This is a genomic window from Lentzea sokolovensis (assembly GCF_033949975.1).
In the GTDB taxonomy this organism is placed as follows: Bacteria; Actinomycetota; Actinomycetes; order Mycobacteriales; family Pseudonocardiaceae; genus Lentzea; species Lentzea sokolovensis.
In genome coordinates this window covers 110,392-166,179 of the sequence record NZ_JAXAVU010000010.1, presented here as the reverse complement: position 1 = coordinate 166,179, position 55,788 = coordinate 110,392, and the positions used below count along the sequence as shown (strand labels likewise).

57 protein-coding genes (2 of these 57 cut by a window edge) are annotated in these 55,788 nt (G+C 68.3%); 36 read left to right on the top strand and 21 right to left on the bottom strand.

Annotated elements, in window-relative coordinates:
- Positions 1-116 carry the final stretch of a LysR family transcriptional regulator gene (locus SK854_RS22795; protein WP_319977111.1) on the top strand. It extends 817 nt beyond the left edge of the window, so the window shows 116 of its 933 coding nt (coding positions 818-933); its start codon lies beyond the left edge, outside the window; its stop codon occupies positions 114-116.
- Positions 117-160: 44 nt separating this feature from the next.
- On the top strand, positions 161-454 hold the full coding sequence (locus SK854_RS22790) for a hypothetical protein (protein ID WP_319977110.1): 294 nt from the start codon (positions 161-163) through the stop codon (positions 452-454).
- Between the two features lie 63 nt (positions 455-517).
- Here the strand turns inward: SK854_RS22790 and SK854_RS22785 are convergent, their stop codons facing one another.
- The 3 genes from SK854_RS22785 to SK854_RS22775 all read right to left on the bottom strand — a co-directional run bounded on the left by SK854_RS22785 (position 518) and on the right by SK854_RS22775 (position 4,083).
- Positions 518-1,003 carry a DinB family protein gene (locus tag SK854_RS22785; protein ID WP_319977109.1) on the bottom strand — a complete coding sequence of 162 codons (486 nt, stop codon included), beginning with the start codon at positions 1,001-1,003 and terminating at the stop codon, positions 518-520.
- An 84-nt stretch (positions 1,004-1,087) separates the two neighbouring features.
- Complete coding sequence (locus SK854_RS22780; RefSeq protein WP_319977108.1) at positions 1,088-2,467, bottom strand: glycosyltransferase family 39 protein; 1,380 nt, start codon at positions 2,465-2,467, stop codon at positions 1,088-1,090.
- A 29-nt stretch (positions 2,468-2,496) separates the two neighbouring features.
- Positions 2,497-4,083, bottom strand: coding sequence for a thiamine pyrophosphate-binding protein (locus SK854_RS22775; RefSeq protein ID WP_319977107.1), 1,587 nt, complete (start codon positions 4,081-4,083; stop codon positions 2,497-2,499).
- A gap of 484 nt (positions 4,084-4,567) precedes the next feature.
- On the opposite strand from SK854_RS22775, the gene SK854_RS22770 reads away from it, so the two are divergent.
- The 4 genes from SK854_RS22770 to SK854_RS22755 all read left to right on the top strand — a co-directional run bounded on the left by SK854_RS22770 (position 4,568) and on the right by SK854_RS22755 (position 7,203).
- Positions 4,568-4,924: a PLDc N-terminal domain-containing protein gene (locus tag SK854_RS22770; RefSeq protein WP_319977106.1), complete on the top strand. Its 357-nt coding sequence runs from the start codon at positions 4,568-4,570 to the stop codon at positions 4,922-4,924.
- A gap of 167 nt (positions 4,925-5,091) precedes the next feature.
- Positions 5,092-5,523, top strand: coding sequence for a hypothetical protein (locus SK854_RS22765; protein WP_319977105.1), 432 nt, complete (start codon positions 5,092-5,094; stop codon positions 5,521-5,523).
- 204 nt (positions 5,524-5,727) lie between these two features.
- Complete coding sequence (locus SK854_RS22760; RefSeq protein ID WP_319977104.1) at positions 5,728-6,549, top strand: hypothetical protein; 822 nt, start codon at positions 5,728-5,730, stop codon at positions 6,547-6,549.
- 42 nt (positions 6,550-6,591) lie between these two features.
- The gene (locus SK854_RS22755; RefSeq protein ID WP_319977103.1) at positions 6,592-7,203 is read left to right on the top strand and encodes an ANTAR domain-containing response regulator; all 612 of its coding nucleotides are present in this window, start codon (positions 6,592-6,594) and stop codon (positions 7,201-7,203) included.
- Here SK854_RS22755 and SK854_RS22750 read toward each other — a convergent pair whose 3' ends face one another.
- Positions 7,204-8,835, bottom strand: a complete 1,632-nt coding sequence (locus tag SK854_RS22750) for a hypothetical protein (protein ID WP_319977102.1) — start codon at positions 8,833-8,835, stop codon at positions 7,204-7,206.
- Positions 8,836-9,060: 225 nt separating this feature from the next.
- On the opposite strand from SK854_RS22750, the gene SK854_RS22745 reads away from it, so the two are divergent.
- From SK854_RS22745 to SK854_RS22725, 5 genes are all read left to right on the top strand, one after another.
- Positions 9,061-10,287, top strand: a complete 1,227-nt coding sequence (locus SK854_RS22745; RefSeq protein ID WP_319977101.1) for a branched-chain amino acid ABC transporter substrate-binding protein — start codon at positions 9,061-9,063, stop codon at positions 10,285-10,287.
- A 78-nt stretch (positions 10,288-10,365) separates the two neighbouring features.
- Complete coding sequence (locus SK854_RS22740) at positions 10,366-11,280, top strand: branched-chain amino acid ABC transporter permease (protein WP_093596910.1); 915 nt, start codon at positions 10,366-10,368, stop codon at positions 11,278-11,280.
- On the top strand, positions 11,277-12,989 hold the full coding sequence (locus SK854_RS22735; protein WP_319977100.1) for a branched-chain amino acid ABC transporter permease: 1,713 nt from the start codon (positions 11,277-11,279) through the stop codon (positions 12,987-12,989). The genes SK854_RS22740 and SK854_RS22735 overlap by 4 nt, the downstream gene beginning before the upstream one ends.
- On the top strand, positions 12,986-13,807 hold the full coding sequence (locus SK854_RS22730; RefSeq protein WP_319977099.1) for an ABC transporter ATP-binding protein: 822 nt from the start codon (positions 12,986-12,988) through the stop codon (positions 13,805-13,807). Before SK854_RS22735 ends, SK854_RS22730 begins: the two co-directional genes overlap by 4 nt.
- A complete protein-coding gene (locus SK854_RS22725) occupies positions 13,804-14,520 on the top strand; it encodes an ABC transporter ATP-binding protein (RefSeq protein WP_319977098.1) in 717 nt (238 codons plus the stop codon). The genes SK854_RS22730 and SK854_RS22725 overlap by 4 nt, the downstream gene beginning before the upstream one ends.
- A gap of 208 nt (positions 14,521-14,728) precedes the next feature.
- Here the strand turns inward: SK854_RS22725 and SK854_RS22720 are convergent, their stop codons facing one another.
- Together SK854_RS22720 and SK854_RS22715 are read right to left on the bottom strand one after the other, a co-directional pair.
- The gene (locus SK854_RS22720) at positions 14,729-15,901 is read right to left on the bottom strand and encodes a lipase family protein (protein WP_319977097.1); all 1,173 of its coding nucleotides are present in this window, start codon (positions 15,899-15,901) and stop codon (positions 14,729-14,731) included.
- A gap of 76 nt (positions 15,902-15,977) precedes the next feature.
- Complete coding sequence (locus SK854_RS22715; protein ID WP_319977838.1) at positions 15,978-16,337, bottom strand: hotdog fold thioesterase; 360 nt, start codon at positions 16,335-16,337, stop codon at positions 15,978-15,980.
- A gap of 106 nt (positions 16,338-16,443) precedes the next feature.
- Here SK854_RS22715 and polA point away from each other — a divergent pair, with 106 nt between their 5' ends.
- The 4 genes from polA (at position 16,444) to SK854_RS22695 (ending at position 22,434) form a co-directional block, all read left to right on the top strand.
- Positions 16,444-19,116 carry a DNA polymerase I gene (polA, locus tag SK854_RS22710; protein WP_319977096.1) on the top strand — a complete coding sequence of 891 codons (2,673 nt, stop codon included), beginning with the start codon at positions 16,444-16,446 and terminating at the stop codon, positions 19,114-19,116.
- A gap of 287 nt (positions 19,117-19,403) precedes the next feature.
- Complete coding sequence (locus SK854_RS22705; protein WP_319977095.1) at positions 19,404-20,561, top strand: glycosyltransferase; 1,158 nt, start codon at positions 19,404-19,406, stop codon at positions 20,559-20,561.
- A 42-nt stretch (positions 20,562-20,603) separates the two neighbouring features.
- Positions 20,604-21,233 carry a SecDF P1 head subdomain-containing protein gene (locus SK854_RS22700; protein WP_319977094.1) on the top strand — a complete coding sequence of 210 codons (630 nt, stop codon included), beginning with the start codon at positions 20,604-20,606 and terminating at the stop codon, positions 21,231-21,233.
- 136 nt (positions 21,234-21,369) lie between these two features.
- Positions 21,370-22,434 (top strand): Hsp70 family protein, encoded by a 1,065-nt coding sequence (locus SK854_RS22695; protein ID WP_319977093.1) that lies wholly within the window; start codon positions 21,370-21,372, stop codon positions 22,432-22,434.
- Here the strand turns inward: SK854_RS22695 and SK854_RS22690 are convergent.
- Positions 22,418-23,632 (bottom strand): aminotransferase class V-fold PLP-dependent enzyme, encoded by a 1,215-nt coding sequence (locus SK854_RS22690; protein ID WP_319977092.1) that lies wholly within the window; start codon positions 23,630-23,632, stop codon positions 22,418-22,420. The two genes, SK854_RS22695 and SK854_RS22690, sit on opposite strands and share 17 nt — an antisense overlap.
- Positions 23,619-24,065 (bottom strand): DUF1453 domain-containing protein, encoded by a 447-nt coding sequence (locus SK854_RS22685; protein WP_319977091.1) that lies wholly within the window; start codon positions 24,063-24,065, stop codon positions 23,619-23,621. Before SK854_RS22685 ends, SK854_RS22690 begins: the two co-directional genes overlap by 14 nt.
- 63 nt (positions 24,066-24,128) lie before the next feature.
- On the opposite strand from SK854_RS22685, the gene SK854_RS22680 reads away from it, so the two are divergent.
- Positions 24,129-24,731 (top strand): TetR/AcrR family transcriptional regulator, encoded by a 603-nt coding sequence (locus tag SK854_RS22680; RefSeq protein ID WP_319977090.1) that lies wholly within the window; start codon positions 24,129-24,131, stop codon positions 24,729-24,731.
- Positions 24,732-24,819: 88 nt separating this feature from the next.
- Positions 24,820-27,810, top strand: a complete 2,991-nt coding sequence (locus tag SK854_RS22675) for an AfsR/SARP family transcriptional regulator (protein WP_319977089.1) — start codon at positions 24,820-24,822, stop codon at positions 27,808-27,810.
- A gap of 4 nt (positions 27,811-27,814) precedes the next feature.
- Here the strand turns inward: SK854_RS22675 and SK854_RS22670 are convergent, their stop codons facing one another.
- Positions 27,815-29,275 (bottom strand): alkaline phosphatase family protein, encoded by a 1,461-nt coding sequence (locus SK854_RS22670; RefSeq protein WP_319977088.1) that lies wholly within the window; start codon positions 29,273-29,275, stop codon positions 27,815-27,817.
- Positions 29,276-29,361: 86 nt separating this feature from the next.
- The gene (locus SK854_RS22665) at positions 29,362-29,808 is read right to left on the bottom strand and encodes a winged helix-turn-helix transcriptional regulator (protein ID WP_319977087.1); all 447 of its coding nucleotides are present in this window, start codon (positions 29,806-29,808) and stop codon (positions 29,362-29,364) included.
- A 77-nt stretch (positions 29,809-29,885) separates the two neighbouring features.
- On the opposite strand from SK854_RS22665, the gene SK854_RS22660 reads away from it, so the two are divergent.
- The 3 genes from SK854_RS22660 to SK854_RS22650 all read left to right on the top strand — a co-directional run bounded on the left by SK854_RS22660 (position 29,886) and on the right by SK854_RS22650 (position 32,516).
- The gene (locus SK854_RS22660) at positions 29,886-30,398 is read left to right on the top strand and encodes a GNAT family N-acetyltransferase (RefSeq protein ID WP_319977086.1); all 513 of its coding nucleotides are present in this window, start codon (positions 29,886-29,888) and stop codon (positions 30,396-30,398) included.
- A 24-nt stretch (positions 30,399-30,422) separates the two neighbouring features.
- Positions 30,423-30,884, top strand: coding sequence for an NlpC/P60 family protein (locus tag SK854_RS22655; protein WP_319977085.1), 462 nt, complete (start codon positions 30,423-30,425; stop codon positions 30,882-30,884).
- Positions 30,885-31,049: 165 nt separating this feature from the next.
- On the top strand, positions 31,050-32,516 hold the full coding sequence (locus tag SK854_RS22650; protein WP_319977084.1) for a hypothetical protein: 1,467 nt from the start codon (positions 31,050-31,052) through the stop codon (positions 32,514-32,516).
- Here SK854_RS22650 and SK854_RS22645 read toward each other — a convergent pair.
- Positions 32,509-33,414 (bottom strand): nucleoside hydrolase, encoded by a 906-nt coding sequence (locus SK854_RS22645; protein ID WP_319977083.1) that lies wholly within the window; start codon positions 33,412-33,414, stop codon positions 32,509-32,511. The genes SK854_RS22650 and SK854_RS22645 overlap by 8 nt on opposite strands.
- Before the next feature lie 69 nt (positions 33,415-33,483).
- Here SK854_RS22645 and SK854_RS22640 point away from each other — a divergent pair, with 69 nt between their 5' ends.
- The 6 genes from SK854_RS22640 to SK854_RS22615 all read left to right on the top strand — a co-directional run bounded on the left by SK854_RS22640 (position 33,484) and on the right by SK854_RS22615 (position 38,231).
- Positions 33,484-34,749 (top strand): Gfo/Idh/MocA family protein, encoded by a 1,266-nt coding sequence (locus SK854_RS22640; protein ID WP_319977082.1) that lies wholly within the window; start codon positions 33,484-33,486, stop codon positions 34,747-34,749.
- 331 nt (positions 34,750-35,080) lie between these two features.
- Positions 35,081-36,127 (top strand): Gfo/Idh/MocA family protein, encoded by a 1,047-nt coding sequence (locus SK854_RS22635; RefSeq protein ID WP_319977081.1) that lies wholly within the window; start codon positions 35,081-35,083, stop codon positions 36,125-36,127.
- Between the two features lie 37 nt (positions 36,128-36,164).
- Positions 36,165-36,680 carry a hypothetical protein gene (locus SK854_RS22630; RefSeq protein WP_319977080.1) on the top strand — a complete coding sequence of 172 codons (516 nt, stop codon included), beginning with the start codon at positions 36,165-36,167 and terminating at the stop codon, positions 36,678-36,680.
- Between the two features lie 179 nt (positions 36,681-36,859).
- Positions 36,860-37,063, top strand: coding sequence for a cold-shock protein (locus SK854_RS22625; RefSeq protein WP_086665400.1), 204 nt, complete (start codon positions 36,860-36,862; stop codon positions 37,061-37,063).
- A gap of 86 nt (positions 37,064-37,149) precedes the next feature.
- Complete coding sequence (locus SK854_RS22620; protein ID WP_319977079.1) at positions 37,150-37,722, top strand: P-loop NTPase family protein; 573 nt, start codon at positions 37,150-37,152, stop codon at positions 37,720-37,722.
- Positions 37,719-38,231, top strand: a complete 513-nt coding sequence (locus SK854_RS22615; protein WP_319977078.1) for a Rossmann-fold NAD(P)-binding domain-containing protein — start codon at positions 37,719-37,721, stop codon at positions 38,229-38,231. The genes SK854_RS22620 and SK854_RS22615 overlap by 4 nt, the downstream gene beginning before the upstream one ends.
- 4 nt (positions 38,232-38,235) lie before the next feature.
- On the opposite strand, the gene SK854_RS22610 is transcribed toward SK854_RS22615, so the two are convergent.
- Positions 38,236-38,703 carry a hypothetical protein gene (locus SK854_RS22610; RefSeq protein ID WP_319977077.1) on the bottom strand — a complete coding sequence of 156 codons (468 nt, stop codon included), beginning with the start codon at positions 38,701-38,703 and terminating at the stop codon, positions 38,236-38,238.
- Between the two features lie 120 nt (positions 38,704-38,823).
- Here SK854_RS22610 and SK854_RS22605 point away from each other — a divergent pair, with 120 nt between their 5' ends.
- Complete coding sequence (locus tag SK854_RS22605) at positions 38,824-39,327, top strand: hypothetical protein (protein ID WP_319977076.1); 504 nt, start codon at positions 38,824-38,826, stop codon at positions 39,325-39,327.
- Here the strand turns inward: SK854_RS22605 and SK854_RS22600 are convergent.
- The 5 genes from SK854_RS22600 to SK854_RS22580 all read right to left on the bottom strand — a co-directional run bounded on the left by SK854_RS22600 (position 39,324) and on the right by SK854_RS22580 (position 44,282).
- The gene (locus SK854_RS22600) at positions 39,324-39,899 is read right to left on the bottom strand and encodes a TetR/AcrR family transcriptional regulator (RefSeq protein WP_319977075.1); all 576 of its coding nucleotides are present in this window, start codon (positions 39,897-39,899) and stop codon (positions 39,324-39,326) included. The two genes, SK854_RS22605 and SK854_RS22600, sit on opposite strands and share 4 nt — an antisense overlap.
- The gene (locus tag SK854_RS22595; RefSeq protein ID WP_319977074.1) at positions 39,896-41,812 is read right to left on the bottom strand and encodes a YhgE/Pip domain-containing protein; all 1,917 of its coding nucleotides are present in this window, start codon (positions 41,810-41,812) and stop codon (positions 39,896-39,898) included. The genes SK854_RS22600 and SK854_RS22595 overlap by 4 nt, the downstream gene beginning before the upstream one ends.
- Entirely contained in the window at positions 41,809-42,438 is a 630-nt protein-coding gene (locus SK854_RS22590) for a hypothetical protein (protein WP_319977073.1), read from the bottom strand. The genes SK854_RS22595 and SK854_RS22590 overlap by 4 nt, the downstream gene beginning before the upstream one ends.
- Before the next feature lie 78 nt (positions 42,439-42,516).
- Complete coding sequence (locus SK854_RS22585; protein WP_319977072.1) at positions 42,517-43,437, bottom strand: GNAT family N-acetyltransferase; 921 nt, start codon at positions 43,435-43,437, stop codon at positions 42,517-42,519.
- An 11-nt stretch (positions 43,438-43,448) separates the two neighbouring features.
- Positions 43,449-44,282, bottom strand: a complete 834-nt coding sequence (locus SK854_RS22580) for a class I SAM-dependent methyltransferase (RefSeq protein WP_319977071.1) — start codon at positions 44,280-44,282, stop codon at positions 43,449-43,451.
- Positions 44,283-44,461: 179 nt separating this feature from the next.
- On the opposite strand from SK854_RS22580, the gene rpsA reads away from it, so the two are divergent.
- From rpsA to coaE, 3 genes are all read left to right on the top strand, one after another.
- Positions 44,462-45,952 (top strand): 30S ribosomal protein S1, encoded by a 1,491-nt coding sequence (rpsA, locus tag SK854_RS22575; protein ID WP_319977070.1) that lies wholly within the window; start codon positions 44,462-44,464, stop codon positions 45,950-45,952.
- Between the two features lie 705 nt (positions 45,953-46,657).
- Positions 46,658-47,113 (top strand): hypothetical protein, encoded by a 456-nt coding sequence (locus SK854_RS22570; protein ID WP_319977069.1) that lies wholly within the window; start codon positions 46,658-46,660, stop codon positions 47,111-47,113.
- A 10-nt stretch (positions 47,114-47,123) separates the two neighbouring features.
- Positions 47,124-48,272: a dephospho-CoA kinase gene (gene coaE / locus SK854_RS22565; RefSeq protein WP_319977068.1), complete on the top strand. Its 1,149-nt coding sequence runs from the start codon at positions 47,124-47,126 to the stop codon at positions 48,270-48,272.
- Here coaE and SK854_RS22560 read toward each other — a convergent pair.
- Both SK854_RS22560 and SK854_RS22555 read right to left on the bottom strand, forming a co-directional pair.
- Positions 48,248-48,766, bottom strand: coding sequence for a DUF402 domain-containing protein (locus tag SK854_RS22560; RefSeq protein ID WP_093596810.1), 519 nt, complete (start codon positions 48,764-48,766; stop codon positions 48,248-48,250). The genes coaE and SK854_RS22560 overlap by 25 nt on opposite strands.
- An 88-nt stretch (positions 48,767-48,854) precedes the next feature.
- Positions 48,855-49,364: a DUF402 domain-containing protein gene (locus SK854_RS22555; protein WP_319977067.1), complete on the bottom strand. Its 510-nt coding sequence runs from the start codon at positions 49,362-49,364 to the stop codon at positions 48,855-48,857.
- Positions 49,365-49,405: 41 nt separating this feature from the next.
- Here SK854_RS22555 and SK854_RS22550 point away from each other — a divergent pair, with 41 nt between their 5' ends.
- The 5 genes from SK854_RS22550 (at position 49,406) to SK854_RS22530 (ending at position 54,409) form a co-directional block, all read left to right on the top strand.
- A complete protein-coding gene (locus SK854_RS22550; protein ID WP_319977066.1) occupies positions 49,406-50,521 on the top strand; it encodes a DUF5685 family protein in 1,116 nt (371 codons plus the stop codon).
- Positions 50,522-50,576: 55 nt separating this feature from the next.
- The gene (gene uvrB / locus SK854_RS22545) at positions 50,577-52,739 is read left to right on the top strand and encodes an excinuclease ABC subunit UvrB (protein ID WP_319977065.1); all 2,163 of its coding nucleotides are present in this window, start codon (positions 50,577-50,579) and stop codon (positions 52,737-52,739) included.
- A gap of 30 nt (positions 52,740-52,769) precedes the next feature.
- On the top strand, positions 52,770-53,465 hold the full coding sequence (locus tag SK854_RS22540) for a DUF6193 family natural product biosynthesis protein (protein ID WP_319977064.1): 696 nt from the start codon (positions 52,770-52,772) through the stop codon (positions 53,463-53,465).
- 156 nt (positions 53,466-53,621) lie between these two features.
- Positions 53,622-54,053, top strand: coding sequence for a MarR family winged helix-turn-helix transcriptional regulator (locus SK854_RS22535; RefSeq protein WP_319977063.1), 432 nt, complete (start codon positions 53,622-53,624; stop codon positions 54,051-54,053).
- An 8-nt stretch (positions 54,054-54,061) separates the two neighbouring features.
- A complete protein-coding gene (locus SK854_RS22530; RefSeq protein ID WP_093596799.1) occupies positions 54,062-54,409 on the top strand; it encodes an MmcQ/YjbR family DNA-binding protein in 348 nt (115 codons plus the stop codon).
- Here the strand turns inward: SK854_RS22530 and SK854_RS22525 are convergent.
- A complete protein-coding gene (locus tag SK854_RS22525; protein ID WP_319977062.1) occupies positions 54,406-54,786 on the bottom strand; it encodes a VOC family protein in 381 nt (126 codons plus the stop codon). The genes SK854_RS22530 and SK854_RS22525 overlap by 4 nt on opposite strands.
- 56 nt (positions 54,787-54,842) lie before the next feature.
- On the opposite strand from SK854_RS22525, the gene SK854_RS22520 reads away from it, so the two are divergent.
- Positions 54,843-55,235, top strand: a complete 393-nt coding sequence (locus SK854_RS22520) for a VOC family protein (protein ID WP_319977061.1) — start codon at positions 54,843-54,845, stop codon at positions 55,233-55,235.
- 3 nt (positions 55,236-55,238) lie between these two features.
- Here SK854_RS22520 and SK854_RS22515 read toward each other — a convergent pair whose 3' ends face one another.
- On the bottom strand, positions 55,239-55,788 hold the 3' portion of the coding sequence (locus SK854_RS22515) for an ABC transporter permease (RefSeq protein WP_319977059.1). The gene runs 377 nt beyond the window's last position; 550 of the gene's 927 nt are visible here — the last part of the coding sequence; its start codon lies off the right edge, out of view; its stop codon occupies positions 55,239-55,241.

The window sequence follows — 55,788 nt, the reverse complement described above, 5'->3', positions numbered from 1 at the left end:
TGCACCGCACCGCGAACACCAACCCGCTGCTGCACGACGCGGTGACAGCGTTGCGGGAAGTCTGTCAGAACACCGTGGGCGGTTACATGAGCCAGCCCGTGATTCACCGGATCTGAGCGCGCACGTCCGACATTTGTTCGGCAGGGTCGATGCGGATGCCGTGCCGAACGTCCAGCCCGGTCAGATGAACCACGGCCGGCTGGGACAGCACCAGCGCCCGTACGAGCGCGCCGGTGCGTTGTCGCTCGTGCAGACGGGAGCACGTCCGTACAGCCCGCTGCTCGGCCGTTTCCTGTCCGTCGATCCGGCCGCGGGCGGTTTCGACTACGTCAACGACCTCGACGGCAAGTGGGCACCACGGATTTGGGGCGGTGTGAAGGCGTCCTGGGGCAGTGAAGAACTACGTCCGGTACTTCCCCCCTTGGGACCGGTGATCGTGCTGGTGATCCTGTGACCGGCGGTCGACTGGCCGCACGGAGCGCCTGTGCTCGGGTTCGTTCTACACCCATGTCTTGGGTTATTCGCCGGTCTGCCCGTCCGCGAGTTCGCGGAGCAGATCCAGATGGCCGACGTGGCGCGCGGTCTCCTGCGCCACGTGGGCCAGGATCCATCGCACGGTGCGCTCGCCGTCCGCCGCCGTCGCGCCGGGGTCCAGCTTCTTGAGTGCCTCGGCGTTCGCCCATTCCTGTTGGTAGGCATGGATGAGCGACGCCGGGGTGTCGTCGTCCTCGAGGTTCCAGGACGGGTCCGGACTGCCCTTCCACAACGACGGCAGGTCGAGGCCCGCGCCCGCGATGCACAGCCAGTACCGCTCGACGGCGGTGAGGTGCTTGAGCACGCCGAGCGCCGTCAGCTTCGGGGAAGTCGGGATCGGCGCCGCCGCGGCCTGCTCGCGGGTCAGGCCGTCGACCTTCAGCACTGCGGTTCTGCGGAGGAAGTCCAGGAACTCCCAGGCGAGCACGCCTTCGTCGGCGGCGAGCTTCTCGGGCCAGGTTCGGGTCACCGGGCGAGTTTGTCAGCCTTCGTGTCCGCGAGGAACGTGAAATCAGGCGAACGTCGCGAACTGGTCCTAGTGGTCAGCTTTGTTTCAGTAGAAGCGGCGGAGCTTCGGCCAGAAGGTGTCCCATGGTTCCGTTGGGGCCGTGCACAGCTTTATCTCCGTGCCGTCCTCTTCGTTCTCCACGGGGTTGTGGTGCTGGGCGACGACCTTGCAGTCGTTGAAGGGCGGCTGGCTGAAGCCGACCAGCAGGACCTTGGTACTGGTGGGCTGTGGAGGTCCCCAGTCGTAGAAGGACATGTGGCCGGAATAGGTGTAGATCTCGGTGTAGGCCTCGATCGCGCCGGCCTGGCCGTAGTTGCGGGTGATGACGACGGGGCGGTCGTTCTCGAACCACGCGTCCTGGACGGTGAGGGCCAGTTCGCGCCAGCCGACCTGTTCGCCCTGCTCGGGGTTGATGGCGATGACCGGGCCCAGTGCGCTGGGCGGCAGGATCGGTAGCGAACCCACCAACGCGGGGATGACGCTCAGTGCTACCAGGACGCTGCCGACCGCCTTGCGGCGCAAAAGCCACTCCTGCGCTTGGCGTGCGCCCGCTGCCATCAGCACCAGCAGCAGCGGGACCGCGTAGTAGGGCTTGCCGCCGGTGATCAGGCACAGTGCGCAGAGGATCGGGTAGGCGAGCGCGATCGAGCGGAAGGTCCTGTCGCGCCACAGGTTTCGGAAGCCGGTGAACCACACCGGGACCAGAAGTGGGGACAGCATCAGGAGTTGCATCGGGACGAACATGATTCGGTTCTCGGTGCCGTCGTCCTCGCTGATGCCGCGGGCGACGGTGAGCAGCGGGAAGTCGTGCAGTGCCTGCCAGATCACGACTGGAGCGGCGATCACCGCGCACACGGCCATGCCGGCGGCGAGCCACCAGGTGCGCAGGACGGTGCGCGGGCCGACGGCGAGCAGTGCGATCGCCATGGCTGCCAAAAGCAAGAGCAGCAACCACTTGTTGGCCAGGCCGACGCCGGCGGTCGCGCCCAGGGCGAGCCACCAGCGGCCGTCGCCGGATTTCAGGAGCTTGATCGCGAAGTAGCCGACGAGCGTCCAGATCAGCAGGTCGACGGTGGCGGTGGAGAGCATGTGGCTCACGGCCAGGACGAACGTCGACGTTGCCGAGGCTGCGGCCGCGAACGTGGAGCCGCCGCCCAGTTCCTTGGCGATCAACGCGACCACGACCGTGATGGCGAGGGCCAGGAGGGTCGCGGCCACGCGGAGGCCGACCGGGGTTTCGCCGAACGCCGCCGTCGTCAGGCGGGCGAGGATCGGGGTGATCGGTGGCTGGTCGACGTAGCCCCAGTCGGGGCGTTTGCCCGCCGCGATGAAGTAGAGCTCGTCGCGATGGAAACCGTAACGGCCCGACAACGCGGTCAGCGCCACCGCCTGTACGGCGAGCACGATCCCCAGCCCACGTCCCATGAACGGGAAGGTACCCAGGAGGTGTCTGATCAGGTGGCGTTTTTGCGGTACCAGCGCGGGGAGGTGGTGATCGGTGGCTTGAGGCTCGCGTTGACCACGATCATGGACGGGCCGGAAGCCTCGTCCAGAGCGGACTTGAGGTCGTCGAAGCCGTTCAGGGTGACCGCGGGGATGCCGAAGCTTTCGGCGAGCTTGGCGAAGTCCGGACGGGTCAGGTCGACGCCGCTGATGGTGTGGTTCGCGACCTGCTGGTCGTAGCGGAGCATGCCGTAGCCGCCGTCGTCCACGAGCACGATGGTGAGCGGCAGGCCTTCCTGTTTGAGGGTGGCGAGGTCGCCGCACGCGAAGAGGAAGCCGCCGTCGCCGACCACCGCGATCGTGCGGTGGCCGACGGCCGCGCCGATGGCTGCCGGGAAACCGAAGCCGAGCGTGCCCCAGCCGACCGGGTAGGCGAGGCCGCGAGGCTTCGTGACGTGGTGGAAGCCGCCGATCCAGTAGCCGGGGATGCACATGTCGGCGACGATCGTGGCATCGGTGTCTTCCAACGCCCGCAACAGTTTCATGGCTTCGGGGGAGTCGGCTTCTGCCAGCGCGCGCACCTCGGCGTTGACCGCGTCGACGTCGACGGCGGCTTGTTTGGCGGTCACTCTGGCCACGAGTGCGGCGGTGACGGTGGCCGCGTCGCCTTCGATCGTGACGTCCGCCGGGTAGTTCTTGCCGGCCTCGGCCTTGTCGATGTTGACGGCCAGCAGCGCGTGCGGCTTCGGCTGCAACCAGTTCTGGGTCATCATGCCGTCGAAGTCGGTGCCGATCGCGATCACGAGGTCGGCGTCGTCCCAGAGCTTTCCGACGGGCGGTGCGTGCACTGGGCCGCGCACGACGTGAGGGCTGTCCGTCAAGCCGCGTGCGCCGTACGTCGTGATGATCGGTGCCTGGATTTTGGTGGCCAACGCGCCGATCGCGGGTCCGGCGCCGGACCGTGCCGCGCCGCCACCTGCCCAGATCAACGGCCTCTCGGAGCCGGCGATGAGCTTCTCGGCTTCGGTGAGGTCGGCCACCGCGTGAGTGGGCGTGACCTTCGTGATGGTGGGGTGCGGGACCTCGGCGGACAGGAAGTCCGTTGGGACGCCCAGGTAAACCGGGCCGTGCGGGCTTTGGGTGGCCTGCTGGACGGCCTTGTCGGTGCAGGCGGCGATCTCCGGTGCGGACGGCACGTCGAACGACGCCTTGGTGACCGGTGTGAACATGGCCTTCTGGTCACGCGTCTCGTGCAGCACGCCGCGATGGACGCCGGGCTGCCGGAGTGTCGACGGGATGTCCGTCGCGATCACGAGCACCGGACTGCCCGATGCCCACGCCTCGCCGGTGGCGCCCAGCGTGTTCGCCGCGCCGGGGCCGGTGGTCACGACGGCCACACCGAGCTTGCCCGTGGCACGTGCGTAGCCGTCTGCCGCGTAGACCGCCGTCTGTTCGTGGCGCACGCCGATCATGCGGATGCCGGGGTGCTTCCCCAGTGCCTCCCAGATGGCGAGGTTGTGGACACCGGGCAGGCCGAACACCACTTCGACGTCGTGCGCGGCCAGGACGGTCAGCAAGCTCTCAGCACCCTTGGGCATGCGTCCGACGCTAAGGCTCGCTTACTGCCCCGACAACGGGTGCGCAGCAGGTCTGGTGCTCAGGGTCAGGCGCGGAACGGCTCGAACGGGAGTTCCGTCACGTTGTCCAGTCCACCTGGGACGGTGTGAACGTTCCGGTCCGCGAAACCTCGTTCGAATCGAGCGAAAGGCAATTCGGGCCGGTGTGGCCGGGCACCGAATTCGACGTGGTCGACGCGTCTTTTCGTCCTGCGGGACGAATTGGTTGCGCGGGTCGGCCGACAGCGGAGGTGGACCTGACGGCCGAACGGGACGTGCTGCGCCCGAGGTTCCGTCTGGTACGGCCCGGCCGCCGCGGGACGGCATTTCCGGCCTCCGCGCGGCTTTTGTTTCGAAGGATTCACGGCTTCGTGAATTGGTCGCCAGATGATTGACAGTTGAACTGTGTTCAGGGAGTGGCCCCTTGTGCCACGATGTGCGGCGACCGCATGACCTGGGGGTGGAGATGCTGTACTTCGGTGGGCTGTTCGGAGTGCTGATGATAGGGCTGACGATCTTCGCAGTCGTGGACGTGATCACGACCGACGAAGGCTCTGTTCGCAATCTGCCGAAGATGATGTGGCTACTTCTGGTCTTGCTGTTCCCGTTGGTGGGTTCGATCGCGTGGCTCGTTGCGGGCCGTCCGGTGGTGGGGACCGGACGCGCACGATTCGCGGCCTACGAGCGCGGTGCTTCTGCTTTTCCCGAGTACGACCGGCCGGGACGGTTCGCGGCCACCGATGCTGACGACGATCAGGAGTTCCTGCGCCGCTGCCGTGAGCGCGCGGAGGAACAACGACGCAAGGGACGCGAGAACCAGTGAGGATTGTCCTGCTGTTCTTGGTTGTTCTGCTCGCCGGTTGTGGCGGAAACGCGCAAATGGCGGCACAACCCCCCGCAACTCAAACGTCCACTTCGGACAAACTGGCGCCCGCCGATTTCCAGGCGCGCTGGTGGACCTGGGCATCCCAGCCCTCGAACAGCAACCCGGTGTCCGACACCTCCGGGCGCTACTGCATGCGTGATCAGCCCGTCGAGGTCTGGCTGCTCGCCGGGTCACTCGGTGAGGGCCCGGTCGAGCGGCAGTGCCGCGTCCCCGCCTCCAAGCCGCTGCTCGCGCCCGTCGTGAACCTCGCGACCGATGTCGCGGGCTGCGAGAAGTTCATGAAGAACGCGCAGGGCGAGGTGCTGATGGACGGCTCGACGCAGGCGCTGACGAGGGTGTCCGCCACGCCGTTCACCTACGAAGCGCGCGCGGGCAACCCGTACGGCACGTCGGCGGGCCGGATCAACTCGGTCGGCTGCGGTCTGTACGCGTGGATCGCCGCTCCCGCCTCCGGTGAGCACGAGCTCGTGATCCGGGGTTCCGCGAACGGCAGGGACGTCGACGTGAAGTACAAGCTGATCGTGGGCGCCGACTAGAGCGGAAAACCAGGTGCGCCGGTCCGGTAACGTGGTTCGTGGCGTCCGAGCAGACGTGAGGCTGGAGCCGCTCCCCGGCAGTGAGCGGCACTTTCCGCCGCAGTGTTCAGCAACTCCTGCTCGCTGAAGCGAACTGACCACGTAGACGCGTGACACATGCGTCCTTGTCGGCCGAGCCGGGCGGCGGAAACGAGGACTGCTGTCATGGCACGTCTGTCCACCACGGACCAGCTCGCCGATCTGCGGCGCACCTACACGGGCGAGAACCTGTCCCAGGCGGTCCCTGCCGTCCGCGACGGGAATTCCGTGTTGCCCGAGGCCGCCACCGAGGCCCAGCGCCGGCTCGAAGCCAAGGTGCTGGTCGCCGGGTGCGCCGCCGCGAGCATGCTCCAGCTGATGCCGCCCGCGAGCATCATCAGGCCCGCCCACGCGTTCCGGACCGTGGAACCGGGGGAGCCCCTGAAGTTGCACCTGAGCGACAGAGCTCTCGGCCCGCTGCTGTTCGAACTGCTGCCGCGCACCGAGGCCGGGTTCGGCATGGGCGTCGCCGGTCTCGAGCACCGGCAGTACCGGCGGTCGGCCGAGCTGACCACCGGAGACGCCGGCGTCGTGCTGACCGGGGTCGACGAGCAGGCGTGGGAACTCGGCATGCGTTACGTGCGCTGGATGCACGAGCACCGCGGCGTCGAGTACACCGACGGCGGTGGCAACGACGACGAGATCGCCGAATCGGCCACTGGGAGCGCTCTCCTGCGCCGGGTACACCTGTGGCATGACGCGAGCTGGTTGCGAGCACTTCCGATGGGCGGGGCCTGGTTCGTCGAGTGGGCCGGTGGCCCGTCCGAGGACGAGATCAGGCAGAAGCTCGGCCACCCTGACTTCGGGACCACCTACGAGATCACGCCGCGCCGCATCGACGCGCCGTCCGAGGACGTCGAGGAAGGCATGCGGACCTATCCGTGGCCTGAGGAGTTCGTGTCTGCCGTCACGGCTGGTCAGCCCGATCAGCGACCTGACCGCCGGTAGACTGCGCTTTCGCCCGCAGGAACGATCGTCAGGAGGACCCCGGTGACCCAGCAGGCTGCCGAGGCCCAAGCCGAAGCCACGCGCAAGGCCCCTCGCGTCCTCGTCGCCGAAGACGAGGCGCTGATCCGTCTCGACCTCGTCGAGATGCTGCGCGAAGAGGGCTACGACGTGGCGGGCGAGGCCGCAGATGGTGAAGAGGCCATCAAGCTCGCGACCGAGCTCAATCCGGACCTGGTCATCCTGGACGTCAAGATGCCCAAGGTCGACGGGATCGAGGCGGCGCAGCACATCGCCGGCAACAGGATCGCGCCGGTCGTGATCCTCACCGCGTTCAGCCAGCGCGACCTGGTGGAGCGCGCCCGCGACGCGGGTGCGATGGCCTACCTGGTCAAGCCGTTCGCCAAGCGGGACCTCGTGCCCGCGATCGAGCTGGCGATGAGCCGGTTCAGCGAACTGGCCGCACTGGAGCAGGAAGTCGCCGGGCTCACCGAGCGCCTGGAGACCCGCAAGGTCGTGGAACGGGCCAAGGGCATTCTCATGACCAAGCAAGGTCTGAGCGAGCCGGAGGCGTTCAAGTGGGTGCAGCGCACCGCCATGGACCGCCGCACGACGATGAAGGCCGTCGCAGAGGCCGTCATCGAGAACTTCGGCTAGTCAGTTTCGGCTGAGTTCGAGCCACACGGAGTCCGTCTGCCGTCCCGGATCCTCGGGACGCAGGCGGACTTCTACGTTGTGGCTGCCTTTCAGCGAGATCTCCAGCTCGTGCCGGCCACCTATGCCGCCGGGGATCGGCACGGTCGCCGCGAGAGAGGTGTCGACGTACACCTCGAAGCCCGCTATCGGCGCCACTGACCGCGCGTGGGCCGCGTCGAGGGTGATCACCAGCGCCGCGTCGTTCGGGCCCTTAGCGTTGATCTCAGCGGTCAGGACGGGCAAAACGGGCGGTAGCTCGTCCGGCGCGTTCTCCAGCTTCACCGAAGACCGGCCGGGCACCTCCAGGTAGCTCTCCAGCACCTGGGCCTGTGACGCGCCGGGCATCCGCAGCACGAAGGGCGTCAGTGCGTCCGGGCCGTCCGTGGTGAGGAGTTCGGCGGGCACGTCCCCGATCAGCGTCAACTCGCTGTCCTCCGCCGCGGACCAGCCGTTCACCGCCGGCCGCAGCGGCACCTTCGCCGTCCCGAGTTGCGCGACCAGGCCGTTCGGGTCGCCGCCGTCGCCGAACCGGACCGTTGCCCGTAAGCGCGCTGAAGAGACCCCACGCAACGGTGCGCGCGCCACGCCGATGCCCGGTGCTTCTTCTTCGGGTTCGAGCACGCGCAGAGTCCCCGCCACGAGCGGTGTCTCGATCACCTCGTCCACGGGGCCACGCGAGCCGGAGATGCCGATCGCGTCGATTTCCACGCGTCCCGGATAGCTGACCGGAGGCATAACGCCGATCAGCACGCTCGCCTCTCGCCACTGCGGTACGACGGGCGAAGTCGCGATCTCGGCGCCGTCCTGGAGGACCCGCACGCCGTTATCTGTCAGCACTACTTCGAATCGATGCAGAACGCCCGCACCGCGCGTTCCGGGGGCCACGGAGTCGTCCACCACCACGTGAACCGCATCAGCAGGAGGTATGGGTCCGAGTCGATCAGACGTTCCAGGCGCCAAATCGACCACGAGTTTCCCTCGCGGTCCGGCCGCGTCCGTCACGACGACCACGCGGCCCAGTTCGGCCGATTCCTTCAACAGCAGTGGCGTCCGTGAGCGCAGCACGGCCGTGTCGTTTCCACACGGCATGTCGATCACCAGGCGGCCGCCGGAGCCCGAACCGGGGTTCACGCACCCCCGCCGGCCGCTCAGGTGGTAGCGGCGGTCGAGGAACGTGTCGTCGAAGTCGTCCAGCCAGCCGTCGACCGCCCGCCGCCAGCCGTCGTCGCTCGGCCGCTCCTCGGCCCTGACCGGCGAGGATCGCTGGCCGAAGGCGTCCACCGCGCGCACGTCCGGCCGTCCGGAGCCCGTGATCTCGGGCGACGCGACGAGTTTTCCGAAGACCTCGTACCCGGCGGCACCTGGCACAGGCGCCCATTGGACTCGTCCGTCGCTGCTCCATACGGAGGACGGCGGGCCGGGCTGAGGTGGCGTCGCCGAAACCCTGACGAAATCCGCTGTGTACTTAGTTAAGCGAACGGCATCTGAACTGGGCTTCTTCAGGGCATCATCGGACTCGCGCAGAACCAGCACCGCCGCGACGATGATCGCGACAGCGCCCACCGCGGTGATCACTCGACGACGCGGAGTCATACGTCCACGTTATGGCAGCCGTCCAAAGAGTGAACGAAGGTTACCGTCTGTGACATTGCTTAAGTGAAACATAACGCCGCGTTGCGTTATGGTCACGAGCCCATTGGCTTTGATGACTGCGGTCACAGTCATCGCCTAGGTTCCGGCCATCCCTCAGGAGAGGGTGATGGAGCGGTGCGCGGAGATCTCGCGTAGCCGGGAGCAGGGATATAGGAGGGACATCACGTGCGTAAGCACTCTGTGAAGTCCGCAGCGATCGTCGGCGCCTCGCTGCTTGTTCTTGCAGCCTGTGGCTCGAACAAGACCGAGGGCGGCGGCACCACCGGGGGCAGCTGCGACACGTCGAAGGGCACTCTGACCGTCGGTGTTGTCGCCCCGTTGTCCGGGAACCTGTCCGCTCTCGGCGTCGGCATCAAGCAGTCCGCCGAGCTCGCCGTGGACGAGGCGAACAAGAAGTGCACGGTCAAGGGCTACAAGCTGACCGTGTCCGCCCAGGACGACGAGGCCAACCCCGCCAAGGGTGCCCAGGCCGCCACGAAGCTGTCGACCGACCCGAACGTTGTCGGTGTCGTCGGCACGCTGAACTCGTCTGTGGCCCAGACCGTGCAGCCGATCCTGCGGGACAAGAAGATCCCCCAGGTGTCGCCCGCCAACACGAACCCGTCGCTGACCAGGGGCAATGACTTCCTGACGGCCCCGAAGCGGCAGTTCGACAACTACTTCCGCGTCTGCACCACCGACGACCTGCAGGGGCCGTACGCGGCCAACTACCTCGTCGAGAAGGCCGGCAAGAAGAAGATCGCCATCATCACCGACGGCAAGACCTACGGTGAGGGCCTGGCCGCCGAGCTGTCCAAGCAGGTCACCAAGAAGGGTGGCACGATCGTCGGCTCCGAGAAGGTCGGCGAGAAGGACACCGACTTCTCCGGCGTCATCGCCAAGATCAAGGCCCTCGGCCCGGAGGCCGTCTACTACGGCGGTGAGTACCCGGTCGCCGGACCGCTGTCCAAGCAGATGAAGGACGCCGGTCTCGACGTTCCGCTGATGGGCGGCGACGGCATCTTCGACGGCAAGTACATCGAGCTCGGCGGCAAGGAGGGCGACCTCGCCACCTCCGTCGGTGCCCCGACCGAGTCCCTGGCCACGGCCAAGGCCTTCGTCGACGCGTACAAGGCGAAGTTCGGCAAGGAGGACTACGCCGCCTACGGTGCGTTCTCCTACGACGCCGCGAACGCGATCATCGGTGCCCTGGGCAAGACCGTCGACGGCGCTGCCTGGGACGAGTCGAAGCGTGACGCGATGCTGACCAACGTCGGTACCTACTCCGGTTCCGGTGCCACCGGTGAGGTCAAGTTCGACCAGTACGGCGACAGCACGAACAAGGTGCTGACCGTGTACCAGGTCACCTCGGCGAAGTGGAAGGACGTTCAGACCGGCACCTTCACCGGCTGATCGACTACCTAATCACTGATTGAAGCCACGGCGGGGGCGGGCGTTGTTTGCTCGCCCCCGTTGTTTACGGAGGTAGTCGTGTCAGTCCTGCTTCAACAGCTGGCCAACGGGGTCATTCAGGGTGCGTTGATCGCCCTGATCGCCCTGGGGTACACGATGGTGTACGGCATCATCCAGCTGATCAACTTCGCCCACGGCGAGGTTTTCATGGTGGCCTCGTACGGAGGCCTCGCCACGTTCACGCTTCTTCCTGACGACCTCAAGAAGTCGCCTGCCGTGGCACTGCCGCTCATGTTCGTCGGCGGCATCGTGGTGGCGGTCGTCGTCGCCGTGATCATGGAACGGTTCGCCTACCGGCCCCTGCGCAACGCGCCTCGGCTGGCTCCGCTCATCACAGCGCTCGGCGTGTCCGTGTTCCTGCAGGAGGCCGTGCGCGTCTTCTACCCGAACGCGAAGTCCAACCTGCCGTACCCCAAGGTCTTCCCCGAGGGCAACCTCACGATCGGCTCGGTCAACATCTCGTGGACCGGTGTGCTGCTCGTCGTGCTCTCGGTCGGTCTCGCGATCATCCTGCAGACCTACATCAACCGCTCGCGCATGGGCCGCGCGATGCGTGCGACCGCGCAGGACCCCGACACCGCGAAGCTCATGGGCGTCAACCCCGACCGCGTGATCGTGCTGACGTTCATCATCGGCGCCGTGCTCGCCGGTGTCGCCGGCATCATGTTCGGCGGCTACCTGAACAACATCAACATCGACATGGGCTTCCAGAACGGCATCTTCGCCTTCACGGCGGCCGTCCTGGGCGGTGTCGGCAGCATCCGCGGCGCGGTCATCGGCGCGTTCATCATCGGTCTGATCAAGACCGTTGCCGGTCAGTACATGCCGGGCGGCACCCAGTACGACTACGTGTGGATCTTCGTCGTGCTGATCCTCGTGCTCGTCTTCCGCCCGCAGGGTCTGTTCGGTGAGCCGGAAAGGGTGCGCGCATGAGTACGGTCGACACTTCTGCGAAGCGTTCCGCGCTCGCACCCCTCGGCAAGCCGTTCGCGGCCGCCGGTGGTGTCCTCGGCATCGTCGCGGCGTTGCTGCCGTGGGTCACGTTCAGCCTCAACGACGGCAACTGGCCCGACAAGGCGACGCTGCAGTTCTTCGACGCGCCGTTCCTGGTCACCGGGTTCCGCTGGCACGTGCTGCTGCTGGGTGTCCTCATCCTGGTCGCGGCGTTCGCGCCGGTCCCGTCCAAGGGCCGCGTCGTCCGGGCGCTCGGCTGGGGCCTCGCCCTCGTCTCCTTCGTCAACGCCGCGTACATCACGGTCAAGGGTGGTGGCCTCGGCGCCATCACGGCCCTCGACGGTGCCACCGCGTTCGGTGCCGTCGTAGGCCTCGTCGCCGGTGTGCTGGCGATCCTGGCGGGCTACGGCATCGGCATCGAGCCGGTGGGAGACTGGAAGTTCAAGGTCTCCACCCCGGTCGCGTACCTGGTGCTGCTGGTGTCGTTCGGCGCGGTGCTCTACGCCGTCGCCGCGATGCTGACCACCGGTGGCGTCGGTTCCGCCAACCCGTACGCGGGCGCGATCTTCCTGTCGTTCCTCGGGTTCGCCGCCGGTCTGCTCGGCGCGCTGAGCGGCGTCGGGTTCGTGCGCTGGCTCTCGGCTCTGTCCGAGCAGCACCGCGTCTTCAGCGTGATCGTGCTGGCGGCGTGCGCGCTGCTCCTGCCGTTCACCGAGGCGGGCAACGAGTACTGGATGACGGTCGCGGCGAACATCGGCATCTACGCCGCCACCGCGATCGGCCTGAACATCGTCGTCGGTCTCGCGGGTCTGCTCGACCTCGGGTACGTGGCGTTCATGGGCATCGGTGCCCTCGTGGCGGCGAACTTCTCCGGTGCCGCGACCGCGCACTTCGGCATCACGCTGCCGTTCCCGGTCGCCGCGGTCATCGCGGCCGTCGTGGCCGGCATCTTCGGCGCCATCGTCGGTTCGCCGACGCTGCGGGTCCGCGGTGACTACCTCGCGATCGTGACGCTGGCGTTCGGTGAGATCTTCACCCGCTCCGCGCAGAACGACATCGGTGGCATCACCAACGGCTCCAACGCGATCCCCGGTGTTCCGGCGCTGTCGCTGTTCGGCGCGGAGTTCAACAAGTCGATCTCGATCGGCGCCGTGAAGCTCCCCGCCGGTGTCCTCTACTACATCCTCATCGTGCTGCTCGTCGCGGCGACGATGGCGGTGTTCGCGAACCTCAAGTTCAGCCGCATCGGCCGTGCCTGGATCGCGATCCGCGAGGACGAGGACGCCGCCCGCGCGATGGGCATCCGCACCGGCAAGATGAAGATCCTCGCGTTCCTCATCGGTGCCATGCTCGCGGGTCTCGCGGGCGCGGTGTTCGCGCACAAGAACGGCACCGTGTCCTACGAGTCGTTCAAGTTCCTCGAGTCGGTCACGCTGCTCGCGGCGGTCATCCTCGGCGGCATGGGCTCGATCCCGGGCGCCGTTCTCGGCGCCGCGCTGCTGTTCGTGCTGCCCGAGAAGCTCCGCGACTTCGAGGACTACCGCCTCATGATCTTCGGCCTCGCGCTGATCCTGATCATGCGGTTCCGGCCGGTCGGCCTGATCCCCGATGCGCACAGGCGCGCTGAGATGATCGAGCGCGCTGATGAGAACGCCGAAGAGGCGCATGTGGAGGCGAAGAAGGCATGAGCACGCCTGTACTGGAAGCGCGTGACGTCTCGATGGTCTTCGGTGGCCTCAAGGCGTTGAAGGGCGTCACTCTGACGCTCGAAGAAGGCAAGATCGTCGGCCTGATCGGTCCGAACGGCGCGGGGAAGACCACGTTCTTCAACTGCCTGACCGGTCTCTACACGCCGACCACGGGCGAGGTGCTGCTCAAGGGCAACATCCTGCCCGGCGACCCGGCGAAGGTGACGGACGCGGGCGTGGCCCGCACGTTCCAGAACATCCGCCTGTTCCCCAGCATGACCGTGCTGGAGAACGTCATGGTCGGCCGCCACGTGCGAATGAAGCAGGGCCCGCTGGCCTCGCTGTTCCACGGCCCCGCCTACCAGCGCGGTGAGAAGGCGGCACGCGAGCGTTCGCGGGAGCTGCTCGCGTTCGTCGGCCTGAACAACCTGGACGACGAGCTCTCGCGCAACCTCCCGTACGGCGACCAGCGCCGTCTGGAGATCGCGCGCGCGTTGGCGACGGACCCGGCGGTGCTGCTGCTGGACGAGCCCACCGCGGGTATGAACCCGCAGGAGACGGAAGCGACGCAGCAGCTGATCTTCCGCATCCGCGAGACGGGTGTGTCCGTCGTGGTCATCGAGCACGACATCAAGTTCATCTTCGGGCTGTGCGACTCGGTCTCCGTGCTCGTGCAGGGCGAACTGCTCGTCGAGGGCAGCCCCGAGGTCGTGCGGGCGGACCCGCGGGTCGTCGAGGCCTACCTCGGCAAGCCGCCGGAGGAAGTCGCGCACGAAGTCGAGGCCGCCGCTGCTTCTGCTGAGGAGGAGCAGGCATGACCGCGCTGCTCGAAGTCCGCAACCTCTCGGTCGCCTACGGCGCCATCGAGGCCGTCCGCGACATCTCGTTCACCGTCGAGGCCGGCCAGATCGTGTCGCTGATCGGCTCGAACGGTGCGGGCAAGACCACGACCCTGCGCACCATCTCGGGTCTGTTGCGTCCGGCGTCCGGCGAGATCCTGTTCCAGGGCAAGCCGATCCACAGCGATCCGGCGCACGCGATCCTCGGCGAGGGCATCGCTCACTGCCCCGAGGGCCGCCGGCTCTTCCCGCGGATGACCGTGGAGGAGAACCTGCAGCTCGGTGCCTACGTCCGCAAGGACGACGGCGTCGAGGCCGACATGAAGCGCGTGTACGACCTCTTCCCCGTGCTGGGGGAGCGCCGCCACAACAAGGCCGGGCTCTTCTCCGGTGGTGAGCAGCAGATGCTGGCCATCGGCCGCGCGATGATGTCGAAGCCCCGCCTGCTGATGCTCGACGAGCCCTCGATGGGTCTCTCGCCGATCATGACGCAGAAGATCTTCGACACCATCAAGGAGCTCCAGTCGCTGGGCACCACCATCCTTCTGGTGGAGCAGAACGCCCTGGCGGCGCTGGCGTTGTCGGACCACGGATACGTGATCGACCTCGGCAGGACCACTTTGGACGGTCCGGGGCACTCGCTCCTGGCCGACCAGCGGGTGCGCGACGCGTACCTGGGTGAGGCTCACTGAGGTTCTCGGTCGTGGGAGCGGGGCGGAGGACTTTCCTCCGCCCCGCTTTCGTTTGCCCGCCTGGAGTTCGGTGGCAGGAACGTTTGCCGGGCAGGTTGGGCGTTCACGGCTGAGGTGCGATCGAGCCTGACGACAGGCCCGGCGGGAACGGGCGGGGGCGGAGGGATGGCCTCCGCCCCCGCCCTCTGTGCTCCGGCCGGCGCGGCGATCAGCCGCGGTCGAAGTCGGCCAGGATGCGGGGCAGGGCGAGTTTGGCCGCCCTGCCGTGGTTCACGTCCGCGCCCAGGTCGATCAGCGTGCTACGGGCGTGGTGCTTTTTCAGGCGTTGGTCGCAGTACGCCGAGGTTTCCAGAAGCGTGTCCCTGTCTCCGGCGGACGAGTAGATCGTCACCGGGACCGCGGGGCGCCAGTCGCAGTAGCTGTCCGCCTCGTGGAGCTTGGCCCGCAGGATGCCCGTGGGGTGCTTCACGCGGTCGAAGTAGGTCTCGGTCAGGAGCTCCCGCATGGTGGCCGGGAGGTGCGGGAAGATGTCCTCGTTGCGGTGGTCGCCGTCGAACAGGGACTCGATCGACGGGTCGCGAAAAGCCTCGGCCGGGTCGTCGTAGAGGTGGTGGAGGCGGTTCCACGCCACCGTCCAGTACGCCATGTACGCGACGCCGTTGGAGATCTCGTCGTTCGTCGCCTTGGCCACCAGCAGGCTGGGTTTGAACGGGCCGCCGATGGGAGCGAGTGCGCCCACCTTCAGACGGCGGTCGGCACCCGACTGCAGAGCCTGGCCCAGCGCCATGGCGGCGTGGCCGCCCTGCGAGTGGCCGGTGATCATGACGCGCGGGTCGGGGCGTAAGCCTTTCGACGCGGCGTACTCACGGGCCGCGCGCAAGGCGTCGACCGACGCCGTGACGGTGGACGGGGCGTCCACGTACGGGTGGTAGCCAGGGCCGGTGCCCAGACCCAGGTAGTCCGGCGCCGTGGTCAGGTAGCCGGCGGAGGCGAAGAGCAGGGCCGCGGCCCGGTCGTTGCCGTCCGCCACCGACGCCACCGAGCCTCGGTAACCGGTGGTGCCGTGCAGCCAGGTGGCCTGGCGGGGTGTTCGGTTCCCGTTGCGCGGCAAGGCGATCAGGGCGCTCGCCGTCGTCGGTTTCCCGAAGGCGTCGATGGTGCGGTAGGTGATTCGCTTCGCGTCCACGGCGAAGCGGACGCGCGAGGCGTCCAGGTCGTGGTCCCCCAGGTAAGTGACCAGCTGGTTGGTGTCCATCGTGGACACCGGGACGACGTCGAGGAGCTCGCCGCGGGCCGTCCGGGCCGACGCGGTGGCCGGGACCGAGGCCGCGACCAGCGCGCCGCACAGGACTGCCGCTGTGAGTCGAGTCGTGAAGGTCATGGCCCAACGATGTCGGGCTGATCTTGGTCGCACACTGGGGCAAGCCGCACAACGATGGTGTGGTTTACCCCAGTACTCAGGCGCCGGGAGGCTTCGGGCGGATGAGACACGTGAGGCGGGCGGTGCAGGTGCGCTTGCCCTCCTCGTCGGTCACCACGATCTCGTACGTCGTCGTGCTGCGACCGAGGTGGATCGGTCGAGCCACGCCGGTGACGGTGCCCTCGCGCGCCGCTCGATGATGGGTGCAGGACAGCTCGAGCCCGACAGCGATGCTGTTGAACTGGGAGGCGTGCATCGCGGACGCGACGGACCCCAGCTGTTCGGCGAGCACCGCGTTCGCGCCGCCGTGCAGCAGGCCGAACGGCTGGCGGTTGCCCTTGACCGGCATCGTGCCGATCATTTCCTGAACATCCCATTGGGTGATTTCGATGCCCATCCGAACATGCAACTGCTCGTCGGCGAACTCGATAGGCAGGTCGGGGGTCACGCAGGCTCCAAGGGCTCAAGCAAAACTGTCAGACCCCCACCCTAGACTCGGGACCGTGACTACCTCAGACGTGAAGCGGCTCCTGCTCATCGACGGTCACTCGATGGCCTACCGAGCGTTCTACGCCCTGCCCGCCGAGAACTTCGTGACGAAGACGGGCCAGGTCACGAACGCCGTGTACGGGTTCACGTCCATGTTGATCAACATCCTGCGGGACGAGAAGCCGACGCACGTCGCGGTGGCGTTCGACGTGTCGCGCAAGACGTTCCGCTCCGAGCAGTACCCCGAGTACAAGGCCGGTCGCTCCAAGACGCCGGACGAGTTCCGCAGCCAGGTCTCCCTGATCAAGGACGTGCTGGCCACGCTGGCCATCCCGACCATGGAGAAGGAGAACTACGAGGCGGACGACATCATCGCGACGCTGACCACGCAGGCCGTGGCGCAGGGCGTCGAGGTGGAGATCGTCACCGGCGACCGGGACGCGTTCCAGCTGGTCAACGACAAGGTCACGGTGCTGTACCCGGTCAAGGGCGTCTCGGAGATGGGCCGCTTCACCCCGGCGTACGTCGAGGAGAAGCACGGCGTGCGCCCGGAGCAGTACGCGGACTACGCGGCGGTGCGCGGCGACTCCTCCGACAACCTGCCGAACACCCCCGGCGTCGGCCCGAAGACGATCATCAAGCTGCTCAACCAGTTCGGCGGGCTCAACGAGCTCGTCGACCACATCGACGAGGTGCCCGGCAAGGTCGGCGAGGCGCTGCGCGGCAACCTGGCGAACATCATCATGAACCGCCAGCTCACCGAGCTGATCAAGGACGTCGAGCTGCCGTACGCGATCGACGGGCTCGAGGTGCAGCAGTGGGACCGCGACGCCGTGCACCGGCTGTTCGACGAGCTGGAGTTCCGCGTCCTGCGCGACCGTCTGTTCCAGACGCTGACGACCGCGGAGCCCGAGGCCGAGGAGGGCTTCGAGGTCTCCGGTGGCGCTATCCCCGCGGGCACGCTCGCGAAGTGGCTCGACGCGAACGCGCGCAAGACGCGAGTCGGCGTCGCGTTGCGCATCACGACCGACCTGGAGGGCGTCGCGCTGTGCACCGCCACCGGTGAGGGCGGGTACGTCGCCGTCGAGGAGCTGAACGAGGCCGACGAGCAGGCGCTCGCCGCATGGCTGGCCGACGAGTCGGTGTCCAAGGCGGGCCACGACCTGAAGCTGCCGTTGCGCCGCGTGCGCGCTCGCGGGTGGAAGCTGCGCGGTCTGTCCTCCGACACGGCGCTGGCCGCCTACCTGGTGCGTCCCGGTCAGCGGTCGTTCGCCCTGGACGACCTGGCGCTGCGCTACCTCAAGCGCGAACTGCGGGCCGAGGAGTCGGGTGACGGCCAGCTGTCGCTGCTGTCCGACGAGTCCGAGGAAGCGCAGAAGGTCGCCACCAGCACGATCCTGCGCGCGCGTGCCGTCGCCGAGCTCGCCGACCGCCTCGACGAGGAACTGGTGACCATCGGCGGCACCGACCTGCTCGCGAACCTCGAACTGCCGCTGATGAACGTGCTCGACGAGGTCGAGGCCGTCGGCATCGCGATCGACGTCGACCACCTGTCGGAGCTGGAGGCGCACTTCGCGGCCGGCGTGAAGCAGGCGGCGCAGGACGCGTACTCGGTGATCGGCAAGGAGATCAACCTCGGCAGCCCGAAGCAGCTGCAGGCGGTCCTCTTCGACGAGCTGAACATGCCGAAGACGAAGAAGACCAAGACCGGCTACACCACGGACGCGGACGCGCTGCAGAACCTGTTCGAGCAGACCGAGCACCCGTTCCTGCAGCACCTGCTCTCCCACCGCGACGTCACGCGGCTGAAGTCCACTGTGGACGGCCTGCTGAAGTCGGTGGCCGACGATGGCCGCATCCACACGACGTTCCACCAGACGATCGCCGCCACCGGCCGGCTGTCCTCGACGGACCCGAACCTGCAGAACATCCCGATCCGCACGGACGAGGGCCGCCGCATCCGCCAGGCGTTCGTCGTGGGCGAGGGCTACGCGGAGCTGATGACCGCGGACTACAGCCAGATCGAGATGCGGATCATGGCCACGCTGTCCGGCGACGAGGGCCTGATCGCGGCGTTCAACAGCGGCGAGGACCTGCACACCTACGTGGCCTCGCAGGCGTTCTCGATTCCCACCTCCGAGGTGACGGGCGAGATGCGCCGCCGCATCAAGGCGATGTCGTACGGCCTCGCGTACGGCCTGTCGGTGTTCGGCCTGTCGCAGCAGCTCCGCATCCCGACCGAAGAGGCCCGCGAGCAGATGGAGGCGTACTTCGCCCGCTTCGGCGGCGTGCGCGACTACCTCAACGAGATCGTGAAGAAGGCCGGCAAGGACGGCTACACCGAGACCGTTCTCGGCCGCCGCCGCTACCTGCCGGACCTCACGTCGGACAACCGCCAGCGCCGTGAGATGGCCGAGCGGATGGCGCTCAACGCGCCGATCCAGGGCAGCGCCGCGGACATCATCAAGGTGGCCATGCTCGGCGTCTATCGCGCGCTGGAGTCGTCCGGCCTGCGTTCCCGGATGCTCCTGCAGGTCCACGACGAACTGGTGCTGGAAGTCGCCGAGGGCGAGCGCGAGGCCGTCGAGGCCCTCGTGCGCGACCAGATGGGCAACGCCTACCAGCTCCTGGTGCCGCTGGAGGTCTCGGTCGGCGTGGGTCGCTCTTGGGACGACGCGGCGCACTAGGGCGTGTCCCGCAAGTCCGTTCGATGAGAGTCACGGTCGAGAGTCCCGGAGGCGGTGCCGCTTCCGGGGCCCTCGGCCGCGACTATCGCGGACGAGACTTGCGGGATACGCCCTAGGGCCCGCAACGCGAATCAGCCCGTCCGAGCCGAGTGCTCGGGCGGGCTGAGTCGTGCAAAGCCGAGAATCATTTCCCCCGTTGGAACTTATAACGCAGCGGGGGACTTGCCGCAAGACCCGGGACCGGTCGCACAATTCGTGGCCTGAACAGGGGATTGAGGGGTTTCGCCATGCGATTTCTGGTGTCCACGATCGGGTCGCGAGGAGAGGCGCAGCCGGTCACCGCACTGGCCGTGCGGCTCAAGGAACTGGGCAACGACGTCAAGCTCGTGGCGCCGCCCGACTTCGAGGAACTCGTCACCGGCAACGGAATCGACTTCACGCCGGTCGGCCCGAACCTGCGCAATGCCACGGCCGTCAAGACCACACCCGACGAGCTGCGCGGACTGGCCGAGGAGTCGGTCAGGGAACAGTTCCGCGTCGTCACGAAGGCGGCCGGCCAGGCCGACGTGCTGGTGGCAGGCGGCGCGTTGCAGCACGCGACGCGTTCCGTGGCGGAAAGCATCGGCGCGCATTACGTGTACGCGAGCTTCTGCGCGAACACGTTGCCGTCGCCGCACCACGCACCGCCCGCGATGCTGGGCCGCGTTCCGGTGAACGGAACGCCCGAGGAGAACCTCGCGCACTGGGACCGGCAACGCCATTACTTCGCGTTCTCGCGCGACACCCTCAACGCGGAGCGCGCCACACTCGGCCTCGATCCGATCGACGACGTCCGCGACCACATCTTCGGCGACGCCCCGTGGCTCGCCGCGGACCCGGTGCTCGGCCCGTGGCCGGGCCCTGGCGAGCTCGTTCAGACCGGCGCCTGGCTGACCGACGACCAACGCCCGCTCAGCCCGGAACTCGCAGCGTTCCTGGACGACGGCGAACCGCCGGTCTACTTCGGTCTGGGCAGCATGCGTGGCGCCCCGGACGTGGCGCGCGACGCTGTCGAAGCCGCCCGCAAGCTAGGCAAACGCGTTGTCCTGCAACGAGGCTGGGCAGACCTGAAGCTCACCGACGACGCTCCGGACTGCATCGCGATCGGCGAGGTGAACCAGCAGGCGCTGTTCCGCCGTGCCGCCGCGATCGTGCACCACGGCGGCGCCGGCACCACCACGACGGCCGCGGCGGCGGGCAGGCCGCAGATCGTGCTGCCGCACATGTACGACCAGTACTACTGGGGCGGCCAGGTCGAACGGCTGAACATCGGCCGCTCGGCGAACGCCGTGACGACAGAGGTGCTGGCCGAGGCGCTCCAACTCTCCGACCATGCCGCGAAAGTCGCCGTGCAGGTGCGCACGGACGGTGCGAGGGTCGCGGCAGAACGGCTGATGGCGCTCTGATTCGCCTGATGCGGGCGGTGGCCGCGTGGTAAGTCAAACGGCATGAAGATCCTTGCCGTGGTGCTGCTCCTCGCCGTCACCGCCTGCACGGCCACCCAGCAGGGCGAGCCGAAGAGGGAAGCGTGGATCACGGGCAAGCTGACGTTCCGCAAGGTGGAGAGCGTCACGCCGACGTCCAAGCCGTCGTCCGGCTACCCGGCGCCGCAGAACGAGGCAGGCGACCCGGCCGTCGAGACGGCGCGAGCGACGCGGCAGAGCGCGGACGCCACCACCCGCGAGCAGGCGCTCGGCACGTTGGACTGCGGCGCTCCCGACCCGCTGGCCGGTCACGACGACGCGGCCGCCCCGCTGGTGACCTGTGACGCCGGCGAGTTCAAGTACGACCTCGGCCCGGTCTTCCTCGACGGTGACCGCGTCGGCAAGGCCAAGGCCAGTCCCAGCGAGTACGGCACCGGCCACGTGGTGACGGTCGAGTTCGACGCCGAGGGTGCACGGATCTGGAGCGACTTCACGACCGCCAACGTGGGGAACCAGGTCGCGATCCTGATCAACGGACGGGTGCTCAGCGCACCGAGCATCCAGTCGCCGATCACCGGTGGCGCCGCGCAGATCACCGGCCAGTTCACCGCGGACGAGGCCGACCAGCTCGCGAGGCAACTGGTCGGCCGATGATCCAGGACTACGACGAGCGCCGGCTCCGCGGAACTGGACGCGCTGTTGCCCCGTTTGCGCACCGCGGCGAGAAGAAGTGAACCGGCCCAACCAAGACGTACGTGTTGTGGGTGTCCGCAGTGAGGGGTGACCCGCAATGTCGTACCAGGTTGGGCTCGATCTCGGATCCGCAGGCATCACCGTCGCGACCGGCAGCGGCGTCACGACCAACGGTCGGCGTCAGCAGGCGCCCGCCAGGGAGGTCGCGAACGTTCTCGACGACCTCGCGCATCGGCACGGGGAGCCACCGAGTCGTGTCGCCATGACGCATCCGCTGTGCTGGCCGCACGAGCATCTTGAGCAGTTGCGCCACGACCTGATCGAGGCGGGGCGTGCGGACGTGTTGTTCGTGCCGGCGCCGCATGCTGCCGCCATCGCGTTCGACGCTGACGCGCAGATGCCCGAGCACAGCACGGTGGCGGTGTTCGACTTCGGTGCCACAGGGTGTGACATCACGGTGCTGCGCAAGCAAGGTGTGTTGTTGCTGGCCGGCGAGCCGGAGCGGGTCGAGGTCGGTGGCTTCTACCTGGACGAACTGGTCGCGGAGCACGTGATCGCGAAGATCGGTACGCACAGCCGTGAGCTCGTGCGGAGCTGTGTCGAGGCCAAGGAGTTGCTCGGCAGCTATCCGGAGGTGCGGATTCCTTATGTCGCAACGAACGGTGAGGTGCACGAGGTCAGGCTGAGCCGGTTGGAGTTCGAGGCGATCATCCGGCCGTCGGTCGAGTTGGCGGTCGACGCGCTGGAACGGGTGGCGGGCAGCGCCGGGTTGTGTCTGCCCGACGTCGTGCTGTTGGTGGGCGGGTCGTCGCGGATTCCGTTGGTGGCCAAGGAGATCGCGCAACGGCTGCACATCCCGGTGATGAGGGCGCCGGACGGCGCGGCTGCGACGGGTGCGTACCTCGAGGCCAAGCAGTTGGAGCCTGAACCCGCCGAGCAGGCCACCATCGAGGTGCCTAAGCCGCGCGTGGAGGAAGAGCCGAAGCAGCGGATTCTGACCACGCCGTTCATCGCGGCCGGGTTGCTCGTGCTCGTTCTCGGTGGTGGGTGGTTCGCGCACGACGCGATGAACCAGCCTCAGGTGAAGATGGAGAACACCAGCGTGCAGCTAGAAGCACCCGGAACGGCCGAGCTGCCCCGGCTCGTCAAGCCAGTGCGCTGATCTCCCGCAACGTCCGGTCGATCTCCTCCGGGGTGTTGAGGATCGACGTGCCAGCCCGCGCGTACGGGATGCGGTAGGACGCCGTGGTGATCTGGATCTGCTTGCGCCCCAGCAGTTCCACGACCTCGGGGCCGGTGTGGCCGGGCACGTCGAAGCACACCATGCCCGCGGACGTCGCCGGGTCGCGCGGCGTGTGGACGACTACACCGGGGATCTCGGCGAGCCCGTCCTTGAAGCGGCCGGCCAGTTCGGTGATGCGTGACGCCACCCGGTCGCGGCCGAGGCGTTGGTGGAACCGCACGGCTGCCTGCACTGCGAAGTAGTGCTCGAACGCGTGGAAGCCGCCGGGCCCGAGCGCCGCAGTCTGGCTGCGGTCGCTCAGGCTCGGCAGCAGCGGCACGATCTCGCCGCTCACCTCGGGGTTCACCCACGCCATGCCGGTGCCGCGCGGCCCGAACAGCCACTTGTGCGTGCCGGCGACGAACACGTCCGCGCCCATGCGCGCGGCGTCGTCGTCGACGGCCGCCAGTCCGTGCACGCCATCAACGATGAGAAGACAGCGGTCTTGCTGTGCACGCCCCTTGTTGGCCTCGGCGACGACGGAAGCGCACGCTCGCACGGGCATCCGCAGGCCCGTGCTCGACTGCACCCACGTGATGCCGACGGCACGGGTCTGCGGCGTGATCGAGTTCCGCAGCCGCACAGCGATCTCGTCCTCGGTCGCCTTCGCCGGGTTCTCGTAGAGCGTGCCGATCCTGACCTTCGCGCCCACCCGTGACGCCGCGAGCCTGGCGGCCTGCTGGTGCCACGCGTGGTCCTGGTCGTTGAGCAGCAACTCCTGGTCGGCTCGCAGTTTCAGGCCGCCGTAGACGATCGAGAGCCCGATGGTCGTGTTGGGCACGAACGCGATGTCGTCCGCGGCGCCGCCGACGTACTCCCCGAGCGCGACGGCGACCTGTTGTGCCTGATCGGGCATCAGGTCGTGCGAGTTGGCGTCGAGCCGGACCTGGAACTCCGCGACCGCGTCCCGCACCTCGCGCGGGTTCGACGCGAGGTAGAACAACCCGAGGTTGGTCAGGCCGGGGTCCAGCCGGAACTCGCGGCGCACGGCGCCCCAGTCCACTCCCTGCGCGGCCGACGCCGCGGTCGGTGCGACGGCGAGCAGTCCGGCCCCCACGAGGAAGTCACGACGATCCATGCCGTCCATTGGACAGCTTCTCCGGCGCGAACGGCAGCCCGGTGTTCAACGCCTTGGCGCCCACGGTGCACAGCTCGCCGAGCATGCTCACGCCGATGGACAACTGCGTCGGCGCGTGGTGGTCCAGCAGCAACGCGAGGCCGAAACTCGCGCCGATCGACGTCACCCACACGAGCAAGGTCCACGGCGTGTAGCGCTGCCACAGGTGGCCGTCGCGCTCGAACAACTTGATCGTCATGCCCCTGAACGCCCCGAACGCGAACCCGGCGGCGAGCGGGAGCAGATAGATCAGGTGGAACTCGTCGACCGCGCGGATGCCGAAGAACAGCAGGAACGCAGGCGGCGTCAGCAGGTCCCTGGCGTTGAGCGGTTCCCCCATGAACCGGCGTACGAGCACGTACAGCACGCCGGCCGCGATCAGCAGGTATGTCATTGCGTCCCCCTAAGTAGCATGACCCTGCTACTTAAACTAGCAGGGTCATGCTACAAAAGGGAGGTGTCACCGAGAGTCGTCGATCCCGTCGCCCGCCGCCAAGCCGTCGCCGAGGCGGTGTTCCGCGTGGTCGTGCGCGACGGCGTCGAACAGGCCTCGCTGCGCAACGTGGCGGTGGAGGCGGGGCTCGCGATCGGCTCGATCCGCCACTACTTCGACAGCCACGACGACATGATCATCTTCGCCGTCGAGGCGCTCATCGACTCGATAGACCAGCGCGTCATGGCCCACGTGCAGTCGCTGAAAGATCGAAGTGACCCCCGCCGCCCGGCCGAACGCGTCCTCTCCGAGGTGCTCCCGCTCGACGACCGCAGGCGCGACGAGGCCGTGCTGTGGCTGGCCTTCGTCACCGCGTCCCGCACCCGTCCGTCGCTCGTGCCGCACGCCGAACGGCTCTACGACGGCCTGCGCATGCTCTGCCGCCGCGCGCTGACGGTGATGAGCGAGGCGGGGACCGTCGCGGCCACGCACGACGTCGCCCTGGAGTCCGAACGGCTGGCGTCGCTGCTCAACGGCCTCACCGTCGACGGGATCCTGCATCCGGACCGGATGACGCCGGACCTCACCGTGTCGTTGCTGCGCAGGCACCTGGACTCACTGCGCTGACACTTCGCGTCGCGGAAACGTGTCGCGATCAACGGAAATGAGGCATTCTCCTAAACACACCACACTTCTGGGGGATGGGGGTGTGAGCGTGCGAGCGCTCGTGCTGGGGCCGATCGAGGTCTGGGTCGGCGAGAGACAGGTCAGTCTCGGCGGGCCGAAGCCGAGGACGCTGCTGGCCGCGTTGCTGTTGCAGCCGCGCCAGGTGGTGCCGGTGGAACGGCTGATCGACCTGATCTGGGGAGAGTCACCGCCGCAGACCGCGGGCGCGCTGGTGCACACCTACGTCTCGTCGTTGCGGCGCGCGGTCGGCACGGCGCTGGTCACCAGGGCACCGGGATATCTCCTGGACCTGGACAGCGACGTCGAGCTGTTCCAGAAGCACCTGACGACGGCGCGGCAGGCCGAGCGGGCCGACGACCACGCCACCGCGATCACGCACTACCAGCACGGACTCGCGTTCTGGCGCGGGCCGGCGTTGCACGGTGTCGACGCGCAGTTCGCCCGCGGGCACGCGCTCTCGCTCGAAGAGTCCCGGCTCAGCGCCGAGGAAGGACTCGGCCGCTGCGAACTCGCGCAGAACCGGGTCGAGGACGCGATCGCGCGACTGTCCGCGCTGGTGAACGCCCATCCGACCCGCGAGGAGACGCGGGAACTGCTCATGCGGGCCTTCCACCGCGCCGGACGGCAGGCGGACGCGCTGCACGTCTACCGCGACGCCCGCGAGCACCTGCTCGACGAGCTGGGCATCGAACCCGGCGAGAAGCTCAGGGACCTGCACTCGGCGATTCTCAGCGGCACCCCGGAGGTCGCTCCGCCGAAGCTGACGGTGACGCCGGCCCCCGCGGCCGTGACCACGCAGCAGGTCGTCCCGCACCACCTGCCGCCCGACATCAGCGACTTCATCGGCCGCCAGGAGGCGTTGAAGCAGGTCCTCGGTCTCACCGAGGGACGGGGGGCGGGCACCGCGACGCCGATCGCGGTCGTGTCCGGGTTCGGTGGCGCCGGCAAGTCCGCGCTGGCCGTGCACGCCGCGCACCTGCTGCGGAAGTCGTACCCGGACGGGCAGCTGTTCGCGGACCTGCGCGGTGGCGGGCGGAACCTCGAACCGCAGGAGGTCGTCGGCCGGTTCCTCGCCCTGCTCGGCATCCCCGGCCAGGACCAGCCCACCGCACCGGACGAACGCGTCGAGCTGTACCGGCGCACGGTCGCGGATCGGCGGCTGGTGATCGTGCTCGACAACGCCCGCGGCGAGGCCCAGGTCCGGCCGCTGCTGCCGGGCAACGCGAACTGCTTCGTGATCATCACCAGCCGCAGCAGGCTCACCGGGCTGGAAGGTGCCGAGCCGGTGGAACTGGGGTTCCTCAGCGACGAGATCAGCGGGGAGATGCTGCGGCGGATCGTCGGCGCCGAGCGGATCGGCGCGGAACCCGAAGCGGCGCAACGGATCGCGCGGCTGTGCGGTGGCGTGCCGCTGGCGTTGCGGGCGGCGGGCGCGAAGCTGCTGGCGCGGCCGCACTGGCCGTTGAAGACGCTCGCGAAGCGGTTGTCCGACGAACGCCGGAGACTCGACGAACTGGAGATGGGCGACCTCGCGATCCGCTCGTCGCTCAAGCTGAACTACGCCGAGCTGGACACCTTGCACCGCACGGCCTTCCACCTGTTGTCGGTGCTCGACCTGCCGGATTTCGGCGCGTGGGTCGCGGCGCCGTTGCTGGACATCTCGCCGTACGACGCGGAAGACGTCGTGGAGCACCTGGTCGATCTTCGGCTGGTGGACGTCGCCGGTGTCGACCAGATCGGCCGGGTGCGTTACCGGTTTCACGACCTGGTGCAGCTCTTCGGCGCCGAGCAGGCCTCGGGCGAACCCGCCGCGGAAGCCGTCTCGCGGCTGCTGGAGACGTGGCTCTCGCTGGTCGAGACCGGGTCGAAGAAGCTGCCGCGGGTGACGCTGGGGCTGCGGCCCCGGCTGCACGCCGAGATCGAGGTGGACCCGCGGCTGGAGGAGGACGTCGAGGAGGATCCGACCGGCTGGCTCCAGTCCGAGACGGACGCGGTCGTCCGCGCCGTCGAACGCGCGCACGACCTCGGTGTCGACGAGCTGACCACGGCCGTGATCACGTCGCTGCTGTCGTCGCCCTTCGCGGCACGCAACCAGTTCGGCAACTGGCAGCGCACCCACCTGGTCGCGCTGCGGTCGGCGCGCGAACGCGGCAACCGGCGGGCCGAGGCCGTGCTGCTCGCCGGGCTCGGTCAGTTGCGGTACGAGCAGGACGACTTCGCGGCGGCGCTGGCGAACTTCCAGCAGGCGGCGGACATCGCGGCCGACATCGATGAACCCGAGACGCTCGCCGTCGCCTACGTCGGCATGGGCACGGTCCGGCGCGACCTGGCCGAGTTCGACCTGGCCCGCGATCTGCTGGACAAGGCGATCGCGCTGGGGGACGACGGGGTCGTCGCGGCGGCGAGCTACGGCGTCGGCGCGATCCACCGCGACCACGGCGATCTCGCCGAGGCCACCCAGGCGTTCGAACGGTGCGTGGAGCTCTACCGGGCGCTGGAGGACAGGCGCGGCGAGGCGCTGGCGTTGCGCGGCCTGAGCCTGTGCCACCGGGCCGCGGGGGCGTTCGCGGAGGCGGTGGAACTGAGCAGGGAGGCCGAGCAGGTCCTGCGCGAGGCCGGGGACGAACTCGGTGCCACGTATGCGGTTCAGGCACTGGCCAAGGCGTTGCTGCGGACCGGCGAACTGGACGGCGTGGACGATCTGCTGGCCGAGTGCCTGGAGGTCTGCACACGTCAGCGCGACCGGTTCGGGGTCGCGCTGATGACCAGGACGCTCGGCGAACTCGCGCTGGCGCAGGGCCGTGAGCAGGCGGCGGCGGACCTCCTGCAGGACGCGCTGAACCAGTGGACCGTGCTGGGGCTGCCGATCTGGCAGGCGCGCACGATGCGTGACCTGGCGGCGGCGACCGCGGACGACGAGATGTGGTCGCGTGCCAGGGAGTTGTTCGCGTCGCTGGGCGCGCGGGAGGCGAAGGAACTGGCGGGACTGAGCGCCGGGGAGTGGCGCTCAGCCCTGTAGCCGCTTACGACAGGCGCGGGGCGTCGACGGCCCAGTACCAGTTGTTGCCGGCGTCGAAGAGACGCCAGGAGACGCGCGCGGTGCGGGCACCGGACGGGACGATCACGGTCAGCGAGATCTGCTGGGCGAGACCGTTCGCGTCGTGGGTGCGGACGACCTGCTCCGCGCCGCCGTCGAACGACACGCTGACCGTGCCGCGTTGCGTGCCCTCCTGCAGGTAGTGCGAGAAGTAGTCCAGCTTCACGCTCGACCTGCCCGTCACGTCGTAGGCGGGCGAGGTCAGCGTCGAGTCGAACTTGCCGCGCGAGGCCGGCGCGCCCTTGTCGTCCCACTCGTCGGGGTCGGCGACGGCGAAGACGCCGCGTGCGCGGACGTTCGCCTCACGCGACTGCGAAGGCGCGGTGCGGGTCCAGAAGTCGTCGGTGGTGAACGACCAGCCCTGCCACTCCGCGACACCCTGCGGCATCGACGACGCCGTGGTCACCGTCCAGCCGGCCGGACCCTGGTGCGTCCAGCCCAGAACGCTCGCCGGCACCCCGGTCTCGTCCTGGCGTGGTTTCAGCGTCACCGAGTCGAACGGGTCGACCGGCGCGGTGCCGAGCGCGTAACCGTCGAGCGAGGCGGAGACGCCGAGGTGCTTCAACGCGGACGCGGCCACGTCCACCAGCTTCGGTGCCACCGCCGGGCGCGCCGAGCCAGTGGAGATCACGAACGTCATCCGCTCCTCGGGCGAGTCACCGCCGTGGCCACCCGCCGCCGCGTGGCCGTGGTCGGTGGTGACCATGATCAGCCAGTCCTCGGACGCGTACGACGGCCGCGACTCGATCGCACGCACCAGGCGGCCGACCTGCGCGTCGTTCGTGCGCATCGCCGCGGCGTACTGGGAGGAGTCGGCGCCGTTGTCGTGACCCGCGATGTCGATCTGGCCGAGGTAGACGAACGACGCGTCGGCGGCGTCGGCCTTCAGGTGCTGCTCGGCGTCGACGGTGATCTTCTCGTCCGAGCCGGTGTAGCCCGCCGCGTCGCCGTCGAGCACGTACTTGCGGTCCTGGCCGGTGCGCAGGATCTGGTCGCTGATCGGCTTCCAGTCCACCGCCGCGTACGTCGAGAGGGCCGGGTTCGCGGTGTTCGCGCGCTCCAGCCAGCTCGGGTACGACGTGAGGGCGTTGCCGTAGAAGGAGTTGTCCTTGACCTTGTGCCTGTCCGGCCACACTCCTGTGAGAACGGTCGACCAGCCAGGGCCGCTGGAGGTCTGGGCCATGCCCGACCCGTACAACGCGCTGCGGGCGCCGTAGCCGCGGTTCAGCAGCGCCTTGATGTTCGGGGTGTCAGCGGACAGAAGCTTGTCGTACCGGGCGCCGTCGAGCCCGATCACGAGCACCTTGGGCGTCTTCGCCGGGGCCGCGACGGCAGCCGGGGTCACCAGCAGGAGGGGCAGCAGCAACGCAAGAGCAGCTCTTGTCATGACAGGCAGACTTGCTGCCTGCAACCGTCTTCAGCAATGGAGTGCGTCTTAAGTTCACCCGGGCTTCGACGGTTGTCAGTACAAGTTCACTGCTTGGCCGTCACCTGCACGTCGCGCGCGGTCAGTTCGGCGGCGCACTCGGTGCACTCGACCTTCGCCCGCACGCCGCCGCCGCAGTCGCGGTGGTGCAGGTGGAACGACTCCTCTTCTTCCGGGGCCATCCACTTCTCGCCCCACGTGCGCAGCGCCATCAGCACGGGGTAGAGGTCGCGGCCCTTCTCCGTGAGGCGGTACTCGTGCCGTGTGCGGCCGTCCTCGTGATAGGGCACGCGCTTGAGCACGTTCTCCTGCAGCAGCACGTTCAGCCGGTCGGTCAGAACGCTTCGCGAGATGTCCATCGTGGCCTGGAAGTCTTCGAAGCGGCGGGTGCCCAGGAAGATCTGGCGGAGCAGCAGCAGCGTCCAGCGTTCGCCCAGCAGCGCCGCGGGGCGGCTCAGCGTGCAGGGCATGCTCGCGAAGTTCGAGTACGGCATGACTCCAGGATATCCCTTGCGTTCGATTTTCGAACTCAGCTACAGTTCGGATTCCGAACTCAGAGGGGTCGATCCTCATGCGCGTCACCGAGCTCAACCGCGACACCGCGCCGGAAGCTGTCGACGCGGTGTTCGAAGGACTGTCCGCGCGAAGCCGCTACCTGCGGTTTCACTCGCCGACGCCCCGGCTGACCGCGTCCGCCCGCCGGGTGCTGGTCGACGTGGACGGTGAACGTCACGCGGCTGTGTGCGCCCGCGTCGGCGGCGACCCGATCGGCATCGCCCGCGTGATCAAGACCGGCGAGTGCGGCGCGGAGATCGCGGTCGCCGTGGTCGACCTGTGGCAGCGCCGCGGCGTGGGCCGCCTGCTGCTGGAGGAGCTGACCTCGATCGCGGCGCGGATGGGCGTCGCGCAGTTGCACGGCGACGTCCTGCCCGACAACCACGCGATGCTCGCGCTGGTGCGCAAGGTGCTGCCCGGCGTGCGGCTGACCAGGGAGATCGACACGATCCAGCTCAGCTACCCGCTGGCCTGGGTGATCGCCGAGATCAGCGACGCCGACCTTATAGAAAGCTTGCAGGAGATTTAGAGATCAAGCCCCGACGATGGCCAGGTGACCACCGCACGTGCCGCCGGCCGCCTCATCCTCCGCTCCGAGATCGTGGAGCGCGCGTGTTCGTGGTTGCGCGACTCGGTCCCCTACAGCCAGACGAGATTTCACCAGAACGAACACGGCATCTACCGCGCCGACTGCTCGGGGTTCGTGTCGATGGCGTGGGGCCTGCCGGGCAGGCCGGAGGACCGGCACGGCGGCCTCGACACCTCTGGCCTCTCTGTGGTGAGCAGCCTGATCACCGCGCCCGAACTGCGGGCGGGCGACGTGGTCATCCGCACGGACGGCACCAACCTGACCCGGCACGTCGTGATCTTCGCGGCGTGGGCGGAGGAGCCTGGCCGGTACTGGGCCTACGAGCAGGCCGGTGAGAACCGCACGCGTCTGCGCGCCGTCACCTATCCCTATGAGACCGGGGAAGAGCTGTACGTGCCGCGCCGGTATCTGAGCGTGGTGGAGTAACCGCTTGGGCCGTTTCTCCGATGGAACTGACATCGAGACCCCGTCAGCGCTCCGGAAGGACAGGCCGACCACGTGAGCAACCGCCACTCCGACCGTGCGCAACCGCAGGAACATCCGACGTTCGACCGGACCGAAACTTCACACCGCCTTGCTAACGTGACCGGCATGAAACGGTGGGGGATGCTGGCGGTCGCAGCGGCGGCCATCACGTTCGGTTCGACGCTGGCCATGCCGGACGTCGCCGTCGCCGCCGAGGGCGGGGTGATCTGCGGGACGTACGAGGCGAACTCCAAGATCACGCGCAGCGAGATCCTGGCGCGCTCGCGCACGTGGATCAGCGCCCGTGTGCCGTACAGCCAGAGCGACTGCTTCGGCAACAAGTACGGCGCCTACCGCACGGACTGCTCCGGCTTCGTGTCGATGGCCTGGGGCCTGCGCATCTCCTACACCACGCACATCCTCGAACAGGTCGCGCACCGCATCGACTGGGCGGACCTGCGTCCCGGCGACGCGCTCAACGACCGGCTGAACCACGTCGCGCTGTTCATCGGCTGGGCGGACGCGGCCAAGACGCGGCCCATCGTGCGTGAGCAGGCAGGGCCGGACGGCAGCAGGCCGGTGCAGCGCGTGTGGAGCGCCGCCACGGCTCGCCAGTACGTGCCGCTGCGCTACAACAACATCCTCGAGGCCGGCAGCGGTGGCTCCGGCAGCGAGACGCCGGTGACGGACAAGCTCGTCGTCAGCGCCGGTCCGCAGATCTCCAACACCGGGCAGCAGCAGCTCGAGATCTTCGCGCGCGGCACCGACGGCACGATCATCACGAACTTCCACAAGACGAGTCGCTGGAACGGCTGGCAGCAGCTCGGGTCCGAGGCCTTCGCCGGCGACCCGGTCGCGCTGATGAACCCGCAGACGAAGATCGTCGAGGTGTTCGCGCGCGGCACGGACGGCAAGATCTACCGCCGCGTCGACGGCCAGTGGCTCGCGCTGGGTGACACGGCCGTCGCGGGCGACCCGACGCCGGCGTGGAACGACAGCACCAAGGCCGTCGAGGTCCTCGCCCGCGGCGCGGACGGCCTCCTGCTCCGCTTCACCGACAAGTGGGCGCCGGTCGGCGACCGCAAGATCGAGGGCGATCCGGCCGTCGCCGACAAGGACGTCTACGCGCGTTCCGCCGACGGCAAGCTGATCAAGTGGGACGGCAGCACCTGGGCCGAGCAGGGCGACAAGAAGATCGTCAGCGACCCGAGCGTCGCCGTCGACCAGGTCTTCGTCCGCACCGAGTCCGGCAGCGTCGAGCAGTACGCGGCGGGCGTCTGGACCACGTTGGGCGGCAAGGGCACCGGCGCTCCGTCGGCGGTCTTCAACTCGACGACCGGATCCATCGACGTCGTGCAGCTCGGTGAGGGCGGCTTCGTCGAGCACGCCCGCGCCAGCGACAAGGGCTGGTCCACGTGGGCGAAGCTCGGCACCACCAAGGTCTCCGAGCCGCCGACCGCGATGTACCACGCGCAGACGAAGACCGTCGAGGTCTTCGCCCGCACCGACGAGGGCAAGCTGGTCCGCCGCTTCTACAAGGAGAAGGCCGGCTGGAGCCAGTGGGCCGTGCTCGGCGACAAGAGCGTCAGCTGAGTCGTTTCACGGCGTCCAGCACGACTTCGAAGAACCGCTCCACGTCCAGGCCCACGGCCACCCGGGCGTTGGGCGGTTCTTTCATTCGGCCGTGCAGGTCCACGACGGTCGCTCCCCGCGTGAACGTGCCGGTGGTCTCGATCCCCACGAACGCCTCGACGCACGTCACGAGCGACGGATCGATCACCCGCGCCACCGCCACCGGGTCGTGCAACGGCGGCGCGGCGAACCCGAACACCTCGCGGTAGGTCGCGGCGAAGAACGTCATCAGCTCCCCGCACATCCGGCCGAGCGAGCCCAGGGCGTTCAACCGCGCCACGATCTCCGGCGTCACCAACGCCTGATGCGTCACGTTCAGCCCGATCATCGTGATCGGCACGCCGCTGGAGAACACGATCTGAGCCGCTTCGGGATCGACGTAGATGTTGAACTCCGCGTACGGCGTGGTGTTGCCGCGCTCGGTCGACCCGCCCATGAGCACGATCTCGCGCACCGCGGAAGGCCCGTACCGCCGCAGGTAAAGCGCCACGTTCGTCAACGCGCCGGTCGCCACCAGCGTCGCCGGCATGTGGGCGTGCATCACGTCGATCGCGTGTTCCTCCACCACGCCGACGGTCAGCGCGCCGAACGCCGGACCGTCCATTCCGGACTCGCCGTGGATGTCCTCCGCGACGTGCAGGGGACGTACCAACGGCTGGGCGGCGCCACGGGCGATCGGCACTGAGATTCCCGCGGCCGAGCAGACCCGTCGCGCGTTCGAGGTGACCTTGTCGAGCGTCTGGTTCGCGGCCACGGTGGTGATCGCGCGCAGGTCGATCTCCGGTGAGCCGGCCGCGAGCAGGATCGCGATCGCGTCGTCGTGGCCGGGGTCGCAGTCGAGCACCACAGGAGTCGGCATGAAGCCATCCTGCCGTTCCCGTCCGTCAAGCGGCTACCGTGAGGAAAACGTTTGCAGAGGAGGCCGGGGATGGCTCGCAGGCGCTATGCGGTGGTCGGCACGGGATCGCGGGCGGAGCGGCACGTCCACGCCATCGCGGTCGAACACGCGGACACCTGCGAACTCGTCGCGTTCGCCGACGTGAACCGCACGAGGATGAACGTCCACAACGACCGGCTGGCTGAACTGGGGGCCGAGCCGGTGCCCACCTACGACGCGGCCGACTTCCTCAAGATGCTGGACGAGCAACGGGTCGACGTCGTCGTCGTGACCACTGTCGACCGTCACCACGACACGTACGTCGTGGAGGCTCTCGACGCCGGGCGTGACGTCGTGACGGAGAAGCCGATGACGACGGACGTCCCGTCGGCGGGCAAGATCCTGGACGCCGTGCACCGCAACGACGGCAACGTCACGGTCACCTTCAACTACCGTTACAACCCGATCCACGAGAAGGTGCGCGCGCTGCTCGCGGACGGCGCTGTCGGCGAGATCGGGTCCGTGCACTTCGAGTGGCTGCTCGACACCCGGCACGGCGCCGACTACTTCCGCCGCTGGCACCGCGACAAGGCCAACTCCGGCGGTCTCATGGTGCACAAGGCGACCCATCACTTCGACCTGCTCAACTGGTGGGTCGGTTCGGTGCCCGAGACCGTGTACGCGCACGGCCGGTTGTTCTTCTACGGCGAGGAAAACGGCAAGCGCCACGGCTATGCCCAGGACGACCGGTTCGACATCAAGCTGGAGCAGAACGACTGGCTCAAGAAGCTCTACGTCGACGCACGGCACGAGGACGGCTACCGGCGCGACCAGAACCCGTTCGAGCCCGGCGTGTCCATTGAGGACGACATGTCGGTGCTCGTCCGCTACGCCAGCGGTGCGAACCTGACTTACCACCTCACGGCCTATTCGCCGTGGGAGGGCTACCGGCTGATGGTCAACGGCAGCAAGGGGCGTCTCGAACTCGAAGTCGTCGAGAACTCCTGGGTGTCGGGCCAGGACCCGGCCGTGCACGGAGTCAACGCCAACCCGGAGCAGGGCTGGGCGAAGCTCTCCTTGCAGCGGCTCTTCGAGGAGCGCGAGGACATCCCGCTGGAGTACGACCGGGACGGGCACGGTGGCGCCGACCAGCGCATGGTCGACGCGCTGTACGGACCGCCCGGGCAGGAAGACCCGTTGGGACGCAAAGCAACGCACTACGACGGCGCGCTCTCGCTGCTGACCGGGTTCGCCGCCAACCGCAGCTTCGAGACCGGGGAACCGGTCCACGTCGCCGACGTCATCGACCTTCGCTGAGACCGGACGCCCCTCTTCGTTCGGGTCCATGTGCTCTTCGGGCCGGTCGAGGCCGTGCTCGCGGCCGGCGTCCTCTTAGCGGTGACCGCGCTCCCGGCGCCATTGCCCGTTCGGGTGGCGGTGTTGACGGCTTCGGCCCCGTTGGAGCCCGGATGCTGTCGCAAACGTGTCTTGGTTGGCGCGGCGCATTGAAATTCCACCCACCTCGGCTGATGCTGATGGCCGCGTTGGTGGTCGCCGGTGTGCTGGTGTGGGCCCTGCCTCCGCTGGCGCTGGTGATCGGCGGACCTCTGGCGCCCGCGGCTGAGTCCGCCCGAGAAGGGTGAGAGCGATGCGTGTTGCGCTGGTCGGCGCTCGTGGACACGGGGCGCGGCACGTGGAGAACCTGGTCCGGCTCGGCCACGACGGCCTCGCCACGTTCGTCGGCGTGGTCGACGTCGTGGACGTGGACGCGCCGGTGCCGTCCTACCCGGACCTGCCGTCGCTGGCCGCCGAGCTCCATCCCGAGGTCGTCGTGATCTCCTCGCCGCCCGCGACGCACCGCGACCTCGTCCTGGAAGCGTTCGAACTGGGCTGCGACGTGCTGGTCGAGAAGCCCGCGGTGCTGTCGGCGACCGACTTCGACGACATCACCGCCGAGGCGCTCAAACGCGGGCTGGTCGGCCAGGTCGGGTTCCAGACGCAGGGGACGGGTTCGTACCGGCGGCTCTGCTCGTTGATCGGCTCCGGCGCGCTGGGCGACATCACCGGCATCGGCGCCGCAGGGCGTTGGGTGCGCTCGGACTCCTACTACGAACGCTCCGACTGGGCGGGACGGCAGGGTGAGGACGGGACGCTCGTGAACCCGTTCGCGCACGCACTGCAGAACGCGCTGCTGCTCGCCGATGTCGAGGAACGGACCGACATCGCTGTCGAACTGGAGCTGTACCGGTGCCGCGACACGATCAGTGCGGACGACACGGCCTGCGTGCGGGTGACGGCTGACGGCGCGCCACCGGTCGTTGTCGCCACCACGCTCTGTGCGACGACATCGTTGCCACCGGTCGTCCTCGTGCACGGAACGCTCGGGCAGGCCGTCTGGTGGTACGACGACGACAGACTCACGGTCAACGACCACCGCATGGCCGTGGCGCCATCGGTCGATCTGCTGGAGAACCTCATCCGGCACCGGCAGACCGGCGAGCCCCTGGTCGCGCCGCTGGCCGCCGCGCGGGCGTTCACGTCGATCGCCGAGCAGTGCGGCAAGGCCGACGTGCCGTTGCTGCCCGCCCGCCGCGTCGGTGACCGGGTGGTGCTCGACGGCATCGACGAGGTCGTCGTGCGCGCCGCCGAGAAGCTCGCGACCTTCACCGAACTGGGCTGCGGATTCGGGCGGTAGTCTGCCGCGCAGTTCGCCGCGTTCGGGGAGTGTTGCGTTGGACACCTACATCGAGCTGAAGGACGTCCGGGTCACCGGCTACGTCAGCATGGGACTGATAGGGCTGGTCGCCGCCGAGTCCGTCTGGGGCACGATCAACGACTGGCAGGGCGGATCGTCCTCGTGGAGCTTCCTGGCCATCATGATGGTCATCCCCGCGGGTGTGGCGTTCGTCATCTGGTTCCGCAGCGCCACCCACAACGCCGAGGCGATCGCGCTGCACGGCGTGCGCCTGGTGTCGCAGGTGTGGAAGGCGAGCGACCCGGCCCAGCGCGAGGTGCCGTTCGCCCAGCGCGTGGCGAGTCCGCTGATCAGACCGTGGCAGCTCACGTTCCTCGCGATGGTGCTGTGTGACGTGCTGGAGTCGTTGCTGCTCGACACGCCTCTGTACGTCGTGTTCTCGACGCTGTCGACCTTGTGCGCGATCGGGGCGGCCGGGCTCGCCTGCTACGTCATCTTCCGGATCTCGATCATGCAGCAGAGGTTCGCGGTTCCTCAACGCAGGCGTGGCTGAGTCCTGGGGGCATGCGGTAGACTTCTTCATTGGTTGCGGTTTTGTGTTCGTGTCTTACACGCTCGCCGAACTTCAGTTGCGAGCGCTTCTCCTTCTTCGCGGATGGGGCGGTCGGCTCTCGACCAACCACGGGGCAGTCGCAAAGTGCGGCTTGCTCTTCAGCATTGAAGGAGCAGTACATGGCAAACGGCACCGTCAAGTGGTTCAACGCCGAAAAGGGCTTCGGCTTCATCGCCCCCGAGGACGGCGGCGCTGACGTCTTCGTCCACTACTCGGCCCTCAACGGCGGCGGCTACCGCAGCCTCGAGGAGAACCAGAAGGTCTCGTTCGACGTCACGCAGGGCCAGAAGGGCCCGCAGGCGACGAACGTCACCGCTCTCTGACGTTGTTTCACACCGCAGGGCCCCCGGGACTTCCCGGGGGCCCTGCGTGTGTCTCGGGGGCTTGCGGGCTGCCCTAGCCTGGCTCGATGCCGTTGCTCGGACCAGCCGATCCGCTGCCGCACGTGCCCCGGCGCATCCTCGTCGCCGGCAACGCCGGATCCGGCAAATCGACTCTCTGCCTGCGCATCGCCCGCCGGCACGACCTGCGGCGCGTGGAGCTGGACAGCCTCTACTGGGGTCCACAGTGGACGCCTCGGCCGGAGTTCCTGGACGAGGTGGTCGCGTTCGCGCGCGAGGACCACTGGGTCACCGAATACCAGTACAAGGCGGCCAGGCCCGCGTTGCTCGCGCGGGCGGACACGGTGGTGTGGCTCGACCACCGGTTCCCGGTCGTGATGGCGCGGCTGGTGAGCCGCACGATCAGACGTCGCGCGGCAGGGGTGGAGTTGTGGAACGGTAACCGGGAGTCGTCGCTGTGGTCGGCTTTCACCGATCCGGAGCACATCCTGCGGTGGGGCTGGAAGAGCTACGGTCGCAACCGGGCCAGGGTGCTCGCCCTGGTCGACGACGTCGTGGTCGTGCGGCTGCGCGGGCAGGGGCAGGTGGAGCGCTGGCTCTCCGGCCCGCTCGCCTCGGTCGGGGAGGAGCGTGCTCGATGAGAACGGCTCTGGTGCTCGGCGGGACCGGCATGCTGGCCGGCTGCGCGGGACAACTCGTGGCACGAGGGTGGCGGGTGGTGCTGCCGTCGCGCACGCAGCCGCTGATGGCCGACGACGGTCCCGGACGGGCGGCGCGCGCGTCGCTCTCGCGGGGCCATCGGCCGACCTGGGTCAGGGCCGATTGGGAACAGCCCGCGAAGCTCGCGGCGGAGGTCGAGTACGAACTCGACGGCCAGCCGGTGAACCTGCTGGTGGCGTGGGTGCACGACAACTATCGCGTGGGCGTGCTCAACGCCGTGCGGCACCTTCTCGCAGAGGACGCGCCGGTGGTGGAGGTGTACACGTCCGTGCCCGTACCGGACCCCGTGCTGCCGCACCCGACGCAACAGGTGCTGCTCGGCCCCTTCGCGCACGACGCGACGTCGCGCACGAACCGTGCGGTGCTGGAGGCCGTCGAACGAGGACTGGCGGGACGGGCGCCCTCGTTGCACCACGAGGACGCCCGCTGACGCCTCAGCCCTGCCTGACCTCGATCTTCTGCACCTTCGCGCGGCCGATCTCCGCCTGCACCTTGATGCCCGCCGCCACGTCCACGAGCTGGCGCACGACCACGTCCTCGTTGCGGATGTCCGCGATCTTCTGCTTGGTCTTCGTGACGAACTCGAACGCCGTGACCTCCGCCGCCTCGATCTCGGCGACCTTCTGGAAGTCCTTGCTGAAGTCCAGGATCACCTCCGCGTTGTCGAGGACCACCAGCTGGTAGTCCGACGGCGCGTCGGAGGCGAAGCCCTTCTTGAACTCGCCGGCGACCTTGATGCCCTCGGCTGTCTCCTCGAAGTCGAGGACACCGGCGACCGGGGTGAACAACGCTTCCTGGAAGTCGGCGGTGGCCTTCACGGGGTCCGGCGCGGCCAGCGCGGGGGACGCCGTGAGGGTGACGGTCGCGAGCAGGACGGTGGCGATGGTCAGCAGTTTCGGCATGTCTTCGTTCGTACCGGCGGGCACAGGGCCCTGCTCGGTCAAACGCATCGCTCGATCGGGCGTTGACGTCGTACGCTCAGTGCCGACGTCGGGGGACGTGTGCTTTCCGGGGGAAGTCGAATGAGCGCTCACATCGAACTGAGAGATGTCCGCATCACCGGGTACGTGGCCCAGGGCCTGATCGTGCTGGTCGCCGTGGCGAGCGTGCTCGGCACAGCACTCGACCTGAGCACGGGTGAGGCGAGGCGCGACGTGCTCGCGTCACTGCTGTTGCTGCCCGCCGCGGTCGCGTTCGCGATCTGGGTCCGGCACGCCTCGGTCAACGCCACGGCCATCGGCCTGCGCGAGGCCAGGCAGATGGCGGACGTGTGGCGTGCGTCCGACGTGGCGCAGCACGACAAGCCGTTCGAGGAACGGGTGCCCAGCCCGTGGATCAAGCCCTGGCAGTACGCGTTCCTCGCGATGATGCTCGCCAACGCGGCCGAGACGTTCGTCGACGGGCCCACCTACCGCACGGCGGCGGTGCTGTCCTTGTCGCTCACCGTCGTGGCCGCCGCTCTGGCCGTCGTCGTGATCGCCCAGGTCTCCGCTCTGCAACGACCGGAGCGGATCGCTCAGCTCTAACGCGCCGAGCGCATCCCCCGCACCAGCAGCATGACGGAGTCGCGCACCTCCGCGCGTGACCGCTCCGGCTGGAACACCTGCCAGTCCAGCGCGATCACGAGCAACGTGCCGAACAACGCCGCCGACGCGGTGCCGACCTCGACCCCTTCCGGCAGGCGGCCCGCGTCGGACAGGCGCTTCATCTGACCGCGCACGATCGACACGATGTCGTCGCGCAGCAACGAGAGAGTGCCGTGCCACTGGCCCGGCGTGCGCCACAGCTCCGAGACGAGCAGCTGGCCGAACGCCGGGTACTCGGCCCAGAAGCCGAGCATCTCGTCGACCAGCGCCTCCAGCGAGTCCTCGGACCCCTCCGCGGACCGCAGCCGGCCCGCGAGGATCTCCACGCCGTGGCGCAGCAGCGCTTCGACGAGGGCGTCCTTCGAGGCGAAGTTGTAGTAGATCGTGCCTTTGGCGACGCCCGCCTCGGCGGCTATCTCGTCGACCGTCACCGAGGCCGCGCCCCGTTCGCCGACCAGCTTCAACGCCGCGTCGAAGAGCTTCTGCTTGGTCGCTGTCGTGCGCGCGCTCACAGCACGAGCTCCGGCTTCAGCTTGGACGCTGTCCACACCCGCTGCTTGTAGGCCGCCACGGACGACAAGGCTAGGGCTCCGAGCAGCCAGGCGAGAAGGATCAGCGCGTCCTTTCCGACGCTTCCCAGGTCGCCGCCGTACATGAGGTGGCGCAGGCCGTCGACCGCGTAGCCCATCGGCAGGCCGTAGTGCAGCGGGTACAGCGGCACGGGGATCGTCTGCCACGGGAACGTGCCACCCGCGCTGACCAGCTGAAGGATCAGCAGGATCAGGCCCAGGAACTTGCCCACCGCGCCGAACGCGGCGTTCAGCGCGTGCAGGATCGCCACGAACGTCAGTGACATCAGCGCGAGGAACCCGAACGTGCCGACGGGGTTCGACGGCTCGATGTCGACCACGAACCGTACGACTGTGAACATCACCAGCACCTGCACGATGCCGAGCAACGCACCTGGCAGCCAACCGCCCAACGCGACACGCAGCGCTGACTGACCGGCGGCGAGCGCACGGCGGGAGAGCGGGCGCAGCAACAGGAACAGCACGAACGCGCCGATCCACGTCGCCAGGCCCAGGAAGAACGGGGCCAGGCCGGCGCCGTACGTCGCGGCCTTCGTCTGGGACAGGCCGCGCACCGCCACCGGGTCACCGATCGCCTGCGCGATCGCGGCACGCGTCGGGTCGTCCTGGTTCGGGATCTTGTTGATGCCGCCGGACAGGCCGTCGCTCAGTTCCGCCGCACCGCTCGCGACCTTCGTGGCGCCGTCCTTGAGCTGCGGCGTGCCGGTGGCCGCCTTCTGCAGGCCGTCGCGGAGCTGGGCGTTGCCGTCGGCGAGCTTCGCGGCGCCGTCGTCGAGCCTGGCGATGCCGGAGACGAGGCCGGGCATCTTGGACGAGAGCTGCTCGGCGCCGTCGGCCACCTGGTCCGCGCCGGTCGCGAGCTTGCGGAGGTCACCGGCGGCGCCCTGGACCTTGCCGTTGGCGTCGTCGACCGGCTTGCGGACCTGGCCGATCGTGCCCAGCACGTTCTGCACCTGTTCCTCGGTGAAGCCCAAGGCGCGCAAGCGGGTCGCGATGTCGCCGTTGGCCTGGTCGAGCACGCCGACGAGCGCCTGGGCCTTCTTCGCGTACTCCTCGGCCTGGGTCGCGGCGGTCTCGTTGCCGGTGGCGACCTGGCGCGCGCCGTCCGCGATCTTCTTGGCACCTTCCGGCAGTGGTGCGGTCTGCGAACGGAGTTCGTGCGTGCCGTCGCGGAGTTGCGCGGCGCCGGTGGCCGCCGTCACGGCACCCGTGGAGAGCTGCTGGACGCCGCTGTCGAGCTCGCCGATCTTGTCGCGCAGCGTCGCGCTGCCGTCCGCGAGCTGCTTGGCGCCGTCGGCGGCCTTGGTGGTCTCCTGGCGGATCGTGGAGAACCCGAGCAGCAGCTTGTCCGCGGCCTCGGTGGAGACCTTCGCCGTGACCGCCCTGCGCACCTCGGACACGACCTGGTTCGCGATCGTGCTGCCCAGGTAGTTGTTGGCGTCGTTGGTCGTCAGGGTCAGCACGCCCTGGCGCGGCTTGTTCTGCTCTGCGGACGTGAGCGCCTCGGAGAAGTCCTCCGGCAGCGTCAGGGCGAAGATGTACTTGCCCTTGCGCACGCCCTCGTCGGCGTCGTCGACCACCTGCCAGTTGAACTTCTTGCCGTTCAGCAGCTCGTCCGCGACGTCCTTGCCGGCGTTGAGGTCCTTGGCGCCCTTGTCCTTCACGACCAGCGCGGCGGGAACGTGGTTGAGGTTCGCGTACGGGTCCTTGTTGGCGTACAGGTACAGCGACGCGTACAGCAGCGGCACGAGCGCCAGCGCCAGGACGGCGAGCTTGGGGAGCTTGCCGGAGGTGATCCGGCGGAGTTCGTTGAAGGCCATGCGAAGGGCGCTCATGCGGTGATCTCCATCTTGGTGTCGTTGTCCTCACCAAGGCGCGCGTGCGGGAGGTCGAGGATGTGAGCGGAGGAGTTCGAGCACAGGACGACGACGGACCGTTCGGGGGTCACGTGGTCGTGGGCCAGTGCGAACCACTCGCGCGGATCAGGGTGGTAGCGGTCGGGGCAGTCGAGGATCAGCGCCGTGACGCCGGGGCGTGCGGCGGCCAGGTCGAGCATCACGGCGCAACGTGTGCGCGCCGGTACGTGCTCGAAGCGCTTGGCCGCGTGCTCATCGGCGGCGTGCTCCACCAACCAGTCGTGCACTGCCTTCTTGCCGGAGGGCATGCCGTTCATCGCGAGCTCCTCGCCGACGACGGCGGACAGGGTCAGCGCCTCTTCCGGTTCGTTCACCTCGGGGGCGTCGATCAGCACGACGCGCTTGCGCAGCGTCTTCGCGTCCGGCGACACGGTGCCCGTGGACGGCTTCATGCGGCCGGACAGCACCAGGCCGAACGCCGTGTGACCGGTGCCGGGCTCGCCCGCGACCAGCGTGAGCTCGCCGGGCTTCACGATCAGCGAAGTCGGCCGGAGCAGGGGACCATGGCCCCCGTTGACGCCTGCTCGACTTGCGTGGATCTCCACGGCTTTACCCTCCGTTTAAACTGACCGGTCAGTACAAATTCTCCCGCAGCCTTCGGTGCACTGCAACTCGGACATTGGTCACCTAAGGGCGGAGGCGGGGCGTACTTCCCAGACGGTCCACAGCGGCCGGTAGCCCTGACGCGGCCAGAAGACGCTGCTCAGCGGGTTCGGCGGGTTGTAGTAGAGGTAGGTGCCGACCGTGCCCATCCGGTGAAGTTCCTGGTGGGCGTGGGCGAGGAGTTGCTGGCCGATGCCGTTGCCGCGGGCGCCGGGGAGCACGGAGACGCAGTTCACATAGCCCCAGCGGCCGCGGGGGAGTCGTGCGGCCGCCATCGTGCCGGGTTCGGACGACACGATCGCGCACTCGGCGAGCGCCACCGCGATGCCGTCGCGTTCGGCGAGCCAGATGGGGCTCGCGTTCTTGAGCCGTTCAGTGAGTGCGCGGCGCTTTGTGGACGCGGCCTCGGGTCGCACGATCGTCGAGCCGACGTAGGAGGAGTACTCCAGCTCCGCGAGTGACAGCTCCAGCACGGTCTCCAGGTCGTGCGGGGTCGCACGGCGGATCGTGAGCGTGCGCGAGACGTGCTGGGCCGGCGTTTTCAGGCGCACGGCGAGCACGGACAGCGGCACGAGGCCGTGATCCAGGAACGCCCGAGCGGCTTTGCTGTCGCGGCTCGGCCAGTGCACGACGCACGCCGTGTCGTCGCCGACCTCCTGCGAGTCGAGGTGCCGGCGGAAGCGGGTGAGCAGCGCGTCCATGCCCTGCGCCTCCCCGACCAGGGGGAGCATCTCCCAGACCTCGGCCGTCGACCACAGCCGCGTGGTCGAGTGCGGTTCGAAGCTCTGATGGCTGACGACCCCGGCCACGCGCGTGCCGTCCGCCAGCGCCGCCGTGATGACGTGGCCGTCCATCGGCGGTTCGGTGGCGGGCGGGAGCAACGGGTCCAGCGACGCGAAACGTGCCGACTGGGCCGCCACCAGTCCGCGTGCCGAGGTCATGGCCGTTGAGATTACGACGTCAGGCGGGTCCGGAAGATCGCGGTGCCGGGGAACAGCTTGCCGCGCAGAGGGCTCCACTGGCCCCAGTTGCGGGTGTGGCCCTTCGGCCATTCGGGTTCGACCAGGTCCTCGACCACGAACCCGGTGTTCGTGAGTGCGCGGACGTAGTCGCCGAGCGTGCGGTGGTGCTCCACGTAGGTGGCCCTGCCCTCGTCGTCCACCTCTACATAGGGGGTGCGGTCGAAGTACGACTGCGTGACCGTGAGACCGAGCGGGCCGGGGTCGTCGGGGAAGATCCACCGCATCGGGTGGTTGACCGAGAACACCCAGGGCGCGCCCGGTCGGAGCACTCGGGCGAGCTCGCGAAAAACTTCCTGGACGTCCGCGACGAACGGCACTGCGCCGAACGCGCTGCAGGCGGCGTCGAAGGAGTCGTTCCTGAACGGCAGCTGGTCGGCGCTGGCCTGGACGAGCGGGACGTCGATTCCGGTGGCCGCGTTGTTCACGCGGGCGTGCCGGAGCATGCCCTCGGAGATGTCGAAAGCGGCGACGTCCGCCTTGTTGTCCTTGAGCCAGCGGGCGCACGGGGCACTGCCGCAGCCGACCTCCAGGACCCGCTGACCAGCGACTTCACCCAGGAACCGGACGTCGTCCTCGCGCACGCCCTCCGGGCACCAGACGAAGTCCGCCGCACCCAGGAAGTCGCCGTGCGTCTCGTGGTAGTCGTCGGCGTCCGCGTCCCACCAGATTCGGTTCGCCACCCGCGACTCGGCGGCGTCCGCCCCGCGCTTGACGATGCCGGTGGTGCCGAGCGCTTGCTCCGCGCTCGCGTGCTGGTTGGACACACTGCTCCTTCACATGGGGGCTGGTTTGCTTGCGCGTCTCGCGGCCGCGTACGATATCGCGTGCGTAGTGGGTTAGTGCTGCCCATGATCCAGAACCGCGGGATTCCAGGTCGCTGTGTCGCTGCGCGCGCACCACTACCAGCCAATCAATGCCAATCCGTACCGGAGCCACCTACCTAATGTCCACCGACACCACCACCGCCCCCGTTGCCGCTGCTCCCAAGCAGGTCGCGATCAACGACATCGGGACGGAGGAGGACTTCCTCGCAGCTATCGACAAGACGATCAAGTACTTCAACGATGGCGACATCGTTGAGGGCACGATCGTCAAGGTCGACCGGGACGAGGTCCTGCTCGACATCGGCTACAAGACCGAGGGCGTCATCCCCTCGCGCGAACTGTCGATCAAGCACGACGTCGACCCCAACGAGGTCGTCAAGGTCGGTGACGAGGTCGAGGCGCTTGTTCTCCAGAAGGAGGACAAGGAAGGCCGTCTGATCCTCTCCAAGAAGCGTGCTCAGTACGAGCGCGCCTGGGGCACCATCGAGGCGCTCAAGGAGAAGGACGAGCCCGTCAAGGGCACGGTCATCGAGGTCGTCAAGGGTGGTCTCATCCTCGACATCGGCCTCCGCGGCTTCCTCCCCGCCTCGCTCGTCGAGATGCGTCGCGTCCGCGACCTCCAGCCGTACGTCGGCCGTGAGCTCGAGGCGAAGATCATCGAGCTGGACAAGAACCGCAACAACGTGGTCCTGTCCCGCCGCGCGTGGCTCGAGCAGACCCAGTCCGAGGTCCGCAGCGAGTTCCTCAACCAGCTGCAGAAGGGCCAGGTCCGCAAGGGCGTCGTGTCCTCGATCGTCAACTTCGGTGCCTTCGTGGACCTGGGTGGCGTCGACGGTCTCGTCCACGTCTCGGAGCTGTCCTGGAAGCACATCGACCACCCGTCCGAGGTTGTCGAGGTCGGCCAGGAAGTCACCGTCGAGGTCCTCGACGTCGACATGGAGCGCGAGCGCGTGTCGCTGTCGCTCAAGGCGACGCAGGAAGACCCGTGGCGCCAGTTCGCCCGCACCCACGCGATCGGCCAGATCGTGCCGGGCAAGGTCACCAAGCTGGTTCCGTTCGGTGCGTTCGTCCGCGTGGACGAGGGCATCGAGGGCCTGGTCCACATCTCCGAGCTGGCCGAGCGCCACGTGGAGATCCCGGAGCAGGTCGTCCAGGTCGGCGACGACGTCATGGTCAAGGTCATCGACATCGACCTCGACCGCCGTCGCATCTCGCTGTCGCTCAAGCAGGCCAACGAGGGCTTCACGGTCGACACCGAGTTCGACCCGACCCAGTACGGCATGGCCGCCGAGTACGACGACCAGGGCAACTACATCTACCCCGAGGGCTTCGACCCGGAGTCGCAGGAGTGGGGCGAGGGCTTCGACAAGCAGCGTGAGGAGTGGGAGCGCCAGTACGCCGAGGCGCACACTCGTTACGAGGCCCACATGAAGCAGATCCGCAAGGCCGCCGAGGCCGAGGAAGAGGCTTCGGCCGAGGGTGCGGGCAACTACACCTCCGGTGGCGACGCTCCTTCCGCGTCCGTGGGCGCGCCGGCTCAGTCCGGTGGCACGCTTGCCTCCGACGAGCAGCTTGCTGCTCTTCGGGAGAAGCTGTCGGGCGGCATGTGAGTCCGGGGATTCCCTGGCTTGCGCTAGCTGACTGAACGAAGGCCCCTGCACCCTTTGGGTGTGGGGGCCTTCGTCGTTTCTGGGGGGCGGCTGTTGCGGGTGGCGACTGGGCGGGTGGTCACCGTGCGGGCGGCCGTTCTGTTGCGTGCTTCCCCTGGGGGCTCTGCCCCCAGACCCCCGGCAATCTGATCGGGGGGATGGCGCCACACGCGGGTTGATGGCACGCCTGTTGCGTTGGGCGGCTGCGCGTTGCTTTGAGGATTGCGTTGGCGGTGGGGTCCCGTCCCAAGCCGCACCAAGAGCGGGCCACATCAGAGAGGTCAGGTCAAGTCGACGAAAAGCGTGTCGACTTGACCTGACCTCTCTGATGCAGCAAGAGCTGTGGTGCGACTCGTGACGGGACCCCACCGCCCAGCCCGCTTGGTGAGGACGGCTCGCCTTCGGCTTCGCGGGCGATCTGTGTTCTCGTTGGTGGGCCTGTGTGTGCGACACCCGTTCACTCTGTGGTGGAGGCCCAACGTCGTTGTGTAGGTTGACAAACCTATGCGTGGGAACAAGTTCGTCGTGGCGCTTGGTGCGGGTTTGCTGATGGTTTGTGCGGCCTGTTCTGCTGCTGTGCCTCAGACTCAGGGGCCGCCGCCTCAGATTCCTCGGATCACGCCGCCCACTACGCCGTCGCGGGTTCCGGTGATGGTGGATCGGGCGTTGCCTGACGACTGTGAGCTCGTGGTGCCCGCTGAGGTCATGAACGCGACGCTCGGGCAGGAGCTTGGCGGGGAGCCTCGGATCATCGTCGGCATCAAGGAGCCCGGGATCGGGCGGACCGGGAAGATCGATTGTTATTACGGGATTCCCGAGAAGAAGAACCTGCCGGACGCCAAGATCGTCATCGGGCTGTCCACGTACACCGATGACCTGACGGCTCGTACTCGTGTGAACGAGAGCGTCGAGGCGGAGCGGGCCGAGGGGGCGAAGATCACCGAGGTCGACGTCGGCAAGCAGAAGGGGACGTTGGTCGAGGGCAAGGACGAGCAGTTGCTCATCGGGTCGCTCGGGAAGTCGACGTTCGTGGTGCGCAACCGGAACAACTTCATCCCCAAGGAGAAGTTGGTCGCTGTTCTGCCGGTACTCGCTCAGCAGTCGATGACGCCGCCCGTCTAACCTGACCCGCATGCTCAGGGTGGGGTTGACCGGGGGAATCGGGTCCGGCAAGTCGACGGTCGCGCGGTTGCTCGTGGAGCGCGGTGCTGTGGTCATCGACGCGGACAAGCTTGCGCGTGAGGTGCTTGAGCCTGGGACTGACGGGCTCAAGGAGGTCGTCAAGGCGTTCGGTGAGGACGTGCTCAACGCTGACGGCACGCTTGATCGGGCTGCGTTGGCCGCCAAGGCGTTCGCGAGTGAAGAGGCTCGGCAGACGCTCAACGGGATCACGCATCCCCGGATCGGGGCGCTCACCGGGCAGCGGATGAGTGAGGCCGCCGAGGACGCCATCGTCGTGCACGACATCCCGTTGCTGGTGGAGCGGGACATGGCGGCCGTGTACCACCTGGTGATCGTCGTGTACGCGGACTCCGCCACGCGGCTGGGGCGCCTGGTCGGCAGTCGCGGCATGGATCGGCAGGATGCCGAGAACCGGATTGCCGCGCAGGCCACCGATGAGCAGCGGCGGGCCGTTGCGGACGTGTGGCTGGACAACAGCGGTGAGGTTCCGGACGTCACGGCCTTGTGGGACCGGTTGGTCGGCTTCGAGAAGAACGTGCGCACGGGGGCCTACGCGTCTGGGCCGCCGATCGTGGTGCCTTATGACGAGCGGTGGCCTGCGCAGGCGCGGAGAGTGGCTCGCCGGATCAGCATGGCGGCCGGTGGGCGTCACGTTGAGCACATCGGGTCGACGTCCGTGCCGGGGCTCGCGGCCAAGGACGTGCTCGACTTCCAGCTTGCGGTCGAGGACATGGAGACGGCCGATTCGCTGCGGGAAGCGTTGGCGCAGGCCGGGTTCCCGTACATCGGGGCGTACGAGGACACGCCGCGCGGTGAGGGTGACTGGAGCAAGCGGTTGCACGCCGGAGCTGACCCCGGTCGGCGCGTGAACCTGCACCTGAGGGTCGAGGGCACGGCGAACTGGCGGTGGGCGATCGACTTCCGCGACTGGCTGCGGCACGATGCCGAGGCACGCGAGGAGTACACGAACCTCAAGTTGGAGCTGTCCCAACGGTTTGCGGCCGATTCCACCGGGTTCGCCTACGGTGAGGCGAAGGACCCCTGGATGGAGGCGGCCGTGCAGCGCGTCGAGGCCTACAGGGGCGGCCAGGAGTCGTAGATGCCGTGCCACGTCAGCCACGACGTCAGGTTGTGGTTGACGTTGCTGAGCTCTTCGAGGGTGCGGTGGACCGTGCGCAACGCCTGGTCGGCGTCGCCCGGTCGCAGCACGCGGCCCGCGACGGCGGCGGCGAACTCCTCGCTGCGCACGATGCGGGCCGTGGTGCCGCCGGGAACGGCCAGGCCCAGCAGCAGGTCCGTGGTCTGCCAGTGGCGGTGGTCGCGCTCGACCCGCACCGCGGACAGCACGCTCGGGGTGCTGCGCGCGTGCCGGGAACGCGGGCGGTAGGTGGTCAGGCGCACGCCCAGTTCGGGCATCAGCCAGGTGACCTCGGAGTCCGAGAACGGGTCCTCCGGAGTGGGATGCTCGATTCGCAGACCCCACCGTTCGACATTGCACGAACTGAGCGTTCGTGAGCCACCGGACGAATAAGCGCGCACGCCCGAAATGGTGTCGACGACATCGACCAACTGAGGTGTAGTGACCGCTCCCACGCCGCCGAGCGTAGTCAAATATGTGCTCGCAGTTACACGCCGGGTCGATTTGTTACGTCACGGTCAGGTGACGAACACGCTCTGTGTACTAACGCCAGGACGTAGGACAACCCGAAGAGGTGAGCCACCTGACCACATCGTGACCGTGCGCTGAAATTCCGGACACCGCCGTGTAGGTGGTTTCCAGTGCCCATTGCGCGCGTTGCGGGGTGAGCAGGTTGTGCTGAACTGCGGAGATCAACTCGTCCGTGTCCAGAACGATCACGCTGTGACCCGTTCGGACTATCAGGTCGAGGTACAGATCGGTTGTTTTCCAGACGCTGCCGATCGCGTTGATCTCCACGACGTCCACGTAGAAGTCGAAGTCGAGCTCGTGACCGGGATGCCAGGACTGGCGCGTGACGCGGATGTTGAGCTTGGGCAGGAACCAGCTCTCGAAGTGGCTGATCTTCGGATGCCCCGCGAGCGGCCGGAACATGTAGAGGCCGGTCGGCGTGAGACGGAACTCGTCGACGCTGCGCAGCTGCCCCTTGGGATCGGTGTTGCTCTTGGCGTCCAGGTCGAAGTACTCGATCTTCGGCGGATGGATGTGTGCCACGTCCGCGATACTGCCATCGTTGGGCGCCGCGGCCACTTAGGATGCCGCGCATGTTCGGGATCATCCGCCCCTGTCGCAACAGAATGGGCGCTGAGCTGCGGTCCGCGTGGCTCTCACACCTTTGTGGAATGTGCCTGTCGCTGCGCGACGAGCACGGTCATCTCTCGCGTCTCGTCACCAACTACGACGGGCTGATGATCTCGGCCGCCGTGGAGGCGCAGTCCGGCGTCTCGCGGCGGACCGCCGGGCCGTGTGCGTTGCGCGGCATGAAGTCCGCCGACGTGGCCGTCGGTTCCGGGGCGCGGCTGGCGGCCTCGGTGTCGCTCGTGCTGGCGTCGTTGAAGATCCAGGACCACGTGGAGGACGGCGACGGGCTCGCCGGACGGGTCGGGTGGGCCGGCCGCGCGGTGGCGCGGCGCTGGGCCTCCAAGGGGCTGGGAACCGCCTCCGACCTCGGGTTCGACGCGTCGGTGATGGTGGACGCGGTGCGGCGGCAGCCCGAGGTGGAGGCCGGTGCGGGGCTCGGCAGCTCCGTGCTCGTGGTCACCGAACCCACGGAGACCGCGACCGCGTTCGCCGTCGGGCAGACCGCGATCATCGCCGGGAAGCCGCAGAACGTCGAGCCGTTGCGCGAGGTGGGGCGCCTCTTCGGACGGGTCGCGCACCTGATCGACGCCGCGGAGGACCTGGAGGAGGACCGCGCTTCTGGAGCGTGGAACCCGTTGCTCGCCACCGGAACGCCCGTCTCCGAGGCGCATCGGCTGTGCCTGGACGCCGTGGCGGGGATCAGGCTGGCGCTCGACGAGGTGGAGTTCACCGACGCCCGCCTCGTGCACAAGCTGCTCGTGCACGAGCTGGAGGAGTCGATCATCCGGGTGTTCGGCAAGCGCAAGAGGCACGACTACCCGCCGGGCAAGCCGCGGTGGTCGGACCCCGGCAGCGGGTTGTGGTCGTATCCGAGGCTCAACTGGCAGCGGCAGCCGCGTGGGTGCTTCGAGGGCTGCGGCGCGTTCCTCTACATGTGCGGGACCTGCCAGTTCTGCTGCCGCGACCCGTTCCCGGGCCCGTGGAGCGACAAGCGGCGGGACGGCTGCGACCCCGGCCCCGACTGCGGCCCGAACTGCGACTGCGACTGCAACTGCTGTCCGTGCGATTAGGCCTCTGACCTGGCTCAATCGGAAATTGTCAGACCTCCGGCGTAACGTGCTTCCCGTGGCTTTCGCAACCGAGCTCCCGCCAGAGGAAAGCACCGTCAAGGCGCACTCCGAGCACCGTCCCGTCGGCGACATCGAGCGCACCGACGGTCAGTTCCGCGTGGTCAGCGAGTACCAGCCCGCCGGCGACCAGCCGGCGGCCATCGCCGACCTGGAACGCCGCGTCCGCGCCGGCGAGCGCGACGTGGTGCTGCTCGGTGCCACGGGTACCGGCAAGTCGGCGACCACGGCGTGGCTGGTCGAGAAGCTGCAGCGCCCGACGCTGGTGATGGCGCCGAACAAGACCCTGGCCGCCCAGCTGGCGAACGAGCTGAAGGAGCTCTTCCCGCACAACGCGGTGGAGTACTTCGTCAGCTACTACGACTACTACCAGCCTGAGGCGTACATCCCGCAGACGGACACGTACATCGAGAAGGACTCCTCGATCAACGACGACGTCGAGCGCCTGCGCCACTCGGCCACGATGTCGCTGCTGACCCGGCGGGACGTCATCGTGGTCGCGTCGGTGTCGTGCATCTACGGCCTGGGCACGCCCCAGTCGTACCTCGACCGCTCGATCCCGCTGGAGACCGGCGTGGAGGTCGACCGCGACGCGTTCCTGCGCCTGCTGGTCGACGTCCAGTACACCCGCAACGACATGTCGTTCACCCGCGGCTCGTTCCGCGTGCGCGGCGACACGGTCGAGATCATCCCGTCCTACGAGGAGCTCGCGATCCGCGTCGAGTTCTTCGGCGACGAGATCGACAAGCTCTTCTACCTCCACCCGCTCACCGGCGACGTGGTGAAGGAGGTCTCCGACCTCCGGATCTTCCCCGCGACGCACTACGTGGCGGGCCCGGAGCGCATGGAGCGCGCGATCCGCGACATCGAGGCGGAGCTGGAGACGACGCTCGCGCAGATGGAGCGCCAGGGCAAGCTGCTGGAGGCCCAGCGCCTGCGCATGCGCACCCAGTACGACCTGGAGATGATGAAGCAGGTCGGCTTCTGCAACGGCATCGAGAACTACTCGCGCCACATCGACGGCCGCGGTGCCGGCACCGCGCCGGCGACGCTGATCGACTACTTCCCGGACGACTTCCTGATGGTCATCGACGAGTCGCACGTGACGGTGCCGCAGATCGGTGGCATGTACGAGGGCGACGCGTCCCGCAAGCGCAACCTGGTCGAGCACGGGTTCCGGCTGCCGTCCGCGTTGGACAACCGCCCGCTCACCTGGGAGGAGTTCGCCGACCGGATCGGGCAGGTCGTGTACCTGTCGGCCACGCCGGGCCCGTACGAGATGGGCCAGGCCGGCGGCGAGTTCGTCGAGCAGGTCATCCGCCCCACCGGCCTCATCGACCCCGAGGTCGTCGTGAAGCCGACCGAGGGCCAGATCGACGACCTGGTGCACTCGATCCGCGAACGGGCGGAGCGCGACGAGCGGGTGCTGGTCACGACGCTGACCAAGAAGATGGCCGAGGACCTGACGGACTACCTGCTGGAGCTGGGAATCAGGGTCCGCTACCTGCACTCCGAGGTCGACACGTTGCGCCGCGTCGAGCTGCTGCGGCAGTTGCGGCTCGGCGACTTCGACGTGCTGATCGGCATCAACCTGCTCCGGGAGGGCCTCGACCTGCCCGAGGTGTCGCTGGTGGCGATCCTCGACGCGGACAAGGAAGGCTTCCTGCGGTCGGGCACGTCGCTGGTGCAGACGATCGGCCGTGCCGCGCGAAACGTGTCCGGTGAGGTCCACATGTACGCGGACCGCATCACCGACTCGATGCGGCACGCGATCGACGAGACCAACCGCCGGCGCGAGAAGCAGGTCGCCTACAACCTCGAGCGCGGCCTCGACCCGCAGCCGTTGCGGAAGAAGATCACCGACATCCTGGAGGCCGTGTACTCCGAGGTGGAGGACGAGGTCCCGGTCGGCGGATCTGGCCGGAACCAGTCCCGCGGCAAGCGGGCCACCGGCGAGGGCGGTCGTTCCTCCGGCGTCGTCGCGTCGCACGAGCGGGCTGGGATGGCCCGGTCCGAGCTGGCTGATCTGGTGCAGTCGCTGACCGATCAGATGATGAACGCGGCCCGGGATCTGCAGTTCGAGCTGGCGGGCCGGCTGCGGGACGAGATCCAGGACCTGAAGAAGGAGTTGCGAGGGATGGACGCCGCCGGGGTCAAGTGACCCCTGGTTCCGCGGGTACCTCGGGAAGGCATGGGGGAATCGCTGTACCAGGACGTGGTCGACGCGGGCGGACTCACGGCCGTGCTTCAGGCTGCCTGTCCCGGCTGTGACATCGACCTTCGTGACTCCCGGGGTGCCTTCGGGGGCTTCGTGGTCACGGCGAGCAAAGGCGATCGGGCCGTGCGCGTCACACCGGTCGCCGGCGAGCGTCTGTTCGACCTGCGGCACAAGGTGCGGGAGATGCACCTGAGCCGGGTGGCCACGACCGAACTGGCCGAGGTCATCGGATCCACCGCGGCCTGGCTCGGCGGCGCCACCGCGCGGGAGCTGGCCGCCGCCTGGCCGTTCGCCGATTTCGTCGACGTCGCCGACGCGTACGAGAGCGGCGACCGGACCGAACTCAGCTGGCAGCAGTACCGCGCGAACAGGACGGACGGCCTGGGCGAGTTCGTCGAGGCGGCGATGCGGGAACCGCGGCTGCGACGGATGTACCCGTTCAAGTCGATGTGGTGGATGTCGTTCCGGCCGACGGCGGACGAGTACTGGGTTCCCGGCCCGTGGGTGCGTTCGGTCGCCGGCGGGCGGTTCACGGTCGCCGAGAACCGGCAGGTGGAACCCGAGATCACGTACGACGCCGCCGAGGCGGTCCGGATGTGCCTGGCCGAGATGACGCGGCTCGGCGTGCCGTCGCCTGAGGAGCTTCGTTCACGCGGAGCCGAGTGCTAGTTCGTCCATTATGGACGTCGCTCACGGTTAGATCGGCGACTGCGGCGGGTAATCCTGCTCGCGTATAACGATTCGCGCGTCGCGCGTAAATCGCCCTCTGGGGTGAGATGTTCGCTGACAGCTTTCGTCAGGGCGCGGGACGGCCATGATCTCGGGGTGGATGTGGACTCCCACCTCGCCGCGGTGGAGCAGGCGCTGATCGCTGTGCGGCGCAGTCAGTCACGTCGGGCGCTGGCCGAGTTGGCTGTTCCGGCCTTTGACGTGCTCGATGTCGTGGAAACGGCGGAACGGACCGGGGCTCAGGCCACGGTTTCCAGTGTTGCCTTGGCTTTGCACGTCGATCAACCCCGGGCCAGCAAGCTCGTCACCAGTGCGGTCGATGCCGGGCTGGTGTCGAGGATCGCGGACAAGGCGGACGGTCGGCGGGTGTTGCTCGTGCGCACGCCGCGGGGGCGGGCCACGTCCGCTGAGCTGCACCGGGCCCGGCAAAGTGCTTGTGCCGCCGCCATGACGGACTGGAGCGAGGAGGAGCGGGCGGAGTTCGCCCGGCTGCTCACTCGTTTCGTCGCGGTGTTCGGCGCGCGATAATTCCTGTTGTGACACTGGATGAGTTGATCGTTTACTGCGCGGGGAAGCCTGGCGCGGAAGAGACGTATCCGTGGGGCGAGGCCGAGTTGGTGTGCAAGGTCGGTGGGAAGGCGTTCGCCTTCATCGGGCTTGACGTGCACACGGTCGGGCTCAAGTGCGGTGCCGACGCCGAGGCCGCCGCGGTGTGGCGAGAGCGCTTTCCCGGTGACGTCACGGTGAGCGGGTACGTCGGCCGGTACGGCTGGAACACCATCGCGCTCAAGGGGTCCGTGCCCGACGACGACCTGCTGGAGCTGGTCGACGGCTCCTACGAGGCCGTCGTCGCGCGGTTGCCCAAGCGGAAGCGGCCTGCCTAGCGCTCTTCCGGCTGGAGGATGCCGAAGATGTTGTTCTCGGTGTCCTTGTAGTACGCGAGCAGGCCGACGCCGGGCATCTTGTCCTTGGGCAGCGCGACCGTGCCGCCGTTGACCTCGATGGCGGCGATGGCGACGTCGATGTCGATCACGCTGATCGTCATGACGTACCCGTGGATCGGCGCGTCCGGGTCGGGGTCGGGGCCCCGGCGGGGGAGCAGGCCGCCGTTCACGCCGGGCTGGTCGTCGTCGCCGGTGGTGATGACCCAGTAGGGGATGTCGCCCCACTGTTCGATCTTCCAGCCGAAGACGGAGGTGTAGAAGTTCCGCGCTCGCTCGGGATCTGCGGCGTGGATCTCGAAGTGCACAGGACGCGACATGAGACGGCACGCTACTCCGGACAGTGGTTGTCCGCATTGGCTTCTACGGTGGCGTCATGGCAATCGGAATCCAGGTCACGATGGACGCGGCGGACCCGGGAAAGCTGGCCGCTTTCTGGGCGGAGGCACTCGGTTACGTGCTGCAGCCGCCACCTCCAGGCTTCGAGTCCTGGGAGGACTTCGCGGTCAAGAACGGCATCCCGTTCGAGTCGGTCAACGACTACTCGGCGATCATCGACCCCGAGGGCAAGGGCCCGCGGTTCTTCTTCCAGCGCGTGCCGGAGGGCAAGACCGCGAAAAACCGCCTCCACCTCGACGTGAACGCCGGGCTGGAGGCGGTTGATCGGCTCGTTTCCCTTGGTGCCACGCGGGTTCGCGAGTTCAACGACAACAAGGGCCACTGGGTCGTGATGCTCGACCCCGAGGGCAACGAGTTCTGCGTGCAGTGATCGCTAGCTGGTGATGTCCTTCGTCTTGAACTGACGTGCCGCGAGCAGCGTGAAGATGCCGCCGTAGACGAGCGCGGAGAACGCCCCGCGGGTCATCTCCGACCAGTCGATGTCGGTCGAGAGCAGGTCGGCCCACGCCATCGCGTAGTGCGTCGGCAGGTAGTTGCGCAGGTCCCCGAGCGGCTCGATCTGGTCGAGGATCTGCGACAGGATCGAGACGAGCACCGTGCCGCCGACCGCACCGAGAGGTGCGTCGGTGGACACGGACAGGAACATCGCGAGGCCCGCTACCCAGAACAGGTTGATCGCGATGTAGACGACCGCGAGCGCCATTCCGAGCACGCCGTCGCCGAACGGGGCGGCCTCGCCGGTCGGGCTCACCACCTCACCGGCGCCGTACCAGGCCACGCCGACGCCCAGGGCCACCGCGGGAAGCAGGGCGAGGGCGAAGACGCTGAGGATGCCGCTGCTGACGGCTTTCTGCCGCAGCAGGCGGTGCCTCGGGATCGGTGCGGCGAGCAGGTACTTGAGGCTCGACCACGACGCTTCGGAC

What these genes read in the sequence shown, in the direction of transcription:
- SK854_RS22775 (WP_319977107.1), bottom strand. Translation starts at nt 4,083, where the DNA reads ATGCCCAAGGGTGCTGAGAGCTTGCTGACCGTCCTGGCCGCGCACGAC.
- SK854_RS22770 (WP_319977106.1), top strand. Translation starts at nt 4,568, where the DNA reads ATGCTGTACTTCGGTGGGCTGTTCGGAGTGCTGATGATAGGGCTGACG.
- SK854_RS22645 (WP_319977083.1), bottom strand. Translation starts at nt 33,414, where the DNA reads ATGCCGACTCCTGTGGTGCTCGACTGCGACCCCGGCCACGACGACGCG.
- SK854_RS22635 (WP_319977081.1), top strand. Translation starts at nt 35,081, where the DNA reads ATGCGTGTTGCGCTGGTCGGCGCTCGTGGACACGGGGCGCGGCACGTG.
- SK854_RS22690 (WP_319977092.1), bottom strand. Translation starts at nt 23,632, where the DNA reads ATGGATCGTCGTGACTTCCTCGTGGGGGCCGGACTGCTCGCCGTCGCA.
- SK854_RS22620 (WP_319977079.1), top strand. Translation starts at nt 37,150, where the DNA reads ATGCCGTTGCTCGGACCAGCCGATCCGCTGCCGCACGTGCCCCGGCGC.
- coaE (WP_319977068.1), top strand. Translation starts at nt 47,124, where the DNA reads ATGCTCAGGGTGGGGTTGACCGGGGGAATCGGGTCCGGCAAGTCGACG.
- SK854_RS22780 (WP_319977108.1), bottom strand. Translation starts at nt 2,467, where the DNA reads ATGGGACGTGGGCTGGGGATCGTGCTCGCCGTACAGGCGGTGGCGCTG.
- SK854_RS22525 (WP_319977062.1), bottom strand. Translation starts at nt 54,786, where the DNA reads ATGTCGCGTCCTGTGCACTTCGAGATCCACGCCGCAGATCCCGAGCGA.
- SK854_RS22670 (WP_319977088.1), bottom strand. Translation starts at nt 29,275, where the DNA reads ATGACAAGAGCTGCTCTTGCGTTGCTGCTGCCCCTCCTGCTGGTGACC.
- rpsA (WP_319977070.1), top strand. Translation starts at nt 44,462, where the DNA reads ATGTCCACCGACACCACCACCGCCCCCGTTGCCGCTGCTCCCAAGCAG.
- SK854_RS22750 (WP_319977102.1), bottom strand. Translation starts at nt 8,835, where the DNA reads ATGACTCCGCGTCGTCGAGTGATCACCGCGGTGGGCGCTGTCGCGATC.
- SK854_RS22615 (WP_319977078.1), top strand. Translation starts at nt 37,719, where the DNA reads ATGAGAACGGCTCTGGTGCTCGGCGGGACCGGCATGCTGGCCGGCTGC.
- SK854_RS22550 (WP_319977066.1), top strand. Translation starts at nt 49,406, where the DNA reads ATGCCGCGCATGTTCGGGATCATCCGCCCCTGTCGCAACAGAATGGGC.
- SK854_RS22700 (WP_319977094.1), top strand. Translation starts at nt 20,604, where the DNA reads ATGAAGATCCTTGCCGTGGTGCTGCTCCTCGCCGTCACCGCCTGCACG.
- SK854_RS22705 (WP_319977095.1), top strand. Translation starts at nt 19,404, where the DNA reads ATGCGATTTCTGGTGTCCACGATCGGGTCGCGAGGAGAGGCGCAGCCG.
- SK854_RS22605 (WP_319977076.1), top strand. Translation starts at nt 38,824, where the DNA reads ATGAGCGCTCACATCGAACTGAGAGATGTCCGCATCACCGGGTACGTG.
- SK854_RS22610 (WP_319977077.1), bottom strand. Translation starts at nt 38,703, where the DNA reads ATGCCGAAACTGCTGACCATCGCCACCGTCCTGCTCGCGACCGTCACC.
- SK854_RS22715 (WP_319977838.1), bottom strand. Translation starts at nt 16,337, where the DNA reads ATGGGCATCGAAATCACCCAATGGGATGTTCAGGAAATGATCGGCACG.
- SK854_RS22760 (WP_319977104.1), top strand. Translation starts at nt 5,728, where the DNA reads ATGGCACGTCTGTCCACCACGGACCAGCTCGCCGATCTGCGGCGCACC.
- SK854_RS22660 (WP_319977086.1), top strand. Translation starts at nt 29,886, where the DNA reads ATGCGCGTCACCGAGCTCAACCGCGACACCGCGCCGGAAGCTGTCGAC.
- SK854_RS22720 (WP_319977097.1), bottom strand. Translation starts at nt 15,901, where the DNA reads ATGACCTTCACGACTCGACTCACAGCGGCAGTCCTGTGCGGCGCGCTG.
- SK854_RS22595 (WP_319977074.1), bottom strand. Translation starts at nt 41,812, where the DNA reads ATGAGCGCCCTTCGCATGGCCTTCAACGAACTCCGCCGGATCACCTCC.
- SK854_RS22520 (WP_319977061.1), top strand. Translation starts at nt 54,843, where the DNA reads ATGGCAATCGGAATCCAGGTCACGATGGACGCGGCGGACCCGGGAAAG.
- SK854_RS22725 (WP_319977098.1), top strand. Translation starts at nt 13,804, where the DNA reads ATGACCGCGCTGCTCGAAGTCCGCAACCTCTCGGTCGCCTACGGCGCC.
- SK854_RS22650 (WP_319977084.1), top strand. Translation starts at nt 31,050, where the DNA reads ATGAAACGGTGGGGGATGCTGGCGGTCGCAGCGGCGGCCATCACGTTC.
- SK854_RS22730 (WP_319977099.1), top strand. Translation starts at nt 12,986, where the DNA reads ATGAGCACGCCTGTACTGGAAGCGCGTGACGTCTCGATGGTCTTCGGT.
- SK854_RS22735 (WP_319977100.1), top strand. Translation starts at nt 11,277, where the DNA reads ATGAGTACGGTCGACACTTCTGCGAAGCGTTCCGCGCTCGCACCCCTC.
- SK854_RS22685 (WP_319977091.1), bottom strand. Translation starts at nt 24,065, where the DNA reads ATGACATACCTGCTGATCGCGGCCGGCGTGCTGTACGTGCTCGTACGC.
- SK854_RS22585 (WP_319977072.1), bottom strand. Translation starts at nt 43,437, where the DNA reads ATGACCTCGGCACGCGGACTGGTGGCGGCCCAGTCGGCACGTTTCGCG.
- SK854_RS22665 (WP_319977087.1), bottom strand. Translation starts at nt 29,808, where the DNA reads ATGCCGTACTCGAACTTCGCGAGCATGCCCTGCACGCTGAGCCGCCCC.
- SK854_RS22625 (WP_086665400.1), top strand. Translation starts at nt 36,860, where the DNA reads ATGGCAAACGGCACCGTCAAGTGGTTCAACGCCGAAAAGGGCTTCGGC.
- SK854_RS22640 (WP_319977082.1), top strand. Translation starts at nt 33,484, where the DNA reads ATGGCTCGCAGGCGCTATGCGGTGGTCGGCACGGGATCGCGGGCGGAG.
- SK854_RS22540 (WP_319977064.1), top strand. Translation starts at nt 52,770, where the DNA reads ATGGGGGAATCGCTGTACCAGGACGTGGTCGACGCGGGCGGACTCACG.
- SK854_RS22695 (WP_319977093.1), top strand. Translation starts at nt 21,370, where the DNA reads ATGTCGTACCAGGTTGGGCTCGATCTCGGATCCGCAGGCATCACCGTC.